At 71.4% G+C, this 56115-nt stretch carries 57 protein-coding genes (2 of these 57 running past the window's edge); 38 read left to right on the top strand and 19 right to left on the bottom strand.

What is annotated here, in order from left to right:
* From E1J50_RS01630 to E1J50_RS01595, 8 genes are all read right to left on the bottom strand, one after another.
* Positions 1 to 43 carry the start of a hypothetical protein gene (locus E1J50_RS01630; RefSeq protein ID WP_132249720.1) on the bottom strand. It extends 1019 nt beyond the left edge of the window, so the window shows 43 of its 1062 coding nt (coding positions 1–43); it begins with the start codon at positions 41 to 43; its stop codon lies beyond the left edge, outside the window.
* Between the two features lie 109 nt (positions 44 to 152).
* Positions 153 to 1823 (bottom strand): methyl-accepting chemotaxis protein, encoded by a 1671-nt coding sequence (locus E1J50_RS01625; RefSeq protein ID WP_132249718.1) that lies wholly within the window; start codon positions 1821 to 1823, stop codon positions 153 to 155.
* A gap of 76 nt (positions 1824 to 1899) precedes the next feature.
* The gene (gene hslV / locus E1J50_RS01620; RefSeq protein WP_132249742.1) at positions 1900 to 2436 is read right to left on the bottom strand and encodes an ATP-dependent protease subunit HslV; all 537 of its coding nucleotides are present in this window, start codon (positions 2434 to 2436) and stop codon (positions 1900 to 1902) included.
* A gap of 98 nt (positions 2437 to 2534) precedes the next feature.
* Complete coding sequence (locus tag E1J50_RS01615; RefSeq protein ID WP_132249716.1) at positions 2535 to 2930, bottom strand: GFA family protein; 396 nt, start codon at positions 2928 to 2930, stop codon at positions 2535 to 2537.
* A 57-nt stretch (positions 2931 to 2987) separates the two neighbouring features.
* The gene (locus E1J50_RS01610) at positions 2988 to 4109 is read right to left on the bottom strand and encodes an ATP-dependent DNA helicase (RefSeq protein ID WP_132249740.1); all 1122 of its coding nucleotides are present in this window, start codon (positions 4107 to 4109) and stop codon (positions 2988 to 2990) included.
* Complete coding sequence (gene hemF, locus E1J50_RS01605) at positions 4100 to 5032, bottom strand: oxygen-dependent coproporphyrinogen oxidase (RefSeq protein ID WP_132249714.1); 933 nt, start codon at positions 5030 to 5032, stop codon at positions 4100 to 4102. Before hemF ends, E1J50_RS01610 begins: the two co-directional genes overlap by 10 nt.
* A gap of 72 nt (positions 5033 to 5104) precedes the next feature.
* Positions 5105 to 6169 carry a methyl-accepting chemotaxis protein gene (locus E1J50_RS28295; protein ID WP_281024539.1) on the bottom strand — a complete coding sequence of 355 codons (1065 nt, stop codon included), beginning with the start codon at positions 6167 to 6169 and terminating at the stop codon, positions 5105 to 5107.
* Between the two features lie 230 nt (positions 6170 to 6399).
* Entirely contained in the window at positions 6400 to 6894 is a 495-nt protein-coding gene (locus E1J50_RS01595) for a tRNA (cytidine(34)-2'-O)-methyltransferase (RefSeq protein ID WP_132249712.1), read from the bottom strand.
* A 102-nt stretch (positions 6895 to 6996) separates the two neighbouring features.
* Here E1J50_RS01595 and E1J50_RS01590 point away from each other — a divergent pair, with 102 nt between their 5' ends.
* From E1J50_RS01590 to coaA, 13 genes are all read left to right on the top strand, one after another.
* Positions 6997 to 8916 carry an ABC transporter ATP-binding protein gene (locus E1J50_RS01590; RefSeq protein WP_132249710.1) on the top strand — a complete coding sequence of 640 codons (1920 nt, stop codon included), beginning with the start codon at positions 6997 to 6999 and terminating at the stop codon, positions 8914 to 8916.
* Positions 8917 to 8994: 78 nt separating this feature from the next.
* On the top strand, positions 8995 to 10434 hold the full coding sequence (locus E1J50_RS01585) for an MATE family efflux transporter (protein ID WP_132249708.1): 1440 nt from the start codon (positions 8995 to 8997) through the stop codon (positions 10432 to 10434).
* Between the two features lie 269 nt (positions 10435 to 10703).
* Positions 10704 to 11282: a ubiquinol-cytochrome c reductase iron-sulfur subunit gene (gene petA, locus E1J50_RS01580; RefSeq protein ID WP_132249706.1), complete on the top strand. Its 579-nt coding sequence runs from the start codon at positions 10704 to 10706 to the stop codon at positions 11280 to 11282.
* A gap of 24 nt (positions 11283 to 11306) precedes the next feature.
* Positions 11307 to 12593 carry a cytochrome b gene (locus E1J50_RS01575; protein ID WP_132249704.1) on the top strand — a complete coding sequence of 429 codons (1287 nt, stop codon included), beginning with the start codon at positions 11307 to 11309 and terminating at the stop codon, positions 12591 to 12593.
* Positions 12594 to 12615: 22 nt separating this feature from the next.
* Complete coding sequence (locus E1J50_RS01570) at positions 12616 to 13512, top strand: cytochrome c1 (protein WP_132249702.1); 897 nt, start codon at positions 12616 to 12618, stop codon at positions 13510 to 13512.
* Between the two features lie 299 nt (positions 13513 to 13811).
* Positions 13812 to 14687, top strand: a complete 876-nt coding sequence (locus E1J50_RS01565) for an S-methyl-5'-thioadenosine phosphorylase (protein ID WP_132249700.1) — start codon at positions 13812 to 13814, stop codon at positions 14685 to 14687.
* Positions 14688 to 14797: 110 nt separating this feature from the next.
* Positions 14798 to 15385, top strand: a complete 588-nt coding sequence (gene hisB / locus E1J50_RS01560) for an imidazoleglycerol-phosphate dehydratase HisB (protein ID WP_132249698.1) — start codon at positions 14798 to 14800, stop codon at positions 15383 to 15385.
* A 36-nt stretch (positions 15386 to 15421) separates the two neighbouring features.
* A complete protein-coding gene (locus E1J50_RS01555) occupies positions 15422 to 15910 on the top strand; it encodes a DUF2628 domain-containing protein (protein ID WP_132249696.1) in 489 nt (162 codons plus the stop codon).
* Between the two features lie 31 nt (positions 15911 to 15941).
* Positions 15942 to 16604, top strand: a complete 663-nt coding sequence (hisH, locus tag E1J50_RS01550) for an imidazole glycerol phosphate synthase subunit HisH (RefSeq protein ID WP_132249694.1) — start codon at positions 15942 to 15944, stop codon at positions 16602 to 16604.
* 36 nt (positions 16605 to 16640) lie between these two features.
* Positions 16641 to 17384: a 1-(5-phosphoribosyl)-5-[(5-phosphoribosylamino)methylideneamino]imidazole-4-carboxamide isomerase gene (hisA, locus tag E1J50_RS01545; protein ID WP_132249692.1), complete on the top strand. Its 744-nt coding sequence runs from the start codon at positions 16641 to 16643 to the stop codon at positions 17382 to 17384.
* Positions 17385 to 17402: 18 nt separating this feature from the next.
* The gene (gene hisF, locus E1J50_RS01540; protein WP_132249690.1) at positions 17403 to 18179 is read left to right on the top strand and encodes an imidazole glycerol phosphate synthase subunit HisF; all 777 of its coding nucleotides are present in this window, start codon (positions 17403 to 17405) and stop codon (positions 18177 to 18179) included.
* A gap of 111 nt (positions 18180 to 18290) precedes the next feature.
* Positions 18291 to 18614: a phosphoribosyl-ATP diphosphatase gene (locus E1J50_RS01535; protein WP_132249688.1), complete on the top strand. Its 324-nt coding sequence runs from the start codon at positions 18291 to 18293 to the stop codon at positions 18612 to 18614.
* A 62-nt stretch (positions 18615 to 18676) separates the two neighbouring features.
* Positions 18677 to 19633 carry a type I pantothenate kinase gene (coaA, locus tag E1J50_RS01530; protein WP_132249736.1) on the top strand — a complete coding sequence of 319 codons (957 nt, stop codon included), beginning with the start codon at positions 18677 to 18679 and terminating at the stop codon, positions 19631 to 19633.
* Between the two features lie 10 nt (positions 19634 to 19643).
* Here coaA and thpR read toward each other — a convergent pair whose 3' ends face one another.
* Together thpR and E1J50_RS01520 are read right to left on the bottom strand one after the other, a co-directional pair.
* Positions 19644 to 20183, bottom strand: coding sequence for an RNA 2',3'-cyclic phosphodiesterase (gene thpR / locus E1J50_RS01525; RefSeq protein WP_132249686.1), 540 nt, complete (start codon positions 20181 to 20183; stop codon positions 19644 to 19646).
* A 7-nt stretch (positions 20184 to 20190) separates the two neighbouring features.
* Complete coding sequence (locus E1J50_RS01520) at positions 20191 to 20871, bottom strand: arylesterase (protein WP_132249684.1); 681 nt, start codon at positions 20869 to 20871, stop codon at positions 20191 to 20193.
* Positions 20872 to 20986: 115 nt separating this feature from the next.
* On the opposite strand from E1J50_RS01520, the gene E1J50_RS01515 reads away from it, so the two are divergent.
* The 4 genes from E1J50_RS01515 to E1J50_RS01500 all read left to right on the top strand — a co-directional run bounded on the left by E1J50_RS01515 (position 20987) and on the right by E1J50_RS01500 (position 25857).
* Positions 20987 to 21670 (top strand): ABC transporter ATP-binding protein, encoded by a 684-nt coding sequence (locus E1J50_RS01515; protein WP_132249682.1) that lies wholly within the window; start codon positions 20987 to 20989, stop codon positions 21668 to 21670.
* A gap of 172 nt (positions 21671 to 21842) precedes the next feature.
* A complete protein-coding gene (locus tag E1J50_RS01510) occupies positions 21843 to 24434 on the top strand; it encodes an ABC transporter permease (RefSeq protein ID WP_132249680.1) in 2592 nt (863 codons plus the stop codon).
* A 261-nt stretch (positions 24435 to 24695) separates the two neighbouring features.
* On the top strand, positions 24696 to 25463 hold the full coding sequence (locus E1J50_RS01505) for a Bax inhibitor-1/YccA family protein (RefSeq protein ID WP_132249678.1): 768 nt from the start codon (positions 24696 to 24698) through the stop codon (positions 25461 to 25463).
* Between the two features lie 148 nt (positions 25464 to 25611).
* Complete coding sequence (locus E1J50_RS01500) at positions 25612 to 25857, top strand: DUF6894 family protein (protein ID WP_132249676.1); 246 nt, start codon at positions 25612 to 25614, stop codon at positions 25855 to 25857.
* A gap of 19 nt (positions 25858 to 25876) precedes the next feature.
* Here E1J50_RS01500 and E1J50_RS01495 read toward each other — a convergent pair whose 3' ends face one another.
* Entirely contained in the window at positions 25877 to 26629 is a 753-nt protein-coding gene (locus E1J50_RS01495) for a phosphodiester glycosidase family protein (protein ID WP_132249674.1), read from the bottom strand.
* 186 nt (positions 26630 to 26815) lie between these two features.
* On the opposite strand from E1J50_RS01495, the gene E1J50_RS01490 reads away from it, so the two are divergent.
* A complete protein-coding gene (locus E1J50_RS01490) occupies positions 26816 to 27340 on the top strand; it encodes a hypothetical protein (protein WP_132249672.1) in 525 nt (174 codons plus the stop codon).
* 49 nt (positions 27341 to 27389) lie between these two features.
* Here the strand turns inward: E1J50_RS01490 and E1J50_RS01485 are convergent, their stop codons facing one another.
* Positions 27390 to 27806, bottom strand: a complete 417-nt coding sequence (locus E1J50_RS01485; RefSeq protein WP_132249670.1) for a DUF4174 domain-containing protein — start codon at positions 27804 to 27806, stop codon at positions 27390 to 27392.
* A gap of 201 nt (positions 27807 to 28007) precedes the next feature.
* Between E1J50_RS01485 and E1J50_RS01480 the strand changes: the two genes are divergently transcribed.
* From E1J50_RS01480 to E1J50_RS01425, 12 genes are all read left to right on the top strand, one after another.
* On the top strand, positions 28008 to 29024 hold the full coding sequence (locus tag E1J50_RS01480) for an NADP-dependent oxidoreductase (RefSeq protein ID WP_132249668.1): 1017 nt from the start codon (positions 28008 to 28010) through the stop codon (positions 29022 to 29024).
* 224 nt (positions 29025 to 29248) lie between these two features.
* Positions 29249 to 29812 carry a single-stranded DNA-binding protein gene (gene ssb, locus E1J50_RS01475; RefSeq protein WP_132249666.1) on the top strand — a complete coding sequence of 188 codons (564 nt, stop codon included), beginning with the start codon at positions 29249 to 29251 and terminating at the stop codon, positions 29810 to 29812.
* Between the two features lie 226 nt (positions 29813 to 30038).
* Positions 30039 to 30716 carry a trna delta -isopentenylpyrophosphate transferase gene (locus E1J50_RS01470; protein ID WP_132249664.1) on the top strand — a complete coding sequence of 226 codons (678 nt, stop codon included), beginning with the start codon at positions 30039 to 30041 and terminating at the stop codon, positions 30714 to 30716.
* Positions 30717 to 30750: 34 nt separating this feature from the next.
* A complete protein-coding gene (gene recD2, locus E1J50_RS01465) occupies positions 30751 to 32976 on the top strand; it encodes an SF1B family DNA helicase RecD2 (protein ID WP_132249734.1) in 2226 nt (741 codons plus the stop codon).
* A 146-nt stretch (positions 32977 to 33122) separates the two neighbouring features.
* On the top strand, positions 33123 to 34355 hold the full coding sequence (locus E1J50_RS01460; RefSeq protein WP_132249662.1) for a GGDEF domain-containing protein: 1233 nt from the start codon (positions 33123 to 33125) through the stop codon (positions 34353 to 34355).
* A gap of 204 nt (positions 34356 to 34559) precedes the next feature.
* A complete protein-coding gene (gene gyrA, locus E1J50_RS01455) occupies positions 34560 to 37286 on the top strand; it encodes a DNA gyrase subunit A (RefSeq protein WP_132249660.1) in 2727 nt (908 codons plus the stop codon).
* Between the two features lie 208 nt (positions 37287 to 37494).
* On the top strand, positions 37495 to 37725 hold the full coding sequence (locus tag E1J50_RS01450) for a hypothetical protein (protein WP_132249658.1): 231 nt from the start codon (positions 37495 to 37497) through the stop codon (positions 37723 to 37725).
* Positions 37726 to 37815: 90 nt separating this feature from the next.
* On the top strand, positions 37816 to 38874 hold the full coding sequence (locus E1J50_RS01445; RefSeq protein WP_132249656.1) for a zinc-binding metallopeptidase family protein: 1059 nt from the start codon (positions 37816 to 37818) through the stop codon (positions 38872 to 38874).
* A 78-nt stretch (positions 38875 to 38952) separates the two neighbouring features.
* Positions 38953 to 39453: a pantetheine-phosphate adenylyltransferase gene (gene coaD / locus E1J50_RS01440; RefSeq protein WP_132249654.1), complete on the top strand. Its 501-nt coding sequence runs from the start codon at positions 38953 to 38955 to the stop codon at positions 39451 to 39453.
* 50 nt (positions 39454 to 39503) lie between these two features.
* On the top strand, positions 39504 to 40055 hold the full coding sequence (locus tag E1J50_RS01435; RefSeq protein WP_132249652.1) for a peptidylprolyl isomerase: 552 nt from the start codon (positions 39504 to 39506) through the stop codon (positions 40053 to 40055).
* A gap of 8 nt (positions 40056 to 40063) precedes the next feature.
* Positions 40064 to 40525, top strand: coding sequence for a hypothetical protein (locus tag E1J50_RS01430; RefSeq protein ID WP_132249650.1), 462 nt, complete (start codon positions 40064 to 40066; stop codon positions 40523 to 40525).
* 13 nt (positions 40526 to 40538) lie between these two features.
* Complete coding sequence (locus E1J50_RS01425) at positions 40539 to 40997, top strand: peptidylprolyl isomerase (protein ID WP_132249648.1); 459 nt, start codon at positions 40539 to 40541, stop codon at positions 40995 to 40997.
* 107 nt (positions 40998 to 41104) lie between these two features.
* On the opposite strand, the gene mobA is transcribed toward E1J50_RS01425, so the two are convergent.
* Both mobA and E1J50_RS01415 read right to left on the bottom strand, forming a co-directional pair.
* Positions 41105 to 41725: a molybdenum cofactor guanylyltransferase MobA gene (gene mobA, locus E1J50_RS01420; protein WP_281024538.1), complete on the bottom strand. Its 621-nt coding sequence runs from the start codon at positions 41723 to 41725 to the stop codon at positions 41105 to 41107.
* Positions 41726 to 41752: 27 nt separating this feature from the next.
* Positions 41753 to 42886, bottom strand: coding sequence for an Mrp/NBP35 family ATP-binding protein (locus E1J50_RS01415; protein ID WP_132249646.1), 1134 nt, complete (start codon positions 42884 to 42886; stop codon positions 41753 to 41755).
* 197 nt (positions 42887 to 43083) lie between these two features.
* Here E1J50_RS01415 and E1J50_RS01410 point away from each other — a divergent pair, with 197 nt between their 5' ends.
* From E1J50_RS01410 to E1J50_RS01375, 8 genes are all read left to right on the top strand, one after another.
* Complete coding sequence (locus tag E1J50_RS01410; RefSeq protein WP_132249644.1) at positions 43084 to 43587, top strand: pyridoxamine 5'-phosphate oxidase family protein; 504 nt, start codon at positions 43084 to 43086, stop codon at positions 43585 to 43587.
* A gap of 141 nt (positions 43588 to 43728) precedes the next feature.
* A complete protein-coding gene (gene pncB, locus E1J50_RS01405; protein WP_132249730.1) occupies positions 43729 to 45021 on the top strand; it encodes a nicotinate phosphoribosyltransferase in 1293 nt (430 codons plus the stop codon).
* Positions 45022 to 45030: 9 nt separating this feature from the next.
* Complete coding sequence (locus E1J50_RS01400; protein ID WP_132249642.1) at positions 45031 to 45789, top strand: LamB/YcsF family protein; 759 nt, start codon at positions 45031 to 45033, stop codon at positions 45787 to 45789.
* Between the two features lie 152 nt (positions 45790 to 45941).
* Positions 45942 to 47975, top strand: a complete 2034-nt coding sequence (locus E1J50_RS01395; protein ID WP_132249640.1) for an AI-2E family transporter — start codon at positions 45942 to 45944, stop codon at positions 47973 to 47975.
* Positions 47976 to 48048: 73 nt separating this feature from the next.
* Positions 48049 to 48837, top strand: coding sequence for a histidinol-phosphatase (hisN, locus tag E1J50_RS01390; protein WP_132249638.1), 789 nt, complete (start codon positions 48049 to 48051; stop codon positions 48835 to 48837).
* Positions 48838 to 48931: 94 nt separating this feature from the next.
* Complete coding sequence (locus tag E1J50_RS01385) at positions 48932 to 50122, top strand: hypothetical protein (protein ID WP_132249636.1); 1191 nt, start codon at positions 48932 to 48934, stop codon at positions 50120 to 50122.
* Between the two features lie 73 nt (positions 50123 to 50195).
* A complete protein-coding gene (locus E1J50_RS01380; RefSeq protein ID WP_132249634.1) occupies positions 50196 to 51641 on the top strand; it encodes a YcjX family GTP-binding protein in 1446 nt (481 codons plus the stop codon).
* A gap of 70 nt (positions 51642 to 51711) precedes the next feature.
* Complete coding sequence (locus tag E1J50_RS01375; RefSeq protein ID WP_132249632.1) at positions 51712 to 52737, top strand: YcjF family protein; 1026 nt, start codon at positions 51712 to 51714, stop codon at positions 52735 to 52737.
* A 3-nt stretch (positions 52738 to 52740) separates the two neighbouring features.
* On the opposite strand, the gene E1J50_RS01370 is transcribed toward E1J50_RS01375, so the two are convergent.
* From E1J50_RS01370 to E1J50_RS01350, 5 genes are all read right to left on the bottom strand, one after another.
* A complete protein-coding gene (locus tag E1J50_RS01370) occupies positions 52741 to 52995 on the bottom strand; it encodes a hypothetical protein (protein ID WP_132249630.1) in 255 nt (84 codons plus the stop codon).
* A 141-nt stretch (positions 52996 to 53136) separates the two neighbouring features.
* Positions 53137 to 53643 carry a hypothetical protein gene (locus E1J50_RS01365; RefSeq protein WP_132249628.1) on the bottom strand — a complete coding sequence of 169 codons (507 nt, stop codon included), beginning with the start codon at positions 53641 to 53643 and terminating at the stop codon, positions 53137 to 53139.
* A gap of 177 nt (positions 53644 to 53820) precedes the next feature.
* A complete protein-coding gene (locus tag E1J50_RS01360) occupies positions 53821 to 54372 on the bottom strand; it encodes an RBBP9/YdeN family alpha/beta hydrolase (RefSeq protein ID WP_132249626.1) in 552 nt (183 codons plus the stop codon).
* Positions 54373 to 54418: 46 nt separating this feature from the next.
* Positions 54419 to 55516, bottom strand: coding sequence for an apurinic/apyrimidinic endonuclease family protein (locus tag E1J50_RS01355; protein ID WP_132249624.1), 1098 nt, complete (start codon positions 55514 to 55516; stop codon positions 54419 to 54421).
* Positions 55517 to 55569: 53 nt separating this feature from the next.
* On the bottom strand, positions 55570 to 56115 hold the 3' portion of the coding sequence (locus E1J50_RS01350; protein WP_245516386.1) for a 5-oxoprolinase subunit C family protein. Its footprint extends 471 nt past the window's final position; 546 of the gene's 1017 nt are visible here — the last part of the coding sequence; its start codon lies beyond the right edge, outside the window; it ends in the stop codon at positions 55570 to 55572.

Raw genomic sequence — 56115 nt, 5'->3', positions numbered from 1 at the left:
TGCCGCGGGCCACCGCGCGCTGAAGGAAATCCGAATCGTCCACCGGCCAAGCCCCTGCCCGCCCTCCCGCGCCGGGGTGGCGGCCGTCCTGCCGGGGATTTAAGCGTCCGCGGCCGGCCCCGAAAGGCACGGCCGCGTCTTTTCGGCCGGGCTCAGGCCGCGCGCACGCCGCTCACGAAGCCGTCGACCTCCCGACCGAGCGTCTCCGACTGGCGGCTGAGGTCGCCCGCCGCGGCGAGGACCTGCGTCGCCCCGCTGCCGGCCTGGAGCGCCACGCGCTGCACCTGGGCCATCGTCTCGGTGACGGCCTGGGTGCCGCGCGCCGCATCGTTGACGCTGCGGGCGATCTCCTGGGTCGCCACCTGCTGCTCCTCGACCGCGGCGGCGACGCCGAGGGCGATCTGGTGCACCGTGCCGATCGTGTCGCTGATCTCGCCGATGGCGCTGACCGTGTCCCGCGTGGCGTCCTGGATGGTGGCGATCTGCGCCGTGATCTCGTCGGTGGCGCGCGCGGTCTGCGAGGCCAGTTCCTTCACCTCGGCGGCGACGACGGCGAAGCCCCGTCCCGCCTCACCGGCCCGCGCCGCCTCGATCGTGGCGTTGAGCGCCAGCAGGTTCGTCTGGCCGGCGATGTTCGAGATCAGGGCGACGACCTCGCCGATGCTGGAGGCGCTGCGGGCGAGCATCTGCACGCGCTCGTTGGTGCGGCGCGCGCTCTCGACGGCGCCGGACGCGGCCTGCGAGGTCTGGGTGACCTGCATGCCGATCTCGTTGGCGGTGGCGGCCAGTTCCTCCGTCGCGGTGGCGACGGCCTGGACGTTCATCGAGGTCTCGTTGGCCGCCGCCATCACGGCGCTCGATTGCCGGTTCGTCTGCTCGGCGTTCGAGGCCAGGGTGCGGGCCGTGTGCTCCAGCTCGGAGGCCGCGTCCGCGAGGGTGCGCACCAGGCCGCCGACGCTGCCCTGGAAGCGGTCGGCCAGGCCGTTCATCTCGACGCGCTTGCGGGTGCTCGCCTCGTTGCTCGCGAGGTCCTGGTTGCGGCGCAGATCCGCCGTCTCCTGCATCGAGGCCGCGAAGACCTGCATGCTGCGCCAGATCGCACCGATCTCGTCGCGGGTGGGGCTCACCGGCGGCAGGTTGTGATCGCCCTCGGCGAGCCGGCGGATCGCCGCCGCGACGCCCGCCAGCGGCCGCGAGATCTGCCGGTAGCCGACGAAGCCGCCGAGCGCCGCGCAGGCCAGCGCGCCGCCGACGGCGATGAGCAGGAGGAGACGCAGCCGCTCCGCGTAGAGGTCGTCGGTCGCCTTGTCGATCGCCTCGACCTGGGCCCGGCTCCTCTGCACGAGGGAATCGACGCCGGCCTGGAAGGCCTTGCGGTTCGCCCGGTTCTCGTCGTTGAAGCCGAGTTCGGTCGCAGCCTTGGGCGACACCTCGACGCCGCGCTTGGCCAGCTCGGACCGCAACGCCGTGAAGGCGGCCGCGTCCTTGAGAACCTGCTCGAAGACGGGCCGGTCGGCGTCGGAGACGAGGGGTGTCCATTCCTTGAGGAGCGCGTTCAGCGCGGCGAGGCTCTTCATGAGCCCGTCGGCGTATTTCCTCGCTTCGGCCGTGTCCGCGGAAGCGTAGATGCCGCGGGATTCCACCACCACCTCGGTCACGAGCCGGTTGAGATTCGCCCCGTTGAGCGCGTGCACCGACGTGCGCTTCACATCCGTGATCGCATCGTTGAACGTGTGCAGCGTGGTGATACTGACCGCCGCGCCCGTGAGCGTGACGAGCGTGCAGGCTCCGACGAAGCCGAGGATCTTGGTCTTGATCTGCATTTTGCAACCTACAGGCGCATTCCCTCCTGCGGACGTTGCAAGAAACTGCTCAAGACACGGTTAACGTGACTAAAAATCAGTCAGTCGCCGTATCGAGCGCTTCGATGACGAGGTTGCCGTTCGTGTAGACGCAGATCTCGGCCGCGATGCCGAGCGCGCGGCGCACGATCGCCTCCGCATCGTGCGCGCTGTCTTCGAGCGCCCGCGCGGCGGCGAGGGCGAAATTGCCGCCCGAGCCGATCGCCATGACGCCACCCTCTGGCTCCAGCACGTCGCCGCTGCCCGAGAGCAGGAGGCCGACATCCTTGTCGGCGACCAGCATCATCGCTTCGAGGCGGCGGAGATAGCGGTCGGTGCGCCAATCCTTTGTCAGCTCGACGCAGGCGCGGGTGAGCTGCCCCGGATATTGCTCGAGCTTCGCCTCCAGGCGCTCGAACAGGGTGAAGGCGTCGGCGGTCGCGCCCGCGAACCCGCCGATCACCGCGCCCTTGGCGAGCCGCCGGACCTTGCGGGCGTTGCCCTTCACGATGGTCTGGCCGAGGCTCACCTGCCCGTCCCCGCCGATGACGACGCGCCCGTTCTTGCGCACCATCAGGATCGTGGTGGCATGCATCTGCGGCGGCTGGCCGGCTTCGGGATGGGGCACGGAACGCTCCGGTCGGGGACATCGATACCGCGCTCAGGTAGGCGCTCCGGGGCGGCGCTCCAACCCTATCCCGGGAAGCGCCCGAAGCGGGGCAGCGCGTCGAACCGCTCGAACCAGCCGGGCGCCTCCGCGGTCTGGATTCGGGCCTGCGGGGGCAGGGCATCGGGATCGTCGAGGGTCGCGGTCTGAACGTCGACCTGTCCCGGAAAGATGGATTCGTTCCGGTAGAAGAGCCCCGTGCCGCAGGTCCCGCAGAATTCCCGCAGCGTGCCGGGGGAGGATTCGTAGCGCACGGGCTCGCCGGTGATCGCGAGGCGCTCCTGCGGGAACAGCGCCCAGGCCACCATCGGCGCCCCGGCCGAGCGGCGGCAATCGGCGCAGTGGCAGAGGGACGAATGGGCCGGCGCGCCCTCGGCGGCGTAGCGGACCGCGCCGCAGCGGCAACCTCCCGTCAGAACCATCGCCGATCCTCCTCCCCGCCTGTGTGGCATGCCCGTCCGAGGCCCGGCAACCCGGGCTCAGGTCACGACGGTGATCGCCTGGGCCGCGCGCGTCAGGCCGGTATAGAGCCAGCGGGCGCGGTGCTCGCGGAAGGCGAAGGATTCGTCGAAGAGCACCACCTTGTCCCATTGCGAGCCCTGCGCCTTGTGCACGGTGAGCGCGTAGCCGTAGGTGAACTCGTCGGTCTCCCGGCGCAGGAAGGCCGGGATCTCCTCCTCCGAGCCCTCCATCACGGCGCGCAGGACCTTGATGTCGGTCGGGCGGCGGCGGAGCGCCGGGTCGTCCTCCGGGACCACGTCGAGGCGGACCGTGTCGGGGCGCGGCGGGGCGCGGAGCGCGTGCACCGTCCAGGTCGAGCCGTTGAGGAGCCCCTTCGTCCGGTCGTTCCTGAGGCAGACCAGCTTCTCGCCGACCGCCGGCATCGGGTCGGTCTGCCCGCCGAGTTCGCGGATGCGGTTGTTGTAGAGGCGGCGCGTCTTGTTCATGCCGACCAGGACCTGATCGGATTCGAGCACCATCATCGGGTCGAGATCGCGCCGGGAGATCACGCGGCTCAGGCCGTAATCGCCGCGCTCGAGCCGCCCGCCCTCGCGCACCGTCATGGCCATCCGGACGATCGGGTCGTCGGCGGCCTGGCGATGGACGTCGGTCAGCATCACGTCGGGCTCGGCCTCCGTGAAGAAGCCGCCGCCGCGCACCGGGGGCAACTGGGCCGGGTCGCCCAGCACGAGGACCGGCTTGTCGAAGGAGAGGAGGTCGTTGCCGAGGTCGGAATCGACCATCGAGCACTCGTCGATGACGATGAGCTCGGCCTTCGCCGCCGGGCCGGAGCGGTTGAGGGTGAAGGTCGGGCCGCCCTCGTCCGTCTCCTTGGTGCGGTAGATCAGGCTGTGGATCGTCTGCGCGTCGTGGCAGCCCTTCTGGCGCATCACCGAGGCCGCCTTGCCCGTGAAGGCGCCGAACACGACCGGGCCGTCGACATCGTCGGCGATGCGGCGGGCGAGCGTGGTCTTGCCGGTGCCGGCATAGCCGAACAGGCGGAAGACCTGCGCGCCGCCCCCTCTTCGCCACGCGTCGATGGCCTTCAGCGCCGCGTCCTGCTGCGGCGCGAAGCGCGTCGGCAGGTCGCTCACGGCCAGCGGACGGTGGGCGGCAGCGAGGACAGGATCGAGGCGACGTTGCCGCCGGTCTTCAGGCCGAAGATGGTGCCGCGATCGTAGAGCAGGTTGAACTCCACGTAGCGCCCGCGCCGCACCTGCTGCTCCAGCCGGTCGGCCTCGGTCCAGGGCGCGGCGAGGTTCGCCCGCACGATCTCGGGATAGACCTTGAGGAAGGCCTGGCCGACGTCGCGGGTGTAGGCGAGGTCCGCCTGCGGGTCGCCGGTCCAGTGATAGTCGTAGAAGATGCCGCCGATGCCGCGGGGCTCGTTCCGGTGCTTCAGGTGGAAATACTCGTCGCACCACGCCTTGTAGCGGGCGTAATCCGCGGCCGGGGCATGCGCCTCGCAGGCCGCGCGGAGCGCCGCGTGGAAGGCCTTCGCGTCCGGGTCCTCCTGGCTGCGCCGCCTGTCGAGCACCGGGGTCAGGTCGGCCCCGCCGCCGAACCACGCCTTGGTGGTCACCACGAAGCGGGTGTTCATGTGCACCGTGGGCACGTTCGGGTTCCACGGGTGGGCGATGAGCGAGATGCCCGTGGCGAAGAAGCGCGGGTCCTCCGCCGCGCCCGGCATCTGCGCCCGGAACTCGGGCGCGAACTCGCCGTGAACGGTCGAGATGTGCACCCCGGCCTTCTCGAAGACCCGGCCCTTGATCATCGCCATGACGCCGCCGCCGCCCGGTGCGCCGCTGTGGTCGGTCCGCTGCCAGGGCGTCTTCTCGAATCGGCCCGCCTCGACCGGGGCGTCCGGATGGACCGGGCCCGACGCCTCGTCCTCGATCGCCTCGAGGGCGGCGACGATCCGGTCGCGCAACGTGGCGAACCAGGCGGCCGCCTCGCTCTTCAGGGCGGTCAGATCGCCCTCGAAGGGCAGGGGGGCGGGCTTCGGAATCGGGGCGTCCGTCATGGGATCAGGCTTTCCCATCCGGCGGGCAAGCCGTCAATTCGGCGGAGCGAGGTTCCGCCGCGACGCGCCAGGTCAGGCCGGCCCCTGGACGATGACGCCGTACCAGCCCTGGCCGCGATAGGTCTCGTAGCCGGGCGTGCGGTGGAAGGCGGTGACCGCGCCGCGCGGATCGGTCGCGACGCCGCTCGCCCGGTCTCCCGGCGCGAAGGGGAGGGTCTCGGACAGAGCCCCGCGCTCGTCCGAGGCCGCGAGCACCCGGCGATGCGCGTCGACCAGCAGCACGCGGGTCCGCCCGCGATCCTCGGGCGCAAGGCGCACGCCCTGCACGATGGCCCGCGCCTGCGGTTCCCAATCGAAGTGCACGGCGAGAACGCCGAGCGTGCGCCCCTGTGCCCGCCCGCCCTCGCGCACGCCGGCCGCAAAGGTGGCGACGGGAGCCCCCCCGAGGCGCGCCTCGCGGGCCACGTCGGCGCAGACGTAGGAATCGCCGTCGCGAAGGCCCGTGGCCTCCCGGAACCACGGCTCGTCCGCGACGCGCGCGCCCCGGACGCGGGGGTAACGGTCGGGCCGGCCGTTGGCGAGCACCGTCCCGTCGGCGTCGCAGAGCCAGATGTCGAGGTAGACCGTGTAGGCGGACAGGATCACGCCGAGGCGCTCGCCCGCATGCGCGGCGGCCTCGGCACAGGGGCGCGCGGCGCAATCCGTCACGGCCGCGTCGGTCGCCCACCAGCGCACGTCGCAGGTCCGTTCGTACAGGTTGCGGTCGATGAGCTCGACCGCGTTGAGCGCCAGATCGACGAGCCGGTCGCCCTGCGCCCGCACCGCCATCGCGCCGACAGCCCGCTGCAACTCGCCGATGCGTCCGGAGAGGTGGGTCTCGAGTTCGCGGGCGATGGCCTCGACCTCCACCCCGACAGCCCGCACCTCCTGGGCGACGACCGAGAATCCGCGCCCCTGGTCTCCCGCCCGTGCCGCCTCGATCAGCGCGTTCAGCGCCAGCATCTTCGTCTGGGAGGTGATCTGCTGGATCCGGCCGATCTTCTCGCAGGCGACGCGGTTCACCTCCGCGGTGAGGCGCGAGATGGTCGTCAGGCCCGGCGCCGGGGCGTCGATCGGTGCGATGCCGGCGTCGAGCAAGGGCGCGCCCTTCAGGTCAGACAGCGTGTCTCTACTGCTGAGATAAGCCGTTCATTGACTAAAAATCAGATAACGCCTACGGTGATTGCTGACTCTGCCTACATTATGACCGTCCAGCCCGCGCATCTTGATCAACTGAGATCGCCGGAACTGTTCAGACCTGACCTTTTCGCTCTCACGCTTCGGCTGCCCCCGGGCCGAGCGGCGTCGGCAGCACCGCGACGCGTGGTTCAGGTCGTGCCCGGAGAACTGGGAGCGCCCTCCGCGCCCATCTGCCCGCCCGTCTGCCGGATCGCCTCCCCGAGGATCATTGCGGCGCAGACCGCGACGTTGAGCGAGCGCAGCCCCGCCTGGATCGGCACGACGATGCGGGCATCCGCCGCCGCGTGGACGCTCTCGGGCACGCCCGCCGATTCGCGGCCCATCAGGAGGCAGTCGCCGGGGGCGAAGGCGAAGTCCGTGTAGGGCAGGGCGCCGCGCGTGGTGGCGAGGACGAGGCGGTGCCCGGCCCCGCGCCGCCACGCCTCGAACGCGGCCCAGGAGCGGTGGCGGGTGATCGCCACGTGATCGAGATAGTCGAGGCCGGAGCGGCGCAGGTGCCGGTCCGAGACGTCGAAGCCGGCCGGCTCGATGATCTCGACGGCGAGCCCGAGGCAGGCCGCCATGCGCAGCATCGTGCCGGTGTTCTGGGGTATGTCGGGCTGGTAGAGGGCGAGGCGCAGCATCGAACCGTCACGAGGCAGGGACCCGTGCGGCATCGCCGCCCGGTTGGCAGAGCGTCAAGAGCGCATACATCGGGGGGCTCACCCGGAAACCGGTCCAGCCCCATGTTCCTCGACTGGCTCGAGCGCCGCATCGACCCGTTCGCGCCCTTCGACGAGGGGCGCATGCCGCCGAAGACCGTGCTCGGCTTCGCGGCCTTCTACCTGCGGCCGATCCGGGCGGCGCTCCTCGTGCTGCTCGTCATCTCCCTCGTGGCGGGCACGATCGAGGCCTCGCTCTACCTGCTGATGCGCTGGTTCATCGACCTGATGAGCACGGCCGACCGGGCGAGCGTCCTGCACGAGCACGGCGTCGCCATCGTGGCGGCGTTCGTGCTCGTGGGGGTGGTGCGCCCGATCTCGATCTGGCTGCATGAGGCCGTCTCGAACCAGCTCGTCGTGCCCCAGGCCACGAACCAGGTCCGCTGGCGCGCCCATCTCTACACGCTCGGCCACTCGCTCTCGTATTTCCAGGCGGATTTCGCGGGGCGCCTCGCCAACCGGGTGGTGCAGGTGGGGCCGGCCGTGCGCGAGCTCGCCGTCGTCTTCATCGACACGCTGCTCTACGTGGCGATCTACGCCATCACCGCGGTCGGCCTGTTCGGCTCGATCTCGCCCTGGCTGGCGCTGCCGGTCGTCGCCTGGGTCGTGGCCTACGCCGCGCTCACGGCCTGGTTCGTGCCGCGCGCCCGCGAGCGCTCGCACGCCACCGCCGACACCCGCTCCACCCTCGTCGGGCGCGTGGTCGACAGCTACACCAACATCCTCACCGTCAAGCTCTTCGCCCGCACGCAGGAGGAGCGCGCCGCCGTGCGCGAGGCGGTTGACGTCCACACGAAGGCCTACCTGCACCAGTTCCGCCTCGTCACGGCGACGACGGGGCTGCTCGGCATCCTCAACAGCCTCCTGATCCTGGCGACGGGCAGCGTCTGCTTCCTGCTCTGGCAGCGCAACGGCCTGACCACGGGGGAGGCCGCGGCCGGCCTCGCCCTGGTGCTGCGCCTCATCGCCATGTCGGGCTGGGTGATGCAGACGGTGCGCGGCATCTTCGAGAATGTCGGCGTCATCCAGGAGAGCATGCAGACGGTCTCGCGCCCGCACGCGGTCGTCGACGCCGCCGACGCCGGGACGCTCCGCGTGACCGGCGGCGAGATCCGCTTCGAGGGCGTCGACTTCCATTACGGCCGGGGCGACGCCAACGTCATCGAGGACCTGAACCTCACGATCCGGGCGGGCGAGAAGGTCGGCCTCGTCGGCGTCAGCGGCGCGGGCAAGACCACGATCACCTCACTGCTCCTGCGCCTGCACGACCTCGAGGGCGGCCGCATCCTCGTGGACGGGCAGGACATCGCCGGGGTGAGCCAGGATTCCCTGCGCTCGGCCATCGCGGTCGTGACGCAGGACACCTCGCTCCTGCACCGCTCGATCCGCGACAACATCGCCTACGGCCGGCCCGAGGCGAACGAGGCCGAGATCGAGCGGGCGGCGCGCCTCGCCCACGCCGACGGCTTCATCCGCGACCTCGCTGACCACCAGGGCCGGCGCGGCTACGAGGCGCAGGTGGGCGAGCGCGGGGTGAAGCTCTCGGGCGGCCAGCGCCAGCGCATCGCCATCGCCCGGGTGATCCTGAAGGATGCCCCGATCCTCATCCTCGACGAGGCGACCTCGGCCCTCGACAGCCAGGTCGAGGCGGCGATCCAGGAATCCCTCGACACCTTGATGGCGGGCAAGACCGTGCTCGCCATCGCGCACCGCCTCTCGACCATCGCCGCCCTCGACCGGCTCATCGTCATCGACGAGGGACGGATCGTGGAGGAGGGGACGCACGCGGAATTGATCCGCCGTGGCAGCCTCTACGCCCGCCTCTGGGAGCGGCAATCGGGCGGCTTCCTCGCCGACCGCAAAGGCGACGGTTCCGGGGACGGTCCGGGAGACGGGCCGGGCGACGCGCAGGAGCGTCGAATTCCTGACGTGGTCCGGCGCTAGACCCTCCGGCCATCGACGCACGCAACGAATCGACGGGCCGGAGCGCCGCCCGCACGCCATCTCGGGATCTCGGACATCATGTCGGCACTCGGCCTCGCGGCGCCCGGCGCGCGGGAACGGGCGATCCGTCGCCCCCGCGGCACGGAGCTTCGCGCCACCCTCGCGCTCGCCGCACCCCTCGTCCTCACGAACCTCGCCCAGCACGGCCTCGTGACGAGCGACGTGGTGATCCTCGGCCGCCTCGGCGCCGGGCCGGTCGCCGCGGGCGCGCTGGCGACGAGCCTGTACTTCGTGCTGTTCATCTGCGGCATCGGCCTGACCATGGCGGTGGCGCCCCTGATCGCGGAGACGCGGGGGCGGGCGCGGACGGGCGCGGCCGCGGCCGGGGACCCGGACGAGGTCCGCCGGATCGTGCGGGCCGGGTTCTGGGCGGCGACGCTCGCCGCCTTACCGCTGATGCTGCTCCTCTGGCACACCGGCGCGCTGCTGCACGCCCTCGGCGAGCCGGCCGAGCTCGCGGATGCGGCCGGCACCTACCTGCGCGGCCTGCAATGGGCGATGTGGCCGGCCGTCCTGTTCCTCGTCCTGCGCTCGACCCTGACCGCCCTGCAGCGGCCGGGCTGGCCGCTCGCGGTGAGCCTGTCGGCGCTGCCCGTGAACGTGCTCCTCGCGGTCTCGCTCGCCTTCGAGGGGGGCCTGGGGCTCGGCCCGGTCGGGGTCGCGCTCGGGACCACGCTCACCGCCTTCCTCAGCCTCGCCGCCCTCTGCGCCGTGGTCGTGGCCGATCCGGGCTTCCGGCGGCACCGGATGCTGCACCGGCTCTGGCGGTTCGATCCGGCGCGATTGAAGATGCTCGCCGGCCTCGGCGTGCCGATGGCCGCGACCGGCCTCGCCGAGGCCGGCCTGTTCGAGGCGGCGGTGCTCGGCATGGGCCTGTTCGGCACGGCGCAGCTCGCCGCGCACGCAGTCGTGATCCAGATCGCGGCCTTCTGCTTCATGGTGCCGAACGGCATCGCGCAGGCCGCGACCGTGCGGGTCGGCCTCGCCTACGGCGCCCGGGACGCGGCCTGGATCCGCCGCGCGGGGCTGGTGGCGCTCGGCCTCGCCCTCGGCTTCATGGCCCTGTGCGCGCTGGTGCAGGTGAGCCTGCCCGAGACCCTGATCGGCCTCTTCCTCGACCTCTCGGCCCCCGAGAACGCCGCCGTCCTTCCCACCGCGACCGGCTTCCTGCTGCTCGCCGCCCTGTTCGCGGTGTCGGACGGCGTGCAATCGGCGGCCCTCGGGATGCTGCGCGGGCTCCAGGACACGCGCGTGCCCATGCTGATCGCGCTCGTGGGCTACTGGGGCATCGGGGTGCCGGTCGGCGCCGGCCTCGCCTGGGGCGCGGGGCTCGAGGGAAAAGGCATCTGGCTCGGCTTCTGCGCGGGCCTCCTCGTGGTGGCCTGCCTCCTCGTCGCCCGCTGGTTCCGGCTCACCGGGCTCCGGCAGCCGGGGCTGGCCCTCGGCGCGGCCCGGTAGAGGCGCCTCGACGCGCCGCGCCGGGTCCGCCGCGCGCCCGGAACGCGGCGCCTTCGCCCGGGAGCGGGGGCCGCGGCCACAATCCTGCCGATTGTGCACCGCTGCGGCGCGGGTCAGCTTGACTTCGGGCGACGCGCGGTCGCATTGCACACTTTAGAACGATAATGCTTCGGTCCCCCACGGGCTGGCGTTCCTCACGAGCCTCATAGGTCCCGGCCGCCGGTCAGACGCGGCCGGACCCGTCGTTTGCATGCTTGGAGTTTCCGACCTTGGCAGACACCGTGGCCACAGGCGTTGCCGCCCCGCACGGGGCTGACGGAACGCGACGCGATTTCCTCTTCCTCGCCACTGGAGCGGGCCTCGCCGTGGGCGTCGGCGCCGTGGCGTGGCCCTTCGTCTCCTCGATGGCCCCGGATGCCGCCACCATCGCGGCCGGCGCGCCGATCGAGGTCGATCTCGCCCCGATCCAGGACGGCCAGATCATCAACGTCTTCTGGCGCGGCAAGCTGATCTTCGTGCGCAACAGGACCGAGAAGGAGATCCAGGATCTCCGCGCGGTCCCGATGTCCGATCTGATCGATCCGCAGACCGACGCCGCCCGCACCAAGGAGGGCCACGAGAAGTGGCTCGTGGTCTACGGCAATTGCACGCATCTCGGCTGCGTGCCGGCGGGCCATTCGGGACCCTATGACGGCTGGGCCTGCCCCTGCCACGGGTCCCTCTTCGACGCCTCCGGCCGCGTGCGCCGAGGCCCCGCCCCGAGCAACCTGCCCGTCCCGCCCTACGCCTTCCAGTCCGACACCAAGATCCGGATCGGCGAAGAGGGCGGCGGCAAGGCCGCGGCCTGACCTGAGGGAGATGCGGGTAGCACCATGAGCGCTCACGCCACCACCTACGTCCCGAAGAGCCGCTTCGCGAAGTGGTTCGAGTCGCGCCTGCCGATCGCGGGCCTGATCCACTCCTCGTTCATCGCGTTCCCGGTGCCCCGGAACCTGAACTACTTCTGGACCTTCGGCGCGATCCTGATCGCGATGCTCGGCATCCAGATCGTCACCGGCGTCTGGCTGGCGATGCACTACACCGCTACCGCGACCGAGGCGTTCAACTCCGTCGAGCACATCATGCGCGACGTGAATTACGGCTGGCTGCTGCGCTACGCGCACGCCAACGGCGCCTCGATGTTCTTCGTGGCGGTCTACATCCACATCTTCCGCGGCCTCTACTACGGCTCCTACAAGGCCCCGCGCGAGGTGCTCTACATCCTGGGCGTCATCATCTACCTGCTGATGATGGCCACCGCCTTCCTCGGCTACACCCTGCCGTGGGGCCAGATGAGCTTCTGGGGCGCGACCGTCATCACCAACATCCTGGCGGCGATCCCCGTCGTCGGCGACACGATCCAGAGCCTGCTCTGGGGCGGCTACTCGGTCGGCAACCCGACCATCAACCGCTTCTTCTCGCTGCACTACCTGCTGCCCTGGATGATCGCCGGCGTCGTCGTGCTCCACGTCTGGGCGCTCCACGTCACGGGGCAGAACAACCCGACCGGCATACCGATCAAGTCGGGCAAGGACGCGGTGCCCTTCACCCCCTACGCGACGATCAAGGACGTGTTCGCCACGGTGGTGTTCATGATCCTGTTCGCGTGGTTCATCTTCTACCAGCCGAACTACCTCGGCCACGCCGACAACTACGTCCCGGCCAACCCCGCCGTGACCCCGGCCCACATCGTTCCCGAATGGTACTTCCTGCCGTTCTACGCGATCCTGCGCGCGGTGCCGGACAAGCTCGGCGGCGTCATCCTGATGTTCGGCGCGGTCCTGATCCTCGCCTTCGCCCCCTGGCTCGACACTTCCCGCGTCCGCTCGACCAACTACCGGCCGATCTACCGGCAGTTCTTCTGGCTGTTCGTGATTGTCTGCATCGTGCTCGGCTGGCTCGGCGCGAAGCCCCCGGAGGGCGGCTACGTCCTCGCGGCGCGCATCTGCACCGCCTACTACTTCGCCCACTTCCTCCTGGTGATGCCGCTGGTGGGCCTGTTCGAGACGCCGAAGGCGCTGCCGGGCTCGATCCTGGAGAGCGTCACCGGGCCGGGCAAGCAGGTGAGCGGCTCGGGGCTGCCGGCGGGTGCTGCCGCCGCGCCCACGACCAAGGGTTGAGGACAGGGAACACGAGAGAGACATGAAGACGACACGCGTCCTCGCCGCCTCCCTGTTCGCGGCCCTTCTCGGCGCCTCCGCGCTCCCCGCGCTCGGCGCCGAGGCGCCGCAGCCTCCGCGCGAGAAGTGGAGCTATGCCGGGGTGTTCGGCCGGTTCGACCAGGCCCAGCTCCAGCGCGGCTTCCAGGTCTACAAGGAGGTCTGCGCCGCCTGCCACAGCATGAAGCTCGTGGCCTTCCGCAACCTCTCGCAGGAGGGCGGGCCGGGCTACAGCGCCGCCCAGGTCAAGGCGCTCGCCGCGACCTATCAGGTCAAGGACGGACCGAACGATTCGGGCGAGATGTTCGAGCGCCCGGGCCGCCCGGCCGACACCTTCCCGCCGCCCTTCCCGAACGACCAGGCGGCGGCCGCGGCGAACGGCGGCAAGGCGCCGCCGGACTTCTCGGTGCTCGCCAAGGCCCGCACCTACGAGCGCGGCTTCCCCTGGTTCATCTCCGACGCGCTGCCCTTCGTCGGCTACAGCGAGCAGGGCGTGGACTACATCCACGCGCTTCTCAACGGCTACGAGGATCCGCCCGAGGGCAAGGAGGTGCCGGCCGGCACCTACTACAACGAGTATTACCCGGGCCACCTGATCGCGATGCCGAAGCCGATCAGCGACGGGCAGGTGACCTACCCGAAGAACGACAAGGGCGAGCCGGTCGTGCCGGAGACGGTCGACCAGTATTCGAAGGACGTCGCCGCCTTCATGGCCTGGGCGGCCGAGCCGCACATGATGGCCCGCAAGGCGCTGGGCTTCCGGGTGATCCTGTTCCTGATCCTGCTCTCGGGCCTGCTCTATTACGTCAAGAAGCGGGTCTGGGCGGATGTCGGCGGGGAGGTTCACGGCCTCCAGCCGGAGCTGCACAAGACCTACTGAGGCGCGCGGCCACGCGAACCTCGCCGGACGGGCCCCGCGCGGGGCCCGTTCTCGTTTGAAGGCCGCCCTTGCGGCGCGCCCCGCGCGCGTGCAGGGTCGCCGGCGCGGGCCGCCGCTCCCGTTCGGGAGAGGCCGGTTTCGCGGGACGCGGACCGGGCGAGGCGTGCGACCTCTCCGGACAGGCTTGATCCCTCACCCCAGCCCTCTCCCGGACGGGAGAGGGGGCGCCACCCGCCTGTCTCATCCGGCGCGGCGCAGGCCACGGGCGCGCGGCGCCCCTCACGAACGGACTCGACGGCATGACGGCAGCGGTGCTCGGGGTGATCGGCGGTTCCGGCGTCTACGACCTGCCGGGCCTGGAGGAGGTGCGCGAGGAGCGGATCGGCTCGCCCTGGGGCGAGCCCTCGGACGCCCTGCGGATCGGGCGCATCGGCGAGACCCGGGTCGTGTTCCTGCCCCGGCACGGGCGCGGGCACCGGCTCTCGCCGTCCGGCATCAACTACCGCGCCAATATCGACGTGCTGAAGCGGGCCGGCGTCACCGACCTCGTCTCGCTCTCGGCCTGCGGCTCGTTCCGCAACGAGCTGCATCCGGGCCTGTTCGTCCTCGTCGACCAGTTCGTCGATCGCACGCATGGCCGCGCCTCGTCCTTCTTCGGCAATGGCTGCGTCGCCCACGTCTCCCTCGCCCATCCGGTCGGGCCCGGGCTGCAGAGGCGGATCATCGCGGCCGCCGAAGCCGAGGAGATCCTGGTCCATCGCGGCGGCACCTACGTCTGCATGGAGGGGCCGCAATTCTCCTCGCTGGCGGAATCGAAGTTCTACAAGGCGCAGGGCTTCGACGTGATCGGCATGACCAACATGCCGGAGGCCAAGCTCGCCCGCGAGGCCGAGATCACCTACGCCACCATCGCCATGGTGACCGATTTCGATTGCTGGCACCCCGGCCACGACGCCGTCGACGTCGCCTCCGTGATCGCGGTGGCCCGGGCCAATGCCGACCGGGCGGCCCGGCTCGTGGCCCGGCTCGCCCGCGACTTTCCCGCCGCGCGCGAGGATTGCCCCGTCGGGTCGCACAAGGCCCTCGACGGCGCCATCATGACGGGGGCGCAGCACCGCGACCCGGCCCTGGTGGCCAAGCTCGACGCGGTGGCGGGCCGCGTCCTGCGCGCCTGAGCGGCGCGTCCCCGCCTTTTCGCCGGCCGCCGATGTGACAGGCGGCCCTTTGATGCTTAGAAGGCGCGAGCCGGCCCTCCTGCCGGCTCCGCGAACCCCTTGAAGGCACGATGCGCGCTGCCAGCCTCAGCCGCCGGACGGCGGAGACCGACGTCACCGTCTCGATCGACCTCGACGGGACCGGCAAGGCCGACATCGCCACCGGCGTCGGCTTCCTCGACCACATGCTGGACTTGTTCGCCCGGCACGCCCTGTTCGACGTGACCGTGAAGGTCGAGGGCGACCTCCACGTCGACCAGCACCACACCCCGGAGGATGCGGGCATCGCGCTCGGCCAAGCCTTCGCCAAGGCGCTCGGCGACAAGCGCGGCATCGCGCGCTACGCCGACATCCACCTTCCCATGGACGAGACCCTGAGCCGGGTGGCGCTCGACATCTCGGGCCGCCCGTTCCTCGTCTTCCGGACGCAGTTCCGCGTCGAGAAGATCGGCCAGTTCGACACCGAGCTGGTGCGCGAGTGGTTCCAGGCCTTCGCCATGAATGCCGGGATTACCCTGCACGTCGAGACGCTCTACGGCGACAATGCCCACCACATCGCCGAGAGCTGCTTCAAGGGGCTGGCGCGGGCGCTCCGCGGCGCCGTCGCCGTCGATGCGCGCGAGGAGGGCCGCGTGCCCTCGACCAAGGGCTCGCTCTGAGGCGTGCCGCCGCCCCGCGGGGCAGGAGGACGGGACATGCGAAGCTACACGCTGCACCTGCCGCGGGATGCGAGAGCGGGCGAGTCGCTCGGGCTCGACCGGGCGCAGATCGTGCCGGACGGGTTCTCCTGGGGCGCCTTCGCCTTCTCCGCCCTGTGGTTCTTCTATCATCGCCTCTGGCTCGCGGGGCTCGGCGTGCTCGCCGGGCTGGTCGCGGTGGCGGTGCTGGGTCGCGTCCTCGGCCTGTCGCCTTTCATGGGCTCCCTCGTCACGCTCCTCGTCTCGATCCTGATCGGCCTCGAGGCGTCGAGCCTGCGCCGCTGGACGCTCGCGCGCCGCGGCCGGCCGGTGCGGGACGCTGTCGTCGCGGGCTCGGTCGCGGAGGCCGAGAACCGCCTGATGGCGCGCTGGCTCGATCCCGTCGCGGGCCCGCCCCGGTCCGTGGCCCCCGCCTTCCCGGCCGGGCCGAGCCGCGGGACCGAGCGGGCCATCGGGATGTTTCCCTTCCAGGAGGGCCGCCGGTGAGCGGCCGCGCGAGCATGAGGACGCGTCCAGCGTGAGCGAGGAGACCGTCGCGATCATCGATTACGGCTCGGGCAACCTGCATTCGGCGGCGAAGGCCTTCGAGCGCGCCGCCCGCGAGGCCGGGCTCGACCGCACCCGCATCGTGCTGACGAGCGAGCCGGAGGTCGTGGCGGCGGCCGAGCGCGTCGTGCTGCCGGGCGTCGGCGCCTACGCCGATTGCCGGCGCGGCCTCGACGCGGTGCCCGGCATGGTCGAGGCGATGACGGGGGCCGTGCACGGGCGCGGGCGGCCCTTCCTCGGCATCTGCGTCGGCATGCAGCTGATGGCGACCCGGGGGCTCGAATACGAGACCACCGCCGGGCTCGACTGGATCCCCGGCGATGTCGGGCCGATCCGCCCCGCCGACCCGGCGCTGAAGGTGCCGCATATGGGCTGGAACACGCTCCACCCGGACAGGCCGCACGCGCTCCTCGACGGCATCGCGACCGGCGAGGGCGGCCTGCACGCCTATTTCGTGCACAGCTACGCCCTCAAGGCGGACCGGCCGGAGGAGGTCGTCGCCCACACCGAGTACGGCGGTCCCGTGACGGCGATCGTCGGGCGCGACAACCTCGCGGGCACGCAGTTCCACCCCGAGAAGAGCCAGCGCCTGGGCCTCGCTCTCATCGCCAACTTCCTGCGCTGGCGGCCCTGAGCCGGCAGCCCTCACACCGAGACGAGTCCCCGAACCGTGATCCTGTTCCCCGCCATCGATCTCAAGGAAGGGCGCTGCGTGCGCCTCGTGCAGGGCGACATGGCCCAGGCGGTCGTGTTCAACGACGACCCGGCGGCGCAGGGCGCGGCCTTCGAGGCGCAGGGCTTCTCCTGGCTGCACGTGGTGGATCTCGACGGCGCCTTCGCGGGCGCGCCGATGAATGCGGCGGCCGTCGACGCGATCCTCGCCCGGGTGAGGCTGCCCGTGCAGCTCGGCGGCGGCATCCGGGACATGAAGACCCTGGAGGCGTGGCTCGCCAAGGGCGTCAGCCGGGTCATCATCGGGACGGCGGCCGTGCGCGACCCGGCCTTCGTGCGGGAGGCCGCCCGCCTCCACCCGGGCAAGATCGCGGTCGGCATCGACGCCAAGGACGGGCGCGTCGCGGTCGAGGGCTGGGCGCAGACCTCCAGCATGACGGCCGAGGAGCTCGGGCGCCGCTTCGAGGACGCGGGCGTCGCCGCGATCATCTACACCGACATCGCCCGCGACGGCATCCTGAAGGGGCTCAACATCGAGATGACCCTGGCGCTCGCGCAGGCCGTCAGCATCCCCGTCATCGCGTCCGGCGGCCTCGCCTCGATCGAGGACGTGCACCGCCTGCTCCAGCCGGATTGCGCGATGCTCGCCGGCGCCATCACCGGCCGCGCCCTCTATGACGGCCGCATCGACCCGGCGGCGGCGCTCGCCGCGATCCGCGCGGCGGAGCGGGGGCCGCACTGAGACGGTAGGGAGGCTCTCGTGCTCAAGACCCGCATCATCCCCTGCCTCGACGTGAAGGACGGGCGCGTCGTGAAGGGCGTGCAGTTCCTGGAACTGCGCGATGCCGGCGACCCGGTCGAATCCGCCAAGGCCTACGACGCGGCGGGCGCGGACGAGCTCTGCTTCCTCGACATCACGGCGAGCCACGAGGCCCGCGGCACACTCCTCGACGTGGTGAGCCGCACGGCCGAGGCCTGCTTCATGCCGCTCACCGTCGGGGGCGGCGTGCGCACGGTCGAGGACATCCGCACCCTGCTGCTCGCCGGCGCCGACAAGGTCTCGATCAACACCGCCGCCGTGAAGGACCCCGACTTCGTGGCCCGCGCCGCGGAGAAGTTCGGGAGCCAGTGCATCGTCGTGGCGATCGACGCCAAGCGCACCTCCGCGCCGGGCGAGCCGGCCGCCTGGCAGATCTTCACCCATGGCGGGCGCACGCCCACCGGCCTCGACGCGATCGAATTCGCCCGCACCGTCACGGCCAGGGGCGCGGGCGAACTCCTCGTCACCTCGATGGACAAGGACGGGACGCGCTCGGGCTACGATCTCGGCCTGACGCGGGCGATCGCGGACGCGGTGAGCGTGCCCGTCATCGCCTCGGGCGGCGTCGGCGGGCTCGACGATCTCGTGGCCGGGGTGCGGGACGGGGGCGCCAGCGCCGTGCTCGCCGCCTCGATCTTCCATTTCGGCGAGGCGAGCGTCGCGGAGGCCAAGGCCCACATGGCCGCCGCCGGGCTCGCGATGCGCCTCGGTGTGTAAAGGCCGCCGAGTGTCAGCGGCCGCGCTTGCCGTGCGTCCGGCGTTGACGCAGTTTCGCGCAACATCAGGTGACGACGATGCGCCCCGCAGCCCTGGCGACATGACCGCGACATGAGCGATTTCACCCTCGACGACCTCGCCGCCCTCGTGGCCGACCGCGCCGCGGCGCCGGTCGACGAATCCTACACGGCGAAGCTCCTCAGCGGCGGCCCGGCCAAGCCCGCCAAGAAGCTCGGCGAGGAGGCGGTCGAGGCGGCCATCGCCGCTGTGCAGGGCGACCGGGCGGGCCTCGTCTCGGAAGCCGCCGACGTGCTCTACCACCTCGTCGTGCTGCTGCGGGCCGGCGGCGTCGGGCTCGACGAGGTGATGGCGGAACTCGCAAGGCGCACGGCGCAGAGCGGCCTCGCCGAGAAGGCCGCGAGGCGCCACACGTGAACGCCGTCTTCGGGTCGCAGAATCCGCTCCCCGAGCCCGATCCCGGCCCCGGTCAGGACCCGGTGACGGGGGAGGGGCCGCAGAGCCTCTCGCCCTACCGGCTGTTCAAGCGGGAGGAATGGGCGCAGCTGCGCGCCGACACGCCGCTGACCCTGAAGGCCGAGGACATCGAGCGGCTGCAATCGATCAACGACCCGATCTCGGTGGAGGAGGTCGTCGCGATCTACCTGCCGCTGTCGCGCCTGCTCTCGCTCTACGTCGCGGCCACGCAGGGCCTGTTCAAGGCGACCCAGCGCTTCCTGCTCGCCGAGCGCGAGACCAAGGTGCCCTACATCATCGGGCTGGCGGGCTCGGTGGCGGTGGGCAAGTCGACGACGGCGCGCATCCTCGCCGCGCTGCTGGCCCGCTGGCCGAACACGCCGAAGGTCGATCTCGTCACGACGGACGGGTTCCTCCTGCCGAACGCGGAGCTCGCCCGCCACGGGGCAATGGACCGGAAGGGCTTCCCGGAGAGCTACGACACGGCGGCGCTCCTCCAGTTCCTCCACGACGTGAAGGCCGGCCACAAGCGGGTGACGGCCCCGCTCTACTCGCACCTCGTCTACGACCGGGTGCCCGGGGAGGAGCGGGTGGTGGAGAGCCCCGACATCCTGATCGTCGAGGGCCTGAACGTGCTCCAGCCGGCGCGCCTGCCGCGGGACGGCACCGCGATTCCCTTCGTCTCGGACTTCTTCGACTTCTCGATCTACCTCGACGGGCACGAGGACGACCTGCATCGCTGGTACGTGACCCGCTTCATGAAGCTGCGCCAGACGGCCTTCCGCGACCCGCGCTCCTACTTCGCGAAATACGCCGAGGTGCCGGAGGAGGAAGCGCTGCGCATCGCCGACCACCTCTGGACCTCGATCAACCTGCCGAACCTGCGCGAGAACATCCTGCCGACGCGGCAGCGGGCGAGCCTGATCCTCGCCAAGGGCGCGAGCCACCGCATCGAGAGCGTGGCCCTGCGCCGGCTGTGAGCCCCGCCGCTCACGCGAACGGGAACACCGCCTCCGTCACGTAGGGTCCGCCCCCGGTCGATTCCCGCGCCGAGAACAAAGCGACCCGTGTCGCGGTGAAGCGCAGGGGCTCGAAGATCGGGGCCTGGGAGAGATACATCGCCACCGCCTCCGGGTTCGCCTCCCGGCGCAGCCGCGCCAGCGTCACGTGCGGCGTGAACTTGCGCCGCTCCGGCTCGGCCCCGGCCCGGCGGGCGATGCGCTCCTGCTCGGCCTGCAGGTCGAGAAGGTCCGGCCCGGGGGCCACGGCCGCCAACAGGGCCCGCGGCTTGTCGCCGCCGAAGCTCGACAATCCTTCCAGCGTGATCGGGATCGGCCCGCGCGGGCGCGCCTCCGCGAGCCCCTCGCAGAGATCCTCCGCGACCGCGCCGTCGACGTCGCCGAGGAAGCGCAGGGTGATGTGGTAGTCGACGGGCTCGATCCAGCGCGCGCCGGGCAGGCCGCCGCGGAAGCGCGCCAGCGCCTCGCCGATCTCGGGCGGGATCTCGAGCCCCGTGAAAAGCCGCGGCATGGGCGCCTCACTGCGAGGAGGGTTTCAGCTGACCCAGGAAGCTCTCGACGGTGGGCAGGATTCCGGCGACGACGGCCTCGACGCCCTTGGCGTTCGGGTGCATCCCGTCCTCGAGGCTGAGGCCTCGCTCGCCGGCGACCCCCTGGAGAAAGAACGGGTAGAGCGTGGCCCCGTATTTCCGGGCGAGGTCGGGAAAGATCGCGTCGAAGCGGGCGACGTAGTCCGGCCCGAGATTGGCCGAGGCGCGCATCCCGGCGATCAGGACCGGGATGTTGCGCTCCCTCAGCCGGCCGAGGATCGCGTCGAGGGCCTTGCGCGTCACAGCCGGATCGGTGCCGCGCAGCATGTCGTTCCCACCGAGTTCGAGGATCACGCCGTCGGTGCCGTCAGGGACCGACCAGTCGAGCCGGTCGAGCCCGGCGGTGGTGGTGTCGCCCGAAACCCCCGCATTGGCGACCGTGACCGCGTGGCCCTTGGCCCGCAGCGCCCGCTCCAGGGCGGCCGGAAAGGCGGCGTCCGCCGGCAGGCGGTAGCCCGCGGTGAGGCTGTCGCCGAAGGCGACGAGGGTGAGCGCGCGCTCGGCCGGCGCGGCGGAGAGCCCGGCCGGGAGCGCGCCGAGTGCGGCAAAGAGCACCAGCAGCGTCGCCGCGCGCCGCCCGACTTGGCGTTCCGGCCGGGGGCGGCCCATATCCTCCCGGCGTTGCCGCGTCGCCGCAAGACGTGCCAAAGCGCACCGAATCATCCGCTCCGAACCCCGACCTTCGTTTCATGCCCGCTCCCGCGCACAGATCGGACTCCCGCTGATGTCCGGCAAGGCCGTCGCCCTCTCGCAGGTGGATCTGAGCCTCGGCCGGGGCCCCGCCCGCGTCCACGTGCTGCGCGGCATCTCGCTCGACGTCGCGGGCGGCGAGGCTGTGGGCCTCGTCGGTCCCTCGGGCTCGGGCAAGTCGACCCTGCTCATGGTGATGGCGGGGCTCGAACGGCCGGATTCCGGCACCGTCGCGATCGAGGGGACCGATCTCGGCCGGCTCGACGAGGACGCCCTCGCCCGCTTCCGGGGCCGGCGCATCGGCATCGTGTTCCAGGCCTTCCACCTCGTGCCGACCATGACGGCGCTGGAGAACGTGGCCCTGCCCCTCGAACTCGCCGACAAGGCCGACGCCCATGCGCGAGCCCGCAGGGACTTGGAGGCGGTCGGGCTCGGCCACCGGCTGCACCATTACCCGGCCCAGCTCTCGGGGGGCGAGCAGCAGCGTGTCGCCATTGCCCGCGCGGTGGCGCCGGACCCGGCGATCCTGGTGGCCGACGAGCCGACCGGAAACCTCGACGAGGCGACGGGCCGCCAGATCATCGACCTGCTCTTCGCCCTGAAGCGCGACCGCGGCGCGACGCTCGTCCTCGTCACCCACGATCCGGGGCTCGCCCGCCTCTGCGACCGGACCGTGCGCCTGCGCTCGGGCCGCATCGAGGAGCCCGTGGCGGCGTGACCGGCAAGATGAGACCCACTGCGCCGCACCTCTCCCGTTCGGGAGAGGTCGAGTCCGCGATACGCGGACCGGGTGAGGGATCCAGGTTCTTCCGGAGAGGTCGCACCCCTCACCCTGTCCCTCTCCCGAACGGGAGAGGGGACCTGCGCCTCACGCACCGCGGAGCTGCCTGATGCACGGCACCCTTCCGCGAGCGGTGCCCGAGCGGCGCGCCTCCCCCCGCGCAGCCAGGCTTCCGCTGACGCTGCGCCTGGCGCTGCGCGAATTGCGCGGCGGCTTGAGGGGTTTTGCGGTGTTCCTCGCCTGCATCGCCCTCGGCGTCGCGGCGATCGCCGGCGTCGCCTCGATCTCGCGCTCGCTCAGCGACGGGCTCGGGCGGGAGGGGCGGCGCATCCTCGGCGGCGACCTCAGCTACAACCTGATCAACCGCGAGGCGACGGCACCCGAGCGCGCGGCGCTCGCGGCCGAAGGCCCGGTCAGCGTCGTGGCCTCGCTGCGTGCCATGGCGGTGGCGCCGGGCGAGAAGGGGGCTGCCCTCGTCGAGCTGAAGGCGGTGGATGCCGCCTATCCGGCCGCGGGCGAGCTCTCGACCGAGCCCCAGGCGCCGCTTCCCGACCTTCTGGCCTCGCAGGACGGCGCCGACGGCGCGGTCGCCGACCCGGCCCTGCTGACGCGGCTCGACCTGAAGGTCGGCGACCGGATCACGCTCGCGGGACGCCCCTTCGCGATCCGCGCCAGCCTCGTCTCCGAGCCCGACAAGATCGCCAACGGCATCGGCTTCGGCCCGCGCCTGATCATCTCCGAGGCCGCGTTGCGGGCGACCGGCCTCGTCCAGCCGGGCAGCCTCAACCGCTGGAGCTACCGGCTGCACGTGCCGGGTGCGGGCGATGCCGACCTCGTCGCCGCCCTGGAGCGGGTGGCGAAGGCCGCCCCCGACGCCGGCTGGGAGGTGCGCTCCCGCGTCAACGCCGACCCGCGCTTCGCCAAGAGCATCGAGCGGTTCACCCAGTTCCTGACCCTCGTCGGGCTGACCGCGCTCATCGTCGGCGGGGTCGGCGTGGCGAACGCCGTCCAGGCCTTCGTCGAGCGCAAGCGCGGCTCGATCGCGACGCTCAAGAGCGTCGGCATGCCGGGCTCGGGCGTGGTCGGTCTCTACCTGACGCAGGTCATGCTGATCGCGGGCCTCGGCACCGCCATCGGGCTCCTCGTCGGCGCCGCGCTGCCGTTCGGGCTCGACGCGCTGTTCCGCGCCGACCTGCCGCTGCCCCTGAACCCCACCCTGGCGCCGGCCGAGCTCGCGCTCGCGGCCGCCTACGGGCTCCTCACCGCGCTCGCCTTCGCGATCACGCCGCTCGGCCGCGCGCACGACATCCCCGTCTCCGGCCTGTTCCGCGACGCGGTCGACCCCGCCCGCAACGGCGTGCGCTGGCGCTACCGGGCGATCCTCGCGCTGGCGCTCGCGGCCCTCGTCGGGCTCGCCCTCGTCACCGCCTTCGACCGGCGGGTCGCGCTCATCTTCATCGCGGCGGCCGGCCTCGCCTTCGGGCTTCTGCGCCTCGTGGCGCTCGGCCTGATGGCGGGCGCCGCACGGCTGCCGCGGCCGAGGCGGGCGGCGCCCCGGATGGCGCTCGCCAACCTCCACCGGCCCGGTGCCCTGACCTCGGCGATCGTGCTCTCCCTCGGCCTCGGCGTGACGCTCCTCGTCACCCTGAGCCTGATCGACGCCAACGTGCGCCGCACGCTGACGAGCACGCTGCCCGCCCGCGCCCCGAACCTGTTCTTCCTCGACATCCCGGCGGCGGAGGCGGACGCCTTCCACGCCTTCCTCGGCAAGGCCGCGCCGGGCGGCAAGATCGAGCGGGTGCCGATGATGCGCGGGCGCATCGTCTCCCTCGACGGGCGTCCCGCCGGGAGCATTCGCGCGCCCGACGACGCCGCCTGGGTCCTCGACGGGGACCGGGGCATCACCTACGCCGAGGACGTGCCGGACGGCTCAGCCATCGTCGAGGGCCGCTGGTGGGCGGCGAACGAAGCCGGGGAGCGCCTCGTCTCCTTCGATGCGGAGCTCGGCCGGGCGCTCGGGCTGAAGCTCGGCTCGAACGTCGCCGTGAACGTGCTCGGGCGCAACGTCACGGCGCGGATCGCCAATTTCCGGAAGGTGGAGTGGCGCTCGCTGGGGATCAACTTCGTGATGGTGTTCTCGCCCGGCACCTTCCGCGGCGCGCCGCATTCGGACCTCGCCACCCTGACCCTGCCCGGCGGCACCGACGCGCGGGTCGAGAACGCGATCCTGCGCGACGTGGCGCGGGCCTACCCGTCCGTCACCAGCGTGCGGGTGAAGGACGCGCTGGAGGCGGTCAACGACCTCGTCGGCAAGCTCGTCCTGGCGATCCGCGGCGCCAGCGGCATCGCGGTGGCCGCGAGCCTGTTCGTGCTCGCCGGCGCCGTGGCCGCCGGCCACCGGGCGCGCCTCTACGACGCCGTGGTGCTCAAGGTGCTGGGTGCGAGGCGCGGGCGCCTCCTCTCGGCCTACAGCCTGGAATACGGAGCCCTCGGCCTCGCCACGGCCCTGTTCGGGCTGATCGCCGGGTCGCTGGCCGGCTGGGTCATCGTCGCGAAGGTGATGCGCCTCGACTTCGCGCTCGATCTCTCCGGGGCGCTGCTCGCGGCCGGGCTCGCCGTCGCCTTCGCGGTGGTGATCGGGCTTGCGGGAACTTGGCGGATCCTCGGGCAGAAGCCCGCCCCCTACCTCCGCCAGTTCTGAGCGCGGCGCGCAGATCGCCCTCGGTTGGACCGTACAATCCAGGGGTGGGACAAACCAATGTTACGCAGTTTTAATCCCTGATTTAACAAAGAAATTCCGCCCCCTTGCGGCGGAAAAACCGCCTCTCGAAGCTCGACCGGCCTCTTGTGTGCGCGAGCGCGACGCAACATATTCAGACCCGAGGCGCCCGTGGGGCGCCAGAGGTTTTGCGTGAGCCTCGTCCTCAACCCCACGCTGAGAGAGCTTCCAAAGGAAACTCCCATGGCATTCGACAACTCTCCCTTCCGGTACGGCGCGCAGGCCCCCGGGTACGCCGGCACCCAGGTCGAGGTCGACCAGGGGCTGCGTGCCTTCATGCTCGGCGTCTACAACAACATGGTCATCGGCCTCGGCATCTCGGGCCTCGTGGCGCTCGGCCTCAACATGGCCGCCACCGCGCAGACCTCGGCCGGCCAGCTCGCGCTGACGCCGTTCGGCCAGATGCTCTACCAGAGCCCGCTCAAGTGGGTGCTGATGCTCGCCCCGCTCGCCTTCATCTTCATCTTCTCGATGCGGATGGACCGGATGTCGGCCTCCTCGGCGCGCCTGACCTTCTTCGCCTTCGCGGCGGTGATGGGCGCCTCGATGTCGACGCTGCTGCTCGTGTTCACGGGCGCCAGCGTGGTGCGGGTGTTCTTCATCACGGCGGCGACCTTCGGCGGCCTGAGCCTCTACGGCTACACCACGAAGCGCAGCCTGTCGGGCATGGGCTCGTTCCTGATCATGGGCCTGATCGGCCTGATCATCGCCTCGCTGGTGAACATCTTCCTGGCCTCCAGCGCCCTGCAGTTCGCCATCTCGGTGATCGGCGTGCTGATCTTCGCGGGGCTGACCGCCTACGACACGCAGAAGCTGAAGGAGATGTACCTCTACAGCGGCTTCGACGCGGAGGGCGCGGCCAAGATGTCGGTGAACGGCGCCCTGACGCTGTATCTCGACTTCATCAACATGTTCCAGTTCCTGCTCTCGCTGATGGGCGACCGTCGCTGAGCGACCCGGAACCGGACGAGCGAGAGACCCCGGCGCGCGAGCGCCGGGGTTTTTCTTTGCGCCCGCCGCGCGTCCGCGACGTGCTGCACGTTAGTGCGGGCGTCCCAAGTTGATGGCAGAGTACCGGCCCGCCGCAGGAGGACGGATCGTGCCGCGCTACTTCTTCGACGTCGTGGACGGCGGCCCGCATCGCGACGACACGGGTTCCGAATGCGCGACCTTGGACGAGGTGCGCGACGCCGCCATCCAGGTGCTTCCCGACATCGCGCGGGAGCAGATCCGCGCCGACGGGGACCGTCGCTTCTTCACGGTCGTGGCGCGCGACGAGGAGGGACGGGCGATCTACACGGCCACGCTCGGCTTTGCCGGCCTGTGGCTTCACGAGCGCCCCTGACGCCCGCGGGCCGGGCTCGTCAGCGGCTCAGGGCGCCGACCATCGGCCCGAGCGGCCGGCTCAGGTCCGAGCGGTTGAGGGAGGGCGCGTAGAGGCTCGAGACGCTCCCGTCGAGGAAGAGTGCGTTGCGGCAGCCGAGATCGTCCCGGAACAGCCGCGCGAAGGACCCGAAGCTGACCGGGCGCTCCGAGATCGCGAAGACGGCAACGCGCCCGTCCTCCCGCACGCCGACGCCGTTGCGGATCTTCTGGGAGGGGCCGTCCGCGGAGATCTTCGGGTGAACCTGCCCCTCGATCACGAGCATCGGCCCCGATTGCGTCGCGAAATCGGGCTTGATCTTCGCCTTCAGGTAGCGCCCCGTCTCGGCGACGCCGGCCTTGTCGCCCTTCACGTAGAAGATGCCGTTCGGCTTCAGGTGGAAATTGCCCGGGCCGTTGGCGGTCGAGACGCCCTTCATCTCGCGCCCCTCCTCGACATAGAGCCCGACCGGCGCCTGCCCCTTGTCGTACATGCCCGCGTTCATCGCGAAGCTGAGGCGCCCGCCCTGCTTCTCGGCGAGCTTCGAGAGGGAGGAGTAGGGCAGGCCGTCCGATCCCAGCCAGAACAGGCGCAGCCGCTGCCGCTTCAGATCGACGATGCAGACCGTATAGGCCTCGCCCTCGGCCTGGACGGCGCGGCAGGGCCCGGCCTCGGGGGCGGGCTCGGCGTGCACGGCCGTCGCGGCGCTGATCAGGCCCGCGAGCAGGGTCGCCCGCGCGAGACGTAACATCATCGTGAGATCCCGAGGTGAGCCGACGGTCCGGACGGGCCGGGGGGCGTTTCCTCGCCCGAAAACGGGTTCATTTTCAAGCGGGGCGGAGCACCGACGGCGCTCGTACCGCGGAAACGCGGCCGGGGACCGTTTTCTCAATCCGGGCGTTTCTGCCAAGCGGGGGCATGGGTGTTGGGAGATCCTGAGATGATGCGCGTTGCATTGGCATCGGTCGCCCTGGCCGGGGCGCTCGCACTGGTGCCGCTGACGGCCGACGCACGGCCCGGCGGGTTCGGGGGCGGCGGCTTCCGCGGCGGCGGCGGGTTCGGCGGAGGCGGCTTCCGCGGAGGGTTCGGGGGCGGCGGCTTCCGGGGCGGCTTCGGCGGCGCCCGCTTCGGAGGGGCCGGCCTCGGCGGCGGATTCGGCGGATACCGCGGCGCGGGCTTCTACCGCGGCGGCTGGGGCGGGGGCTATCGCGGAGGCTACTGGCGCCGCGGCTACGGCTACGGCCTCGGCGGGCTGGGGCTCGGCGTCGGCCTGGGCCTGGCCGCGGGCGGCCTCTACGGCGGCTATTACGGCTATCCGGGTTACGGATACGGCTACGGATACGCGCCGGCCGGCTATTACGGCGGCTATGGCGCCTACGATTACGGCTACGGCTGCTACACGGTCCCGCGGGTGCGCTGGACGCCCTGGGGCTACCGGCGGGTCTTCGTGCAGCGCTGCTACTGAGCGGCAGGGGCGGGGCGGCTTCGAGCCGCCCCATCTCGCCCCGTCTCGCTCAGCGCCGCCTCTCCCGCGCCTCGTCGCGCCGCATCGGCATCGCGTCGATCGTGGCGAACAGGCGCTCCGGCGGGATCGGTTCGGCCGATTGGAGCTTCGCCCCGCCATCCTTGCCGACGAGGACCGCACGGAAGGCGTCGGCCGGCAGGTTCAGCCGCCGGCGCAGGGAGGCCGCCTCCACCGAATTGCCCACGGCCTCCAGCGTGACGAGATCGCGCTCGCCCGCACCCGCCCGCGCTGAGGCGAGCGCTTGGCGCTGCGCGCGCAGGCCGGGATCATCGGGGCCCGGCGCCGAGACGACGAGGACGCGCCGCGTCCAGAGATGGGCCGCCAGCGGATCCTCGTCGGCCCTCGCGCCGCCGGCGCCGCCGGCCATCGCGAGGGCGGCCATCGCCATCCGGAGGGGGTGTCGCATCGTCGGTCTCCCACAGGTCTCCCGCTCAACGCGCCAGACCCTCGCTCCGAATGCACCGGGACGATCAACAGGCGATGATCATGCGGGCGATGAACATTGCGGCGATTGCGGGGTCGGCGCCTCCGCCCCATCTCGCCGGAGGAGGAACCGCGAAACACCCGCAGAACCCATCTTCGAGCGCCCGCAGAACCGGAGCCCGCCATGGCCGCCGTGAACCGCCGCATCGTCCTCGCCTCCCGTCCCCACGGGGAGCCGACGCCAGCGCATTTCCGGATGGAGGAGGGGCGCGTGCCGACCCCGCGCGAGGGCGAGATCCTGCTGCGCACCCGCTGGCTCTCCCTCGATCCCTACATGCGCGGGCGGATGAGCGCCGCGAAATCCTACGCGGAGCCCGTCGCGATCGGAGCCGTGATGGTGGGGGAGGTGGTGGCGGAGGTCGTTGCCTCGAACAACCCGGACTTCGCCGTCGGCGACCTCGTCGCCGCCTTCTCGGGCTGGCAGGATTACGCCGTCGCCTCGGGCCGGGGCCTGCGCCGGGTCGACCCGAACCTCGCCCCCGCGACGACGGCGCTCGGCATCCTCGGCATGCCGGGGATGACCGCCTATACCGGCCTCCTCACCATCGGCGACCCGAAGCCCGGCGAGACCGTCGTCGTCGCCGCGGCCTCAGGCCCGGTCGGCTCCCTCGTGGGACAGATCGCCCGGCTCAAGGGAGCCCGCGCGGTCGGCATCGCCGGCGGGCCGGAGAAATGCGCGTATCTGCGTCAGGACCTCGGCTTCGACGCCGCGATCGACCATCGCGGCGAGGACCTGCCCGGCCAACTCGCCGCGGCCTGCCCGGACGGCATCGACGTCTATTTCGAGAATGTCGGGGGCGCCGTGTTCGACGCCGTCCTGCCGCTCCTCAACGGCTTCGCCCGGGTGCCCGTCTGCGGCCTCGTCTCCGGCTACAACGCCACGGAGCTTCCGCCCGGGCCCGATCGCTCCCCCGCCCTGATGCGGGCGATCCTGACGAAGCGGCTGCGGCTGCAGGGCTTCATCGTCTCGGATTTCGCCGATCAGGCGAGGACCTTCGCCCGCGACGTCGGCGGCTGGCTGAGGGAGGGACGCGTGCGCTACCGCGAGGACCTCGTCGAGGGCCTGGAACAGGCGCCGGACGCCTTGATCGGCCTGCTCAAGGGGCACAATTTCGGGAAGCTGATCGTCCATGTCGCGTGAGCGCGGGGATGGCGTGTCGCGCGCACGGACGTGGGTCGGCCCTTGCGCCGGGCATGGACCAAAGGTAGAACGAACGGCGGATCGCGGCGCGCGTTCCCCAGGTGTGTTTTTCGTGGACCGGCAGCGCACCCGCATTGCGGGCGGCGGCTCACGGCCCCAGAACCTGAGGATGGGCATGCGCCGGTCCGCGACGGCCCAGTGAGATCGACAGCAAGGAGAGAGCGATGGCGGGCAGCGTGAACAAGGTCATTCTGGTCGGCAATCTCGGGCGCGACCCCGAGACGAGGCGCCTCGCCTCCGGCGACCCGGTGGTGAACCTGCGCTTGGCGACGTCCGAATCCTGGAAGGACAAGGCGTCGGGCGAGCGCAAGGAGAAGACCGAGTGGCACTCGGTCGTGATCTACAACGAGAACCTCGCTCGCGTCGCCGAGCAGTACCTGCGCAAGGGCTCGAAGGTCTACGTCGAGGGCCAGCTCCAGACGCGCAAGTGGACCGACAATTCCGGCGTCGAGAAGTACACGACCGAGGTCGTGCTGCAGCGCTTCCGCGGCGAGCTGACGATCCTCGACGGGCGCGGCGGCGGGGCCGAGATGGGCTCCGACGAGGAGGGCGGCGGCCAGATCAGCCGCGGCGGCGATTTCGGCGGCGGCTCGCGGGGCGGCGATTACGGCGGCGGCCGCTCGTCCAGCTCCGAGCGGCGCCCGGCCTCGACCGGCGGCAACGGGAACGGCGGCGGCGGTGGCGGCGGCCGGGGCAATTACGACCTCGACGACGACATCCCGTTCTAGGATCGGATCGTTCCGCATCGCCCGGCGCGCCGCGCCCCCTCTCCCGTTCGGGAGAGGGACGGGGTGAGGGGTGCGATCGCTCCGGACGAGGCGCATCCCTCACCTGATCCGCGTTCCGGCAAACCGACCTATCCCGGACGGGAGAGGGGATCAGGGCTCCATCCCTTGCGCGGCCCCGCCCCCGCGCCCCATATCGCAAAAAGAACATATCACGAACGGAGCCGCCATGCGGACCGCCGACAAGCAGATCGCCGACATCCTCGTGCGCTACGGCGAGCCCTTCGGGGGCAATGTCTGGCGCGTGCAGGGCACGGCCGTGATCTACCACAAGACGCTGGAGCGCATCGCCGCGCAGGCTGGGATCGTCTTCGATCCGCCCACCCTCATCCGGGCCGAGCGGGACGAGGCCGTAATCCTCGTCACCGGCCGGCTGCCGGGCACCAAGCCCGGGACGGAGCGGGTCGAGTGGTCGCTCGGCGAGGCGCTCGTCAACGTGAACTACCGGGTCTCCGGCAAGCAGGCGGCCTACGTCTACGCAATGGCCGAGAAGCGGGGGAAGGACCGGGTCATCCTCAAGCTGATTGAGCTGCACGGCCTCGTCTACAGCGAGGAGGAGGCGGACGAGTTCCGCCAGTCCCAGGGCGTGCCGATCCGCGCGGTCGACGAGGATTTCGAGGCGGCCGACCCGTTCGACGAGGTCACGGAGGCCGAGGGCGACCTGAAGCGGCGGATCGACGAGGCGGACAGCGTCAATGCGGTGACCGACCTGATGCTCGATGCCGAGACGCAGCGGATCCTGAACGGCTTCCCCGCGGGCACCCGCGACGAGGTGCGCGACTACGCCAAGGCCCGTCTCGTGGCCCTCGGCTGGCCGGGCAGGAAGGGTCGCGGCCGCGCCGCGTGAGGCGGATGCCGCCCGAGGTGGTATCGTGAACCGCATGGTGCGGCCTCAGGACCTGAACAGCGACCGCGGCACGGGCGCGCCCGCCGAGATCCTGGCCGGCACGGTCGAGCGGGTGACGTTCCACAACGCCGAGACGGGGTTCTGCGTCCTCAAGGTCGGGGTGCGGGGCAAGCGCGACCTCGTCCCCCTCGTCGGGCACGCGCCCGCGATCGGCGCGGGCGAGTGGATCACCGCGACCGGGCACTGGGTCTCGGACCGGGCGCATGGCCTCCAGTTCAAGGCGACCTCGTTGACCGCGACGCCGCCGACCGGCGTCGAGGGCATCGAGCGCTACCTCGCCAGCGGCCAGATGCGCGGCATCGGCCCCGCCATGGCCAAGCGCATCGTCGCGCTGTTCGGCGCAGACACGTTCGAGATCATCGAGGCCGAGCCGGGGCGCCTCACGGAGGTCCCGGGCATCGGACGGAAGCGCGCCGAGCGGATCGTCGCCGGCTGGGCCGAGCAGAAGGCCGTGCGCGAGATCATGATCTTCCTGCACGCGCACGGGGTCGGCACGGCGCGCGCCGTGCGCATCTTCCGCACCTACGGGCATGATTCGATCGCCGTGATGACGGAGGACCCGTACCGGCTCGCCCGCGACATCCGCGGCATCGGCTTCCGCACGGCGGACGCCATCGCGATGCGGCTGGGGATGGAGAAGCACGCGCCCCAGCGCCTCGCGGCCGGGATCAGCTTCGCCCTGCAGACGGCGATGGACGAGGGCCATTGCGGCCTGCCCGCCGAGCAGCTCACCGCGCTCGCCGTCAAGCTCCTGGAGGTCGAGGCGGAGGCGGTGCGCCTCGCGGTGGCGGGCGCGGTCCGGGCGGCCGAGGAGGTGATCGCCGACGACCTCGACGGGCAGCCCTGCCTGTTCCTGAAGGGTCTGCACGGAGCCGAGCGGGTCATCGCCGAGCGCCTGCTCGTGCGCGCCGCCGGCACGCCGCCCTGGGGCGGGATCGACCTCGAGAAGGCGCTGCCCTGGGTCGAGGGTCGCACCGGCAAGACCCTCTCGCCCTCCCAGCGGGAGGCGGTGCGGCTGGTGCTCGCCTCGAAGCTCGCGATCGTCACGGGCGGCCCCGGGGTCGGCAAGACATCGACCCTCGACTCGATCCTGCGCATCCTCACCGCCAAGGGCGTGCGGGTCCTGCTCGCCGCCCCGACGGGCCGCGCCGCCAAGCGCATGAGCGAGCAGACCGGGCTCGAGGCGAAGACGATCCACCGCCTCCTCGAGATCGACCCGCGCAACGGCGGCTTCACCCGCAACGCGGAGAACCCGCTCGACGGCGACCTCCTCGTCATCGACGAGACCTCGATGGTCGACGTGCCGCTGATGAACGCGCTCCTCAAGGCGGTGCCGGAGGACGCGGCCCTCCTCCTCGTCGGCGATGTCGACCAGCTCCCCTCCGTCGGTCCCGGCCAGGTGCTCGCCGACATCATCGCCTCGGGGCGGGTGCCGGTCGCGCGCCTCACCGAGGTGTTCCGGCAGGCGGCCGAGAGCCGGATCGTCGTCAACGCCCACCGCATCAACCGGGGCGAGATGCCGGAATGGCCCCGCCGGGGCGAGGCGAGCGACTTCTACTGCGTCGAGATCGAGGATCCGGAGGAGGGCGTCGACAGGCTCGTGGAGGTGGTGACGCAGCGCATCCCGAAGCGCTTCGGCCTCGACCCGGCCCGCGACGTGCAGGTGCTGACGCCGATGATCCGCGGCTCGCTGGGCTCGCGCAACCTGAACCACGCTCTGCAGCGCGTCCTGAACCCGGACCCGCCGACCGAGGTCGAGCGCTTCGGCTGGCGCTTCGCCCCCGGCGACCGGGTGATGGAGACCCAGAACGACTACGACCGCGAGGTCTTCAACGGCGATCTCGGGCGCGTCTGCGGCATCGACGCGGAGGAGGGGGTGCTGAGCGTCGATTTCGAGGGCCGGACCGTGGAGTATCCCTTCGCCGAGCTCGACACGCTGGTGCCGGCCTTCGCCACCACGATCCACAAGAGCCAGGGCTCCGAGTACCCCGCCGTCGTGATCCCGGTGACGACGCAGCACTGGACCATGCTCGCCCGCAACCTGCTCTACACGGGCGTCACGCGCGGCCGCAGCCTCGTGGTGCTGATCGGCCAGCGCAAGGCCATCGCGATGGCGGTGCGGGGCACCCGGGCGCGGGCGCGCGTCACCAAGCTGAGGCGGTGGCTGGAAGCGGGAAAGGGCGATCTCCGGCTCGGCTGATACAGTTCAGGGTTGAGTAATTCTCCAAAACACCAACTTCAACTCAAAAAACGACGGCGGCATCGACAGTAATTGTTTAGCTCGGCCATCGTATTCTCGCCCCATCGGAGGAGAAGCCGACGATGGCCGGAGACCCTCGACCGGTAGTGCCAGAGATCGACGCGCGACGCATCGAGGACCATCTGCGACGTCCCTGGCATCGGCTTGCCTTCGATCCGGAGCTCGAGCACGCCTTCCGCGCGTCGCGCCTCGCCGCGAGCCGGCGGCACATCATCGTCGAGATCGCGATCCTGGCGACGATGTGCCTTGCCGTGGCTCCGATCGATTACGCGGAGCACCCCGCCTGGCCGCTCGCCCTGGGACTTCGCCTCGGAATCCTGTTCCCGATCCAGCTCCTCGCGATCGGCATCGCTTGCCGCGCGCGGAGTCACGCCGCGCTCGATCTCGCGGGAGCGCTCTCCTTCTGCGTCGCCATGGCGGTGATCACACTCCTCGCTAGCACGGCGGGCGGCGAGACCGCCACGCGCTACCTGACGGTTCAGGGCGGGCTTATCCTCGTCTACGGGGCCCTGACCGGGCAGCGCCCCCTGGCCACGCTGCTCTCGATCGGATTCGCGGTCGCCGCCTATGACGGGGCGGTGATCGCGATGGCGGAGGCGGGCGAGGAAGGCCGGCTCCCCTACGCCGCCTTCGTGACGGCGTTCAGCCCGGGCTTCCTGGCAGTCCGCATCCTCCTGTTCGACCGCACGGAGCGGACGCACTTCCTGCACCGCCAGCTGCAGGCCTGCCTCAACCGCGACCTGACCCGGCTGACCCGGGAATTGGCGACCCTGGCCGGCACCGACCCGCTGACCGGCCTGCTGAATCGGCGCGGCCTCGACGCGTATCTCGGCCCCGCCTGGGCCGCGGCGGGAGAGCGGTGCGCGTGGATCGGGGCCGCCCTCGTCGACATCGATTACTTCAAGGCGTTCAACGATGCCGCGGGGCACGAGGCGGGGGATGGCTGCCTCGGGGCCGTCGCCGGCCTGATCCGCTCCGAGATCCCGCTCGGGATCGGGCGGACCGCGCGCCTCGGCGGCGAGGAATTCGTCGTGGTCCTGCCGGATACCGGCCCCGAACGCGTTCTCGAGATCGGCGAGCGCCTCCGCGACGCGGTCGAGCGAGCGGCTCTTCCTCATCCGGGGCGCTGCGCGCCGGGCCACGTCACGGTCAGCGTCGGCGTGGCGAGCACCATCCCCTGCGCGACCGCCCGCCCGGCCGACCTGCTGCGGGCCGCCGACCGCGCGGTCTACGAGGCGAAGCGCCAGGGCCGCAATCGCGTCTCGGCCGGCCTCGTGCGGGACCCGGACGTGCACCGCGCGGACCTCTCGGCGGCCTGAACCCGGAACGGGCTCAAATCCTTGCTGAATCGGTGTAATCCGGGCCGGCCGCGACTTGCGCGCGAGCCCCGTGATGATTAATTAACCACCTGATATCATTCGTATTCCCGAACGTCCGGCAGCTCCTTCGGAGAGTGCCGCCGCGGCGCTTCGCGGCTCTGGTAGGCGGCCCCGGCTCGGGCCCGCGCGAGACGGAACAGAAACTTGGCAGACAACACCGATCAGGGTGCCGGCGCGCCCCCGCCCGCCACGGACATCAAGCCCGTCTCCATCACCGACGAGATGCGCCGCTCCTACCTCGATTACGCGATGAGCGTGATCGTGAGCCGGGCGCTGCCGGACGCGCGCGACGGCCTCAAGCCGGTGCACCGGCGCATCCTCTACTCGGCCTTCGAATCCGGCCACCTGCCCGAGCGGAAATACGTGAAGTCCGCCCGCATCGTCGGCGACGTGATCGGTCTCTACCATCCGCACGGGGACCAATCGATCTACGACGCCCTGGTGCGCATGGCCCAGGACTTCTCCATGCGCCTCATGCTCATCGACGGGCAGGGCAATTTCGGCTCCGTCGACGGCGATCCGCCGGCGGCCATGCGCTACACCGAGTCGCGCCTCGCCAAGCCCGCCACCGCGCTCCTGACCGACATCGACAAGAACACCGTCGATTTCGGACCCAACTCCGACGAGTCGCGCGAGGAGCCGTCCGTTCTCCCGGCCCGCTTCCCGAACCTCCTCGTCAACGGTGCCGGCGGCATCGCGGTCGGGATGGCGACGAACATCCCGCCCCACAATCTCGGCGAGTTGATCGATGCCTGCGTCGCGCTCCTGGACGATCCGGCCATCACGGTCGAGGGCCTCAACGAGATCGTGCCCGGCCCCGACTTCCCGACGGGCGGCCTGATCATCGGGCGGGCCGGCACGCGGCAGGCCTACGCCACCGGGCGCGGCTCCATCATCATGCGGGCGAAGTCCCACGTCGAGGAGCTGCGCAAGGAGCGCGAGGCGCTGATCTTCACCGAGATTCCCTATCAGGTGAACAAGGCGACGCTGATCGAGAAGATCGCCGAGCTCGTGAAGGAGAAGCGCGTCGAGGGCATCTCGGACCTGCGCGACGAATCCGACCGCGACGGCATGCGCATCGTGGTCGAGCTGAAGCGCGACGCGATGGCGGACGTCGTGCTGAACCAGCTCTACCGCTACACGCCGCTGCAGACCTCGTTCGGCGCCAACATGGTGGCCCTGAACGGCGGGCGGCCGGAACTCCTCAATCTCAAGGACCTGCTCCAGGCCTTCGTGGATTTCCGCGAGGAGGTCGTCTCCCGGCGCACCAAGTTTCTGCTCGGCAAGGCCAGGGAGCGCGCCCACGTCCTGTGCGGCCTCGCCATCGCGGTCGCCAACATCGACGAGGTGATCCGCCTGATCCGCACCTCGCCCGACCCGAACACTGCCCGCGAGGCCTTGATGGCCCGCGACTGGCCGGCCCACGACATCGCGCCGCTGATCGCCCTCGTCGACGACCCGCGCCACCGGGTGGCCGATGACGGCACCTACCGCCTCTCCGAGGTGCAGGCCCGCGCGATCCTCGATCTGCGCCTGCAGCGCCTGACCGCCCTCGGCCGCGACGAGATCGGCGACGAGTTGAAGACGCTCGCCGATGAGATCGCGGACTACCTCGACATCCTGCGCTCGCGCGCCCGCATCCAGGGCATCGTGAAGCACGAGCTCGCCGAGGTGCGCGCGCAATTCGCCACGCCCCGCAGGACCGAGATCGTCGACTACGATTCGAGCGTCGAGGACGAGGACCTGATCCAGCGCGAGGACATGGTCGTCACCGTGTCCCATGCGGGCTACGTGAAGCGCGTGCCGCTCTCGACCTACCGGGCCCAGCGGCGCGGCGGCAAGGGCCGCTCCGGGATGAGCACCCGCGACGAGGATTTCGTGACGCGGCTCTTCGTGGCCAACACCCACACGCCGGTGCTGTTCTTCTCCGACCAGGGCCAGGTCTACAAGGAGAAGGTCTGGCGCCTGCCGATGGCGGCCCCGAACGCCCGTGGCAAGGCGCTCGTGAACATCCTGCAATTGCAAGCGCAGGGCGAGCGCATCACCACGATCATGCCGCTGCCGGAGGACGAGGCGTCCTGGGAGGCGCTCGACGTGATGTTCGCGACCGCCTCCGGGAGCGTGCGCCGCAACAAGCTCTCCGACTTCGTGCAGGTGAACCGCAACGGCAAGATCGCCATGAAGCTCGATGCGGGCGACCACATCGTCCATGTCGAGATCTGCCGCCCCGACCAGAACGTGCTCCTCACCACCGCGGACGGCCAGTGCATCCGCTTCCCCGTCGAGGACGTGCGCGTCTTCAAGGGCCGCGATTCCACGGGCGTGCGCGGCATCAACCTCGGCAAGGACGATCGGGTCATCTCGATGACCATCCTCAACCACTTCGAGGCGTCCCCCGAGGAGCGGGCTGGCTATCTCAAGATGCGCCGGGCCATCATCGGCGACGGGGCCGAGGCCGAGGAGGGCGAGGACGAGGGCTTGGCGGAGGCCTCCGCCCTCTCGCCGGAGCGCTACAGCGAGATGAGCGCCCACGAGCAGTTCGTGCTGACCTTGTCGGAGCGCGGCTTCGGCAAGCGCAGTTCCTCCTTCGAGTACCGGGTCTCCGGGCGCGGCGGCAAGGGCATCACGGCGATGCGGGTCAACAGCCGCAACGGCAGCCTCGTCGCCTCCTTCCCCGTGGAGACCTCCGACCAGATCATGCTCGTCACGAATGCCGGGCAGCTGATCCGGGTGCCGGTGGACGACATCCGCATCGTCGGCCGCGCCTCTCAGGGCGTGACCGTGTTCAACACGGCCAAGGACGAGCGCGTGGTCTCGGTGGAGCACATCGAGGGCGAGGACGAAGCCGAGGACGAAGCGGCAACCGGCTGAGGAGGGGCGAGATCCGTGCTGCCGCTCTCGCACCCGCGAGGCGGCGGCACAACTGGGAGGCGTGCCGAATATTGAGGCAGGCCCCGGAGTCCGCTTCCCGGTTTCGTCAAAGGATTCTCTACGAATTGCCGTTATTGCACTGCGTTATGAACGGGCGCGGAGATGACCGCGCTCTTCGTCCCAGACGCAGCGCACAGGATCGGCTCACGTGTATTTCCAAGTCAGCGCCACCGATCGATCCCGCTCCGTGACGTTCCAGCGCGCGTCGATGACGGAGGCTCTCGAGAAGGCCCTGGCGCTCCTTGTCAGCGGTCTCACCGACGTCATGGTCACGAACCCGGACGGGGCGCGCCACACGCCGACCGAGTTTCTCGCCGCCTACCGCTCGGCGCAGGAGCAGCGCCCGGTCCGGCCCGCCCTGCGCGCCCGCGCCGCCTGAACGGCGCGCCGCCCGGAACCGGCGGCGCCTCGCGCCCTTTCCTGCACGGCTCCTGCATGGGGCGGGGACACGGCGAAACGAGGCCCGTCCATGAAGCTGTTCCGATGCCAGTCCTGCGGCAACATCCTGTACTTCGAGAACAAGACCTGCGAGCGCTGCAAGCACAGGCTCGCCTATCTCCCTGAGACCGGCACCCTCTCCGCCCTCGAGCCCGCTGGCGGCACGGCCTGGACGCCCCTCGCGGTCCCCGACCGGCCGAGCCTGTTCTGCACCAATGCCGGGCACGATGCCTGCAACTGGCTGGTGCCGCCGGGCTCGAACGACGCCTTCTGCCTCGCCTGCCGCCACAACGGCACCATCCCCGACGTGAGCATTCCCGCCAACCTGCAGGCGTGGCAGCGGATGGAATTCGCCAAGCACAGGCTGTTCTACACGCTGCTGCGCTGGAACCTGCCCCTGAAGACCCGTGCCGAGGACCCGGAGCACGGCCTTGTCTTCCACTTCCTCGCCGACCCGCCGGCCGAGGGGCCGAAGGTGATGACGGGCCACGAGAACGGCGTCATCACGATCGCCCTCGTCGAGGCGGACGATGCCGAGCGCGAGAAGCGTCGCCACGCCATGGGCGAGCCCTATCGAACCCTGATCGGCCATTTCCGCCACGAGGTCGGCCACCATTACTGGGACATCCTCGTGCGGGACGGGGGGAAGCTCGACGCCTGCCGCGCGGTGTTCGGCGACGATTCCGAGGATTACGAGGCGGCCCTGAAGCGCCACTACGCCCAGGGGACGCCCCCCGACTGGCAGGAGCGCTTCGTCTCGGCCTATGCCACCACCCACCCCTGGGAGGATTTCGCCGAGACCTGGGCGCATTACCTCCACATCGTCGACACGTTGGAGATGGCCAGCGCCTTCGGCCTCGAAGTGAACCCGGCCGTCGACACGCAGCGCGAGATCTCCGCCAAGATCGACTTCGATCCCTACGCGGCCGAGAGCATCCAGCAGATCGTCGATGCGTGGCTGCCCTTCGCCTTCGCGATCAACGGGGTCAACCGCGCGATGGGCATCAGCGACCTCTATCCCTTCGTCCTCGCGCCCGTCGTGGTGGGCAAGCTCGGCTTCATCCACGACCTCGTGCACGGGCGCGCCTGAGGGTCGCGGCGAGACGAGGGCGGCGGGAGGACCCGCGACGGTTCCGTTCGCGGACAAAATGCTCTACGCCCACGGGCGATGATCCGAACCGCCCTCTATGCCGGCTCCTTCGACCCGGTCACGAACGGCCACCTCGACGTGGTGCGGCAGGCCTGCCGGCTGGTGCCGAACCTCGTCATCGCGATCGGGGTGCATCCGGGCAAGGCGCCGCTCTTCTCGGCCGAGGAGCGCGCCGAGCTCCTGCGGGAGACCTGCGCGCCCCTCGCCGCCGAAGCCGGCACCGCGCTTGAGATCGCGACCTTCGACGACCTTGCGGTGAGCGCGGCGCGGCGGTTCGGCGCGAACCTGTTCATCCGCGGCCTGCGGGACGGAACCGACCTCGATTACGAGATGCAGCTCGCGGGCATGAACGCCGCGATGGCGCCCGAGGTGCAGACCGTCTTCCTGCCGGCCTCGATCCATGTCCGGCCGATCACGGCGACCCTCGTCCGGCAGATCGCCGCGATGGGAGGGGACGTGGCGCCCTTCGTCCCGCCGAGTGTCGCCGACCTCCTGAAGGCGCGCTTTTCCGGGGCGTAAGCCTCGGCATCACCGAACCGACAACGACGATCCTGGGAGAGATTTCGCCGATGAACCGCCGGAACGCCGTCCTCGCGCTCGCACTGAGCGCGTTCCTCGGGGCCGCCCCCGCGGCCCGCGCCGCCGATGACGACACCGTCTTCCTCGACACCAAGGACGGGCGCGTGACGATCCAGCTGCGGCCCGACCTCGCGCCGAAGCACGTGCAGCAGATCAAGACGCTCGTCGGCCAGGGCTTCTACAACGGGCTGAAGTTCCACCGCGTCATGGAGGGCTTCATGGCCCAGACCGGCGACCCGAACGGCAACGGCACCGGCGGCTCCAGCCTCCCGAACATCCCGGCGGAGTTCTCCTCCACGCCGTTCACCCGCGGCACCGTCGGCATGGCCCGGTCCAGCGATCCGAACTCGGCGAACTCGCAATTCTTCATCTGTCTCGCCGACGCCCCCTTCCTCAACGGCAAGTACACGGTGGTCGGCACCGTCACGAGCGGCATGGAGGCGGTCGACAAGATCAAGAAGGCGGAGCGCAACGCGGCGGGCGGCGCGGTGCAGAACCCGGACAAGATCGTCACGATGCAGCTCGCCGGGAAGGCGCGCTAGGGCCGGGGGTGAGGACGGCGCTGGCGCTCCTGCTCCTCGGCACGAGCCTGCCGGGCGCCGCCCTCGGCCAGAGCGCGGAGATCCTGCAGCCGCCGCTCACCCTGCCGGAGACGCTGCGCGGCACCGTCCGGGTGCCTCTGGCGGAGCCGCCCTCCGGGATTGCGGACACGCTGCCGGCGCTGTTTCCGGCGCTCGCCGCCTGCTGGGCCTTGCCCTCGGGGCTCGACGGGCTGAAGGACCTGCAGATCACGGCGCGCTTCGCGCTGCGCCGTGACGGAACACTGATCGGGACGCCCCGCATCACCTTCACGGCGGGCACGCCCGACGCCGCCGCCCGGTCGAGTCTGGTGCGGGCGACGCTGACATCGATCCGGCGCTGCACGCCGGCTCGCATCACTCCCGCCCTCGGGCGGGCCATCGCGGGGCGCCCCCTGGCGCTCCGCCTGATCGATCGGGGACCAGAGAGGTAGAGGAGTACCCATCATGGCCGACAACGAGACCATCGTCCTGGAGACCACCAAGGGCCGCGTTGTGATCGCGCTGCGCCCCGACCTCGCGCCGAACCATGTGGAGCGCATCAAGACGCTCGCGGGACAGGGCTTCTACGACGGCGTGCCGTTCCACCGGGTGATCGACGGCTTCATGGCCCAGACCGGCGACCCGACGGGCACGGGCTCCGGCGGCTCCGAGCTGCCGGACCTGAACGCCGAGTTCAACAGCGAGCCGCACGTGCGCGGCACCTGCTCCATGGCGCGCACCAACTTCCCGCACTCGGCGAACTCGCAGTTCTTCATCTGCTTCGGCGACGCCCGCTTCCTCGACAAGCAGTACACGGTCTGGGGGAAGGTCGTCGAAGGCATGGAGGTGGTCGACACGATCAAGCGCGGCGAGCCCGTGCGCGATCCCGACCGCATCGTGAAGGCGACCGTCGCCGCGGCCTGAAGCCTGGCGGCCGCGCCTCCGCGCGATGTCTTCCGGGAGTCCGCGAACACGGACCCCGGGAGACGGGCCGCATCACGCCTTGCCGTTGGCCAAGAGGTGACGCGTCCCTACCCCTCGGCGATGCGCGCCAGCAGGGCCGTGGCGAGGTCGAGATCCTCCGGCGTGTTGATGTTGAGGAACGGGTCGATCGGTTCGATCGGCCAGTCCACCGGTACGGCGCCGTGTCGGCCGAGATAGGCGCCGACGCGCCGCTCGTCCCGCTCGATCAGCGCGGCGCGCAGATCATCCAGCAGCGAGACCGACCAGAGCGCGACCGTGAAATGCTGGCGCCCGCCCGAGGATGCCACCGCGATCGGCGCCCCGCTCCTGCGCCGGGCCGCGGCGAGGCGGGCCACGAGGTCGTCCGGCAGGAAGGGCGCGTCGCCCGTGACGCTCGCGACCTCGACCACCGCCGGATGATGCGCCCGCGCGTGTTCGAGCGCGGCGAGGATGCCGGCAAGCGGTCCTGGATGACCTGACACCCCATCCGGCACGATCGCGCCGGGAAAGGCTCCGAACCGGGCCGGATCGCCGTTGGCGTTGAGGATGAGCCCGGCCGGACATTGTGGGCCGAACCGGTGCACCACCCGGTCGAGCAGCGTGCGGCCGGCGAGCCCCCGCAGCGGCTTGTCGCCGCCGCCCATCCGGCGGGACAGCCCGCCCGCCAGGATGACGCCGAGCGTCGTCACCGGCTGCCTCCGCGCGTCGTCACCGGCTCACTCGATGACGATCTTCGGCGCGGTCCGTCCCGCGGACGCGCCCGACAGGTTGCCCCAGAGCCGGCTCGCGATCTCGCGGTAGACCTTCGCCTGCGGCCCGTCCGGATCGGTCGCCACGACGGGGCGGCCGGAATCGGAGGTCTCGCGGATTGTCATATTGAGCGGCACCTCGCCGAGGAAGGGCACGCCGAGGCGCTCGGCCTCCTCGCGGGCGCCGCCGTGGCCGAAGATGTGCGACGCCTGCCCGCAATGGGGGCAGACGAAGGTCGCCATGTTCTCGATCACGCCGAGGATCGGCACCGCGACCTTCTTGAACATGGTCACGCCGCGCCGCGCGTCGATCAGCGCGAGATCCTGCGGCGTCGAGACGATGACGGCGCCCGAGAGCGGCGTCGCCTGGGCCATGGTGAGCTGCGCGTCGCCGGTGCCGGGCGGCATGTCGACGAGAAGCACGTCGAGCTCGCCCCAGGCGACCTCGCGCAGCATCTGCGTGATCGCGGATTGCACCATCGGCCCACGCCAGATCATCGCGGATTCGGGCTCGATCAGGAAGCCGATCGACATCACCTTGAGGCCGTAGCCCTGCATCGGCTCAAGCGTGCGCCCCTCGATCACCCGCGGCTTGCCGGACAGGCCGAACAGCTTGGGCACCGACGGACCGTAGATGTCCGCGTCGAGGAGCCCGACCCGCAGCCCCTGCGCCTGCAAGGCGAGGGCGAGGTTGCAGGCCGTGGTCGACTTGCCGACGCCGCCCTTGCCGGAGGCCACCGCCACGATGTGGCGCACGCCCGGCAGGGCCGGCCCGGGGCCGGGCGCCCCGCCCCGCGGCGGGGGCGTCGCGGGGCGCTGCGGCGCAGCAGCGGGGGCCGGCGCATCCGCGCCGCGCTCGGAGGTCAGGCTCGCGAACACGCCCGTGACGCCGGGCATCGCCAGCACGGCGCCCTCTGCCCGGCGACGGACGGGCTCGAAGCGCTCCGCCTCGCTGGGATCGACGAGGATCGAGAACATGACCCTCTGGCTCGGATCGACAACCACCTGCGAGAGGCGGCCGGAACCCGGCAGGGTGGTGCCGCCGGCATCGACCGTCACGGTCGCGAGCGCCTTCAGCACGTCGTCGCGGGTAATCGGCAAGGGCAGGGCTCCTGAAAGACGCGCCGATGGCGGGGCCGCCTCGCCCCGCCGCCGTCCCTGTCCATGTACGCGCCCGCGCCGGAAACACCAGCCCGCACGGCGGCCAGGCCGCTCCGAAACCATCGCGGGCCTTGCCCGTTGTCGACACGATCTCGGGGCGCCCAGGACGCGCCCCGCCACGTTGGAGACATCCCCCCATGCATCAAGGCAACCATCGCGACCACGAGGGCGCGAAGAAGCTGTTCGAGCTCATCAAGGACATCAAGGTCGCGATGATGACCACCGCCGACCCGGACGGGAAACTCTACAGCCGCCCGATGTGGAGCCAGGACGCGGACGAGGTCGGCGACCTGTGGTTCTTCACGCGGCTCCACTCGCCGAAGACGGCCGAGATCTCCAAGGACAACCAAGTGAACCTCGCCTATTCGGACCCGAAGACGCAGACCTACGTCTCGGTGGCGGGCAAGGCCGAGATCGTCACCGATCAGGCGGTGATCGACGACAAGTGGAATGAGAGCCTGAAGACCTGGTTCCCGAACGGGAAGGACGACCCGGAGGTCGCCCTCATCCGCGTGCACCCGGAGAAGGGCGAGTACTGGGACAGCCCGAACGCCACGATGCTGCACCTCTACGGCTACGTGAAGGCCGCCGTGACCGGCGAGAGCCCGAAGACGGAGAGCGCGAAGGTCGATCTGGGCTGAGCCTCGCATCCCGCAACTGCCCGAGCGGGCGGCGCTTCCCCGGCGGAGGCGCCGCCCGCTTCGTGAAGGCGCGATTGACTTTGCGGACGCGCTTGAGGCCACTCGGAGGCTGCCTTGGCAACGGATTGGCCCCGGACGGACATGATCGACCTCGCCGCGCGGGTCTACAACCACACCTGGAAGATCGACCCGATCGTCCGGTCGCTGCTCGACACGGATTTCTACAAGCTCCTGATGGCGCAAACGATCCTGCGCCGCCATCGCGACACGCACGTCACCTTCGGCATCCAGAACCGCTCGCGCAGCGTGCGCATCGCCGCCATCGTCGACGCGGGGGAGTTGCGCGAGCAGCTCGACCACGCCCGCTCGCTGCGCCTGACCCGGGGGGAATCGACCTGGCTCCGGGGCAACGCCTTCTACGGGCGGCGCCGGATGTTCTCCGCCGAGTTCATCGAGTGGCTGGAGGGATTCCGCCTGCCCGAATACGAGCTCGAGGCACGGGACGGGCAATACGTGCTGACCTTCCACGGGCCCTGGCTCGAGACCACGATGTGGGAGGTGCCGGCCCTCGCGATCCTGAACGAGCTGCGCTCCCGCTTCGTGCTGCGCGGCATGGCCAAGTTCGAGCTGCAGGTGCTCTATGCCCGGGCCATGACGCGGGTCTGGGAGAAGATCGAGCGCCTGAGGAACCTTCCCGACCTCTCGATCGCGGATTTCGGCACGCGCCGCCGGCACGGCTTCCTCTGGCAGGATTGGTGCGTCGAGGCGATGAGCGCGGGGCTCGGGCCCCGCTTCCTCGGGACGTCGAACTGCCTCATCGCGCTGCGCCGGGAAGTCGAGGCGGTGGGCACCAACGCGCACGAACTGCCGATGGTCTACGCGGCACTCGCCGAGGACGACGAGGCCCTCGCCCGCGCGCCCTACGACGTCCTGCGGGACTGGCAGCAGGATTATGCGGGCAATCTGCTGGTCGTGCTGCCGGACACCTACGGCACGGCGGGATTCCTCGCGAACGCGCCCGATTGGGTGGCGGACTGGACCGGCATGCGGATCGACTCGAAGGAGCCGATCGCGGGCGGCGAGGAGGCGATCGCGTGGTGGCGCGATCATGACAGCGATCCGGCGACGAAGCTCGCGATCTTCTCCGACGGGCTCGACATCGCGGACATCGAGCGCATCCACGCCCATTTCCACGGCCGCCTCCGCATCGGCTACGGCTGGGGCACCCTGCTCACCAACGATTTCCGCGGCCTCGTGCCGGGCGGCGGCCTCGATCCGATCTCGATCGTCTGCAAGGTCATCGAGGCGAACGGGCGCCCGGCCGTGAAGATCTCGGACAACCCGACCAAGGCGATCGGCCCCGCCGAGGCGATCGCGCGCTATCAGCGCGTGTTCGGGACCGGCGGGCAGGTGGCGGCGCCGGTGGTGGTCTAGGATCACGCGATGCGCATCGACCTCAACAGCGACCTCGGGGAGGGCTTCGGCCCCTGGCGCATGGGGGAGGATGCGGCCATGCTCGACATCGTCACCTCGGCCAACGTCGCCTGCGGCTTCCATGCGGGCGATCCCGGCATCATGGTCGAGACGGCGCGGGCGGCGAAGGCGCGGGGCGTGGCGCTCGGCGCGCATCCGGGCTTCCGCGACCTCGAAGGCTTCGGGCGCCGGGTGATCCCGCAGAGCCCGGCCGAGATCGAGCAGGCAATCGCCTACCAGATCGGGGCGCTTCAGGGCTGCGCGGCGCTTGCCGGCCACCGCGTCAGCCACGTCAAGGCGCACGGGGCGCTGGCCAACCTCGCCAATGTCGAGGATGGGGTCGCGGCGGCGATCGCCCGCGGGGTGCGCGCGGTCGATCGCGGCCTCGTCCTCATGGTCATGCCCGGCCTGCCTGCCGAGCGGGCGGCGCTCGCCCACGGCCTCGCGGTCTCGCGCGAGGTCTACGCCGACCGCGCCTACGGGGAGGATGGAAGGCTCGCGCCGCGCTCCGAGCCCGGGGCCGTCATCCACGAGGCGGAGGCCGCGGCCGATCGGGTCCTTCGCATGCTGGAGGCCGGCGCCGTCGAGACGCGGGGCGGACGGCACATCCCCGTCGCCATCGACACGATCTGCGTGCATGGCGACAATCCGGCCGCCGTCGCGATGGCGCGAACCGTCCGCGCACGTCTCGAAGCCGCTGGCCACGTGCTCGCGCCCTTCGCGGCCTGAGGTTTCCGGACCCGGCCGCCACGCCACGCGCTCACGAATCCGTGAGAACCCCGGCCTCATTCAGGGATCGATTGCGGCCTCCCGCCGTTCCTCACGCTGCGATGCCCGCCCTGGCGGTGCAGCGCAGGCGTCGCGTTCGAGGCGAGACCGGAATGGCCAGGAATTCGAGCCCCGAGGCGCTCCTCATCCCGCCGCGCCCGACACGGATCGCCGCCGCCGAGACGCCGAAGGCGGCGCTCGCCTCGCCGGTCGTGATCGCCGGGGTCATCGTCGCCGCGCTCTATGTCGGGCGCGAGATCTTCATCCCGATCGCCATCGCGGTGCTGTTCTCCTTCGTGCTGGGTCCGCTCGTCGACCTCCTGCGGCGCCTGCGTCTCGGCCGGATCATGGCGGTTGCGATCGCTGTGATCACCGCGCTCGGAATCGTGGCGGCGCTGACCACGCTGATCGGCGTCCAGGTCGCCGATCTCGCCGGCGATGTCCCGCGCTACCGCGACACGATCGAGCGCAAGGTCGAGGGCCTGAAGGATAGCGCGCTGGGGCGGGCGACGGACTACGTCGCCAATATCGGCCGGGCGATCCATCAGGCCGGCAGCGAGGGTGAGGCGGGCAACAAGCCGGCGCCCTCCGCCGCCGGCCCGGAGAAGCCGGAGGAGAAGGCCGTCCTGGTCGAGATGCGCGAGCGTCCCCCGGGCCCGATCGAGACGGCCGGCACGCTGCTCTCGCCGGTGATGAAGCCGCTCGCCACCACCGGCATCGTCTTCGTGGTGCTGCTCTTCATCCTGATGCAGAAGGAGGACCTGCGCGATCGCATGATCCGGCTCGCCGGCTCGAGCGACCTGCACCGCACCACGGTGGCGATGGACGACGCCGCGCGGCGCCTGAGCCGCTACTTCGTGGTGCAGCTCGCCCTGAACGCCGCCTTCGGGATCGTCATCGGCGCCGGCCTCTACCTGATCGGGGTGCCCAATCCGGTCCTGTGGGGCATCTTCTCCGCCCTGATGCGCTTCGTGCCCTATGTCGGCGCCTTCCTCTCCGCGCTGTTCCCGCTGGCGCTCGCCGCCGCGGTCGATCCCGGCTGGAACATGGTCGTGGCCACCGCGACCCTGTTCGTGGTGCTGGAGCCCATCGTCGGCCACATCATCGAGCCGATGCTCTACGGGCAATCGACCGGGCTCTCGCCCTTCGCGGTGCTGGTCTCGGCCCTGTTCTGGACGTGGCTGTGGGGGCCGGTCGGGCTCCTGCTCTCGACCCCCCTCACCGTCTGCCTCGTGGTGCTCGGCCGCCATGTCGACAGGCTCGAGTTCCTCGACGTGCTGTTCGGCGACCGGCCGGCGCTTACCCCGATCGAGAACTTCTACCAGCGCATCCTCGCCGACGACCCGGAGGAGGTGCAGGAGCATGCCGACCTGATCCTGCAGGAATGCTCGCTCTCCGCCTATTACGACGAGGTCGTGCTGCGCGGGCTGGAACTCGCGGCGCGGGACGCGGCACGCGGCGTGCTGACGCCGGAGCAGAAGACCGCGATCCGCGCCTCGGTGACTGAACTCGTCGAGGAGCTGTCCTCCCGCGCCGACGAGACGCCGGAAGCGCCGGCGGCGGCCGCCCACCGCCTCGTCACGGGCGGCGAGCGCAACGCTCCGGCCTGCGGCCGCGAGCCGATCACGCCTGCGCCCGGCTCGGTCGGCGAGGCTTGGCGGCGCGAGGGGGCGGTGCTCTGCGTCGCCGGGCGCGGCTTCGTGGACGGGGCCGCCGCCGCGATCCTGGCGCAGCTCCTGGAGAAGCGCGGCATCGGCACCCGGATCGTGCCCTTCTCCGAGGTGGCGCGCGCCCGCATCGACGCCTTCTCGCCCGGTCCCGCGCGGATCGCCTGCATCATCTCGCTGGCGATCAGCGGGGAACCGACCCACCTGCGCCGGCTCGTCGGGCGGCTGCGCCGGCGGATGCCCCAGGTGCGGATCGTCGCCGGCCTCTGGCGGGCCGACGACGAGATCCTTGGGGACGCCGCGCGCCTCGCCGCCCTCGGCGCCGACGAGAACGTGATCTCGCTCCGCGCGGCGGTCGAGGTGGTGCTCGCCGCGGTCGAGGCCGAGCCGCGCGCCCTCTCCTCCGGTCGGGTGACGGCGCTCTCGGCGAGCGGGCGCACCGAACCCGACCGGGCGAACTCCGATCTCGCGGGGGCTTGACGCCGCCGCTCCGAGCCCGCTTCCGTCATCGGAAACCGGGGCCCGCGCGCCGCCGACAGAGGGTGCCTTGCCGATGAGCGTCGTCGATCTCGCGCGGTTCATGGACGATCTCGCCACCCAGTCGGGACAGGCGATCCTGCCCTTCTTCCGCGCGCATTTCGGCCTCGACGACAAGGCGCGGGGCGCCGCCGCCTTCGACCCCGTCACCGAAGCCGACCGGGCGGCGGAGGTCGTGCTGCGCAACATGATCCGTCAGACCTTCCCGACCCATGGCATCCTCGGCGAGGAGTTCGGCTCGGAGCGGCTCGACGCGGAGTGCGTCTGGGTGCTCGACCCGATCGACGGCACCCGCGCCTTCATCGCCGGCCTGCCGACCTGGGGCACCCTGATCGGGCTGACGCGCGGAGGCATGGCGGTGCGCGGGCTGATGCATCAGCCCTTCCTCAACGAGCGCTTCTTCGGCGACGGCGCGAGCGCGAAGCTGCGCCATGCCCGCGGCGAGCGCACGCTCCGCACCCGCCGCTGCGAGAGCCTGAAGGAGGCGATCCTCGCCACCACCGACCCGCGGCTCTTCGCCGAGGGCGAGGAGGCGGAGCGCTACCGGTCGATCGAGGCCAGCGTCCGGATGGCCCGCTACGGCGCCGATTGCTACGCCTATTGCATGCTGGCGGCCGGGCAGATCGACCTCGTGGTCGAGGCGGGGCTGAAGCCCTACGACATCGTCGCCCTGATCCCGATCGTCGAGGGCGCAGGCGGGGTCGTCACGGCCTGGGACGGCGGCCCGGCGACGCAGGGCGGTCGCGTCGTGGCGGCCGGCGACCGGCGCCTGCACGCGGCGGCGCTCGCCGCGTTGAACCCCTGACGAACCTTACCACCGGTTGAACCGAACACGGCGCGCCGCCGTTGCCTGAGGGTGGCCAAGCTTCGCCGCGCCTCGAACCCTCGGCCGTCCCGCCTTGCTCCTTGCCGCGCTCCTCGTCCTGACGACCCTGACGCCCCGGATCGAGGCGGGGCTGGAGGCCGCGCGGGCCGGAGGTGAAGCGGCGCGGCTCGCCCTCGTGATGCCGTCCCCGGCACCGGTACCGCCGCGCTTCGCGGCCGAGGCCCGGGCCGTCACGAACTGGCGTCAGGAAGCGGGCGCGGCGCTCCGCCCCGCCTCGCTGGCGCTGGTCGCGCGCTTCTCACGGACCGAGCCCGCCTTCGTGGCGCGCTGCGTCAAGCTCAACAATTACTGGTGCATCAAGCAGGCCCGCTGGTCCGGCGAGCTCGGCGGCGATGGGGAGGGCCACACGGGCTTCGCCACCGCCGCGGACGGGGCGGACGCCGCCGCTCAGCTCCTGCGCCGCTACTACCGTGAATACGGGCGGCGCACGGCACTCACCATCGTGCGCCGCTGGGCTCCCGCCTCCTGCGGGGTGCCGGCGGCCACCGTCCAGCGGAGCTCTGTCCCGCGCACGCCGTCCGTCTCGACGGCCCTCGCGCCGCAGGGCATCGGCCGGACGCTCCGCGCCCGCTTCCTCGCCCGGCATGCCCGAGGGGGCGCGCCCCGGCGCGCGACGGCCTCGGCGCAGCCCCGCCGCGCTGCTGCCGCGGCGCGGCCGGCCCTGCGCGTCCAGCCCTGGTCGCCGCTGGCGCGGATGGCCGGCAACCCCGCCAGGCGTCCCGGCCGCGCACCGCTCCCATCCCTGCGGCCCGTCGCCGACATCGCGGCCGGCGTCACGGCGGCGCCGGAGCGCTCCGCCGCCCGCACGCCGCTGCGCGGGGCCGACGACCCCGCCGCGCTGCTCACCCGCTCCAGCCTCTCGCCCGACCGGCTCGTCGCGGAATCGGCCGCCCTCCCGGCGATCGCGGCGGGCCTGCCGCTCCTCGACCTGCGCCTGCCACCCCCCCTCTGCGGCAACGACGAGGTGCGTATCGGGAATTACGCCGCCCGCATCGCCGGAAGCGTAGGGCTGAAGCCGGGCGACGACCTGAAGCTGTTCGACGAGGCGGGCGGGCCGCTGCCGAACCTCGCACCCGTCATGCTCGCCATGTCGGGGGTCGAACTCGGCACATTGCGGGCCGGGCCGGACCTCGTGCAGGCCGCGATCGCCCGGCTCTCCGCCTCGACGGTGCGCGTCGCCCCCACCGCGGAGGCCGGCCGGTAGGCACCCAAGCCTTGCGGCCGACCGGCCGGCGCGCCACCTCAGCGGCCGGTCACATCATCCCACCGAGCTCGCCTTGCCCCTGAACAGTTTCGCCGCGCGCGCCGGATCGGCCGTGAAGGCCTTCGCCGAGGCCTCCAGCGACTTCCTGATCCAGCCGACATTGCGGCTCGGCGTCACCGGGCTCGCACGCTCGGGCAAGACCGTGTTCACGACGGCCCTGATCCACCATCTCGTCGAGACGCACGCGCTGCCCGCCTTCGCGCCGACGCAGGAGGGGCGCCTGCGCCGGGCCCGCCTCGTGCCGCAGCCCGACGACGACGTGCCGCGCTTCCCCTTCGAGGAGCATTTCGCGGCGCTCACCGAGGAGCGGCGCTGGCCGCGCTCCACAGACCGGATCAGCCAGTTCCGCCTCGCCATCGAGTACGAGCGGGCCGGCGGCTGGCGCTCGGGGCCGGGCAGATTGATGCTCGACGTGGTGGATTATCCGGGCGAGTGGCTCCTCGACCTCGCCTTGATCGAGCAGAGCTACACGACGTGGTCGCGCGCCACGATCGCGGGGACGCGCCGGGCCGGCCGCGCGGGAATCGCCGCGCCCTGGCTCGCCATGCTTTCCGGCCTCGATCCGAACGGCCCCCTCGACGAACCCCTGGCCGAGCGCGCGAGCGACGCCTTCAAGGCCTATCTCGCCGGTCTCCGCGCCGGTCCCGAGGCGGTGGCGACGACCCCGCCCGGCCGCTTCCTGATGCCCGGCGATCTCGCGGGCTCGCCCGCGCTCACCTTCGCGCCCCTCGACCGTTTGCCCGAGGCGCTGGCGCCGGATAGCCTCGCGGGCCTCATGGAGCGCCGCTTCGAGGCCTACAAAGCGAAGGTGGTGGAGCCCTTCTTTCGCGACCATTTCCAGCGGGTCGACCGGCAGATCGTGCTCGTCGACGTGCTCGCGGCAGTCGATGCGGGGCCGGCCGCCCTGGCGGAACTGGAGGAGGCGCTCGATTCCGTGCTGCTCAGCCTCAATATCGGGCGCAACTCGCTGCTCTCCCGGCTGTTCGCGCCCCGCGCCGACCGCGTGCTCTTCGCCGCCACCAAGGCCGACCACCTCCACCAGACGAGCCACGACCGCCTCGACGCCCTCCTGCGCCTCCTCGTCTCGCGGGCGATGCGCCGGACGGAGGCCGCGGGGGCCCGCGTCGGCACGGTGGCGCTCGCCTCCGTGCGCGCCACCCGCGAGACCACCGTGCACGAGGGCGAGGCCACCTTCCGCGCGGTCACCGGCACGCCGGAGGCGGGCGAGGTGGTCGGCGACGAGACCTTCGACGGGCTGGGCGAGGCCGCGATCTTCCCCGGCGAGCTACCCGCCCGGCCGGAGGCGGTGCTCGAGGGCGCGGTCGAGCCCGGCTCACTCCGCTTCCCGCGCTTCCGCCCGCCCCTGGTGCGGCCCGACGGCCTCGGCCGCCCCGGCCACCTGCCGCAGATCCGGCTCGACCGGGCGATGCAGTTCCTGATCGGGGACCGGCTGGCGTGAGCGCGGCGTCCGCCTCGCTCCCCGTGGCCAGGTCTCAGACCGGCCGCCCCATTGTCTCGGGATTCCTCGCATGAGTTCCTCCCAGCGCCCGCGCGCCTTCCGCATGCCAACACCGGGCGCTGCCCCGGAGGCCGGCGCCGCACCGCCCGTCGCGCCTCCCGCCCAGGTCCGGATGGTCGAGGAGCCCTTCGAGATCGTCGACGCGGCGGACGGCACGCCCGTGCCGGTCGCCGGCCGGCGCCGTGCACCCTGGCTCGGCCTGCTCCTCTCCGCCCTCGGCGGGCTCGTTGCCCTGGGGATCGGCCTGTCGGTCGAGCGGCTGATCGCAGACCTGTTCCAGGCCGCACCGTGGCTCGGCGGCGTCGCCCTCGCGCTCCTCGCGCTGGCGGCTTTGGCCTTCCTGGCGATCGTCGGCCGCGAGATCGGGGGTCTCTGGCGCGAGCGGCGGATCGAGAAGCTGCGCGAGGCCGCGATCCAGGCGATCGCGACCCGGGATCATACCGGCGCACAGGCGGTGGTGCGGGATCTCGCCGCCTTCTACGCCGAGCGGGCGCCGCTCGCGGAGGGACGCCGGCGCCTCGACACGCTCGGGGACGCGATCCTCGACGTGGAGGACCGGATCGGCATCGCCGAGCGCGAACTCCTCGCGCCCCTCGATGCGCAGGCGCGCGGCGCCATCGCCACGGCCGCCAAGCAGGTCTCGGCGGTGACGGCGCTGAGCCCGCGGGCCATCGTCGACGTCGCGTTCGTGGTGTTCTCCGCGGTGCGGCTACTGCGCCGGATCGCCGCGATCTACGGCGGGAGGCCGGGCTTCCTCGGCTTCCTGCGGCTCGCGCGCGCCGCCTTCGCCCATCTCACCGTCACCGGCGGCATGGCGGTCGGCGACAGCGTGGTGCAACAGGTGCTCGGCCTCGGCATCGCCGCCCGCGTCTCGGCGAAGCTCGGCGAGGGCGTGCTCAACGGCCTGATGACCGCACGCTTCGGGCTCGCGGCCATCGCGGTGTGCCGTCCGCTGCCCTTCACCCGCGAGGCGCCCCCGCGGCTGGCGGACGTCGCGGGAGAGTTGCTGCGTCCCGCCCGGGAGGAGCAGAGCTGAGGCCTACTGCCCCGTCACCAGCGTCCGGGCGGGTGCGGCCGGCGCGGCATTTCTGCGGTTCTGGATGCGGCTGAACATGTTGCCGGTATACTCGGCCGGCTTCGGCTTGTCGGCGACGGCGACCTGCGCCTCGAACGCCTCGATGCGCTTCAGGAGCGCCGCGTCGTTGAAGATCGAGCTGTTGAAGCTCGTATTGGCGCGGGGGCCGAGGGCCGCCTGCACGGCGTCGAGGCGGGCCAGAAGCTCTTTTCTCGTCATGAGTCCTCGCACTCTGCGGACGGGTGGGTCGGCACCATCGAGCGCGAGGATGGTAAACGAGGGGTTAAGAGCGCGCCCGGAAACGAGAAAGCCCCCGCATTCCTGCGACAGCATTCCGACCCGGCGCGGGCCTGCGCGACCTCAGCGGTAGCTCTGGCTCAGGCCGCCCGCATCCTTGGCCTCGGCGAGCTTGCCCTTGCAGGCATCGTCGCCCTTGGCGTCGAGGGCGCGCGCCTCGGCGAGGAGGTTCTTGGCCCGGCTCTCGCCGCTGTCGGCGTTGCCGGCCGCGGCGGGGTTCGCGGCGGCCGTCGGCTTGCCCTCCTGTTGCCGGCGCACGTCAGCGGCGGAGGTGGCGCGGTCGGCGGCCGCCGCATTCACCTCGTCGTTGCCGCCGACGCCGCCCGTCCTGCCATCCTTGTTGAGGCTCGGGGCGCTCTCGGTGGCGGCGGTCTTGTCGCGGGACGTCCTGGCATCGGACTTCGTCTCGGCGACGCTGCCCGAGACCGAGCCCGTCACGGCCGCGCCCGCGGCGGGGCTGCTCTCCAGCTGCTTCGCCACAGCCGCGATCTGCTCGGTGCAGGGGCCCGCAAGAACGGGAGTGGTCAGGCACGCGAGCGCGAGGCCGGCGAGGATCCGTCCGCTTTTCATCTGGTTCTCCGTGAAATCGCAAGGATAGCGCGGCCCCCGGCGGAGCGCCGCGGCCTGCTTTCGCGGATGAAACCAGCTTAACCTGGATCAGTTCCCGAATTGTCCCAGGCCGACATTCTCGCGCAGCGCGCGGCCGCCTGCCGACACGGCAAAGCGAACAGGGGATTGAACGACTGATCAGAGGTTCTTCAGAAAACCCGCGAGGCGCATCAGACCCTCCGGCCAAGGCCCGTGCCCGCTCGCCACGTTGATGTGGCCCGATTCGCCCGCATCGACGATCACCGCGCCCCAGGCATAAGCGAGATCCTCGGCGCGCTCGTAGGTGCAGTACGGATCGGTCCGGCTCGCCACGACGAGGGCGGGGACGGGCAGGGGCTCGCGCGGGATCGGCGCGAAGGCGCGCACGCTCTCGGGCAGGTTCGGCGTGCGCTCGATGTCGGGCGGCGCGACGAAGAGGGCGCCGCGCACGACGCCCGGGGGCAGGGCGGGTGCGACGGCGACGCTCGCGATGACGCCGAGGCTGTGGGCGATCAGGACGACGGGTCGGGTCGACGCCTCGACCGCCTCCCGGATCCGGCCGCACCAAGCCTCGGGCTCCGGCCGATCCCAATCCGCCTGTTCGACGATGCGGGCAGTGGGCAGGCGGCTCGCCCAGCGGGCCTGCCAGTGCTCCTCCTCGGAGCCGGCGAGCCCCGGGATGACGAGGATGTCGCAATCGGCTGTCTTCATGGCGACTCGCGATAACGGCTCGCGGCAGCGCCGTCGACCCGCCTCCTCACGCCGCCGCGACGGCGAGGGGAGCGAGCGAGCCGGAGATCTGCGCCGCGATGCCGACCGAGGCGAGGTTCTTGGATTTCGCCTCGATCTCGAAATCCGTCCAGGCGAGGTGGCGGCCGACGAGGGCGTTGAGGGCCCGGTTCCACATCAGGTCGGAATGGGCGGCGAGATCCCGCCAGGAATGCCCGGACGCGCGCAGGGCCGCGAAGTCGGGCAGCCGGTCGGGATCGTGGTCGGGCAGGAGCGTCTCGCGCGAGACGCTGATGTGAGAGACGGGACGCACGCCTCGCCAGGAATCGCGGACCCGCGCGATGCGGAGATCGTCTGGCTCGATGTACTCTCCCCCGCTCTCGACCCAGTGGTGATGGATGTCGAGGACGACGGGTACGAGGTCGCTCAGGGTCAGGACCGCATCGAGCCCGAAGGAGGATTCGTCGTTCTCCACCGTGACGAGGTCGCGCGCGACACGGCTGACCTTCGGCAGGTTCGCCCGCCAGCCCTCGGTGCCGGGGTCGCGGGCGCCGACATGGATGTTGATGTGGGCGCCGTGCGGGTGCCAGCCGGTGCCGTAGCCCATCATGTCCATGATTTCGGCGTGGTAATCGAGCTCCTCGATGCCGTTGCGCAGGGCTGCCTCGTTGCGCGAGGCGAGGATGCAGAAGGGCCCGGGATGCAGGCTGAGGCGCACGCCGAGGATCCGTGCCCGCTCGCCGATCTCGGCAAGGCCGGTCTCGACGGCCGCACGCAGGTCCGGCTCGGCATAGAAGGGCTTGACGACGGGGTGCGTGTAGCCGGGCAGGATCGAGCTCGCCATCCGCAGGAGCCGCTCCAGCGGAGGCCGCGCGCCGACCCACTCCACCTGCCGCGCGAGTGCGGTGAGGTTGTGCCCGACGATGTCGCCAAGCTTCGCCTGCGCCGCCGCGGGCGGTTGGCGCTGGAGATAGGCCATCGTCACGCTGGTGACGTTCATGGCGAGCGCCGCCTCCTTGGCCGCCTTGACCGTCTTGTGGGTGCCCGGCGGCTCGTCCGGGATGAATTTGCAGCAGAAGCCGAGGCGGGGCGTGCCGGTGGTCTCGTCGGTCGGGGCGTCGCTCATGGGGCGACAACGCGGACGGTGCGGATTCGACGCAAGCTTGGCCGGTCGCGGTGTCAGGGCGCGAGGGCATCGACGGCATCGCCGGCGAGGTTCGCCTCCATCAGCCGCTCCTCGCGGGAGGTGACCGGACCGAGTCGCCCCGCCAAACCGGCCTGCAGCGCCGCCGCCTCGCGGGCGAGGGCAACCGCACGATCCACCGAGACCGGCGCGAAACGCAGAGGCTCGCCGGGTCGGCGCTGGGCGACGCGACGGAGATCCGCCGAGATCACGGTGGCGATCTTCGGGTAGCCGCCCGTGGTCTGGCGGTCGGCCATCAGGATGATCGGCAGGCCGCTGCCGGGCACTTGGACCGAGCCCGGGACGGTCGCGTCGGAGACGATGTTGAAGCCGCGCCCCCCGTGGCGGATCGTCTGCCCGTCGAGTTGGTAACCCATCCGGTCGGCCCGGTTCGACACGGTGTAGGGGGTGGCCAGGAAGTCCGCGACGGCCTCGTCCGGGAAATGGTCGGCCTGAGGACCGAGGACGACGCGGACGGGCTCGTCGGCGTCGAGGGGTAGGGGAACGAGCGCCCGGTCCGGCGCGGCGTCGGTGCAGGTCGC

Source organism: Methylobacterium segetis, from assembly GCF_004348265.1.
GTDB lineage: Bacteria > Pseudomonadota > Alphaproteobacteria > Rhizobiales > Beijerinckiaceae > Methylobacterium > Methylobacterium segetis.
The sequence above is the reverse complement of the archived record's forward strand: the minus strand, read 5'-3'. Positions and strand labels throughout refer to the sequence as shown.

Bases quoted from the DNA above. Each gene is read 5' to 3' on its own strand.
- E1J50_RS01625 (WP_132249718.1), bottom strand. From the start codon at position 1,823: ATGCAGATCAAGACCAAGATCCTCGGCTTCGTCGGAGCCTGCACGCTC.
- hslV (WP_132249742.1), bottom strand. From the start codon at position 2,436: ATGCATGCCACCACGATCCTGATGGTGCGCAAGAACGGGCGCGTCGTC.
- E1J50_RS01615 (WP_132249716.1), bottom strand. From the start codon at position 2,930: ATGGTTCTGACGGGAGGTTGCCGCTGCGGCGCGGTCCGCTACGCCGCC.
- hemF (WP_132249714.1), bottom strand. From the start codon at position 5,032: ATGACGGACGCCCCGATTCCGAAGCCCGCCCCCCTGCCCTTCGAGGGC.
- E1J50_RS01595 (WP_132249712.1), bottom strand. From the start codon at position 6,894: ATGCTGCGCCTCGCCCTCTACCAGCCCGACATACCCCAGAACACCGGC.
- E1J50_RS01590 (WP_132249710.1), top strand. From the start codon at position 6,997: ATGTTCCTCGACTGGCTCGAGCGCCGCATCGACCCGTTCGCGCCCTTC.
- E1J50_RS01585 (WP_132249708.1), top strand. From the start codon at position 8,995: ATGTCGGCACTCGGCCTCGCGGCGCCCGGCGCGCGGGAACGGGCGATC.
- E1J50_RS01575 (WP_132249704.1), top strand. From the start codon at position 11,307: ATGAGCGCTCACGCCACCACCTACGTCCCGAAGAGCCGCTTCGCGAAG.
- E1J50_RS01570 (WP_132249702.1), top strand. From the start codon at position 12,616: ATGAAGACGACACGCGTCCTCGCCGCCTCCCTGTTCGCGGCCCTTCTC.
- E1J50_RS01565 (WP_132249700.1), top strand. From the start codon at position 13,812: ATGACGGCAGCGGTGCTCGGGGTGATCGGCGGTTCCGGCGTCTACGAC.
- hisB (WP_132249698.1), top strand. From the start codon at position 14,798: ATGCGCGCTGCCAGCCTCAGCCGCCGGACGGCGGAGACCGACGTCACC.
- E1J50_RS01555 (WP_132249696.1), top strand. From the start codon at position 15,422: ATGCGAAGCTACACGCTGCACCTGCCGCGGGATGCGAGAGCGGGCGAG.
- E1J50_RS01535 (WP_132249688.1), top strand. From the start codon at position 18,291: ATGAGCGATTTCACCCTCGACGACCTCGCCGCCCTCGTGGCCGACCGC.
- thpR (WP_132249686.1), bottom strand. From the start codon at position 20,183: ATGCCGCGGCTTTTCACGGGGCTCGAGATCCCGCCCGAGATCGGCGAG.
- E1J50_RS01520 (WP_132249684.1), bottom strand. From the start codon at position 20,871: ATGGGCCGCCCCCGGCCGGAACGCCAAGTCGGGCGGCGCGCGGCGACG.
- E1J50_RS01515 (WP_132249682.1), top strand. From the start codon at position 20,987: ATGTCCGGCAAGGCCGTCGCCCTCTCGCAGGTGGATCTGAGCCTCGGC.
- E1J50_RS01510 (WP_132249680.1), top strand. From the start codon at position 21,843: ATGCACGGCACCCTTCCGCGAGCGGTGCCCGAGCGGCGCGCCTCCCCC.
- E1J50_RS01505 (WP_132249678.1), top strand. From the start codon at position 24,696: ATGGCATTCGACAACTCTCCCTTCCGGTACGGCGCGCAGGCCCCCGGG.
- E1J50_RS01495 (WP_132249674.1), bottom strand. From the start codon at position 26,629: ATGATGTTACGTCTCGCGCGGGCGACCCTGCTCGCGGGCCTGATCAGC.
- E1J50_RS01490 (WP_132249672.1), top strand. From the start codon at position 26,816: ATGATGCGCGTTGCATTGGCATCGGTCGCCCTGGCCGGGGCGCTCGCA.
- E1J50_RS01485 (WP_132249670.1), bottom strand. From the start codon at position 27,806: ATGCGACACCCCCTCCGGATGGCGATGGCCGCCCTCGCGATGGCCGGC.
- E1J50_RS01480 (WP_132249668.1), top strand. From the start codon at position 28,008: ATGGCCGCCGTGAACCGCCGCATCGTCCTCGCCTCCCGTCCCCACGGG.
- ssb (WP_132249666.1), top strand. From the start codon at position 29,249: ATGGCGGGCAGCGTGAACAAGGTCATTCTGGTCGGCAATCTCGGGCGC.
- E1J50_RS01470 (WP_132249664.1), top strand. From the start codon at position 30,039: ATGCGGACCGCCGACAAGCAGATCGCCGACATCCTCGTGCGCTACGGC.
- recD2 (WP_132249734.1), top strand. From the start codon at position 30,751: ATGGTGCGGCCTCAGGACCTGAACAGCGACCGCGGCACGGGCGCGCCC.
- E1J50_RS01445 (WP_132249656.1), top strand. From the start codon at position 37,816: ATGAAGCTGTTCCGATGCCAGTCCTGCGGCAACATCCTGTACTTCGAG.
- coaD (WP_132249654.1), top strand. From the start codon at position 38,953: ATGATCCGAACCGCCCTCTATGCCGGCTCCTTCGACCCGGTCACGAAC.
- E1J50_RS01435 (WP_132249652.1), top strand. From the start codon at position 39,504: ATGAACCGCCGGAACGCCGTCCTCGCGCTCGCACTGAGCGCGTTCCTC.
- E1J50_RS01425 (WP_132249648.1), top strand. From the start codon at position 40,539: ATGGCCGACAACGAGACCATCGTCCTGGAGACCACCAAGGGCCGCGTT.
- E1J50_RS01410 (WP_132249644.1), top strand. From the start codon at position 43,084: ATGCATCAAGGCAACCATCGCGACCACGAGGGCGCGAAGAAGCTGTTC.
- pncB (WP_132249730.1), top strand. From the start codon at position 43,729: ATGATCGACCTCGCCGCGCGGGTCTACAACCACACCTGGAAGATCGAC.
- E1J50_RS01400 (WP_132249642.1), top strand. From the start codon at position 45,031: ATGCGCATCGACCTCAACAGCGACCTCGGGGAGGGCTTCGGCCCCTGG.
- E1J50_RS01395 (WP_132249640.1), top strand. From the start codon at position 45,942: ATGGCCAGGAATTCGAGCCCCGAGGCGCTCCTCATCCCGCCGCGCCCG.
- hisN (WP_132249638.1), top strand. From the start codon at position 48,049: ATGAGCGTCGTCGATCTCGCGCGGTTCATGGACGATCTCGCCACCCAG.
- E1J50_RS01375 (WP_132249632.1), top strand. From the start codon at position 51,712: ATGAGTTCCTCCCAGCGCCCGCGCGCCTTCCGCATGCCAACACCGGGC.
- E1J50_RS01370 (WP_132249630.1), bottom strand. From the start codon at position 52,995: ATGACGAGAAAAGAGCTTCTGGCCCGCCTCGACGCCGTGCAGGCGGCC.
- E1J50_RS01365 (WP_132249628.1), bottom strand. From the start codon at position 53,643: ATGAAAAGCGGACGGATCCTCGCCGGCCTCGCGCTCGCGTGCCTGACC.
- E1J50_RS01360 (WP_132249626.1), bottom strand. From the start codon at position 54,372: ATGAAGACAGCCGATTGCGACATCCTCGTCATCCCGGGGCTCGCCGGC.
- E1J50_RS01355 (WP_132249624.1), bottom strand. From the start codon at position 55,516: ATGAGCGACGCCCCGACCGACGAGACCACCGGCACGCCCCGCCTCGGC.